Annotated in this window: 51 protein-coding genes and 3 pseudogenes (2 of these 54 running past the window's edge); 30 read left to right on the top strand and 24 right to left on the bottom strand. The window is 69.3% G+C overall.

Translation table 11 applies throughout. The annotated features are described in order from the left end of the window. Positions 1–264 carry the end of a recombinase family protein gene (locus ACIBHX_RS45390; protein WP_397074336.1) on the top strand. 450 nt of this gene lie to the left of the window's left edge, so 264 of the gene's 714 nt are visible here — the last part of the coding sequence; its start codon lies beyond the left edge, outside the window; it ends in the stop codon at positions 262–264. A gap of 185 nt (positions 265–449) precedes the next feature. Here the strand turns inward: ACIBHX_RS45390 and ACIBHX_RS45385 are convergent, their stop codons facing one another. The 3 genes from ACIBHX_RS45385 to ACIBHX_RS45375 all read right to left on the bottom strand — a co-directional run bounded on the left by ACIBHX_RS45385 (position 450) and on the right by ACIBHX_RS45375 (position 2,589). Beyond that, on the bottom strand, positions 450–875 hold the full coding sequence (locus tag ACIBHX_RS45385; RefSeq protein WP_397074334.1) for a MerR family transcriptional regulator: 426 nt from the start codon (positions 873–875) through the stop codon (positions 450–452). 489 nt (positions 876–1,364) lie between these two features. After that, positions 1,365–1,835 (bottom strand): hypothetical protein, encoded by a 471-nt coding sequence (locus tag ACIBHX_RS45380; protein ID WP_397074332.1) that lies wholly within the window; start codon positions 1,833–1,835, stop codon positions 1,365–1,367. 52 nt (positions 1,836–1,887) lie between these two features. Next, positions 1,888–2,589 carry an ABC transporter substrate-binding protein gene (locus tag ACIBHX_RS45375; protein WP_397074355.1) on the bottom strand — a complete coding sequence of 234 codons (702 nt, stop codon included), beginning with the start codon at positions 2,587–2,589 and terminating at the stop codon, positions 1,888–1,890. A 700-nt stretch (positions 2,590–3,289) separates the two neighbouring features. Between ACIBHX_RS45375 and ACIBHX_RS45370 the strand changes: the two genes are divergently transcribed. After that, a complete protein-coding gene (locus ACIBHX_RS45370) occupies positions 3,290–4,249 on the top strand; it encodes a hypothetical protein (RefSeq protein ID WP_397074330.1) in 960 nt (319 codons plus the stop codon). Here the strand turns inward: ACIBHX_RS45370 and ACIBHX_RS45365 are convergent. Further along, positions 4,159–5,448, bottom strand: coding sequence for an ROK family protein (locus ACIBHX_RS45365; protein ID WP_397074328.1), 1,290 nt, complete (start codon positions 5,446–5,448; stop codon positions 4,159–4,161). The two genes, ACIBHX_RS45370 and ACIBHX_RS45365, sit on opposite strands and share 91 nt — an antisense overlap. A 158-nt stretch (positions 5,449–5,606) precedes the next feature. Between ACIBHX_RS45365 and ACIBHX_RS45360 the strand changes: the two genes are divergently transcribed. The 9 genes from ACIBHX_RS45360 to ACIBHX_RS45320 all read left to right on the top strand — a co-directional run bounded on the left by ACIBHX_RS45360 (position 5,607) and on the right by ACIBHX_RS45320 (position 18,401). Beyond that, positions 5,607–6,914 (top strand): ABC transporter substrate-binding protein, encoded by a 1,308-nt coding sequence (locus ACIBHX_RS45360; RefSeq protein WP_397074326.1) that lies wholly within the window; start codon positions 5,607–5,609, stop codon positions 6,912–6,914. A 94-nt stretch (positions 6,915–7,008) separates the two neighbouring features. Then, positions 7,009–7,911, top strand: a complete 903-nt coding sequence (locus tag ACIBHX_RS45355; protein WP_397074325.1) for a carbohydrate ABC transporter permease — start codon at positions 7,009–7,011, stop codon at positions 7,909–7,911. Beyond that, positions 7,908–8,741, top strand: a complete 834-nt coding sequence (locus ACIBHX_RS45350) for a carbohydrate ABC transporter permease (protein ID WP_397074323.1) — start codon at positions 7,908–7,910, stop codon at positions 8,739–8,741. Before ACIBHX_RS45355 ends, ACIBHX_RS45350 begins: the two co-directional genes overlap by 4 nt. Positions 8,742–8,749: 8 nt before the next feature. After that, positions 8,750–10,054 (top strand): Gfo/Idh/MocA family protein, encoded by a 1,305-nt coding sequence (locus tag ACIBHX_RS45345; protein WP_397074322.1) that lies wholly within the window; start codon positions 8,750–8,752, stop codon positions 10,052–10,054. An 89-nt stretch (positions 10,055–10,143) separates the two neighbouring features. Continuing rightward, positions 10,144–12,123, top strand: coding sequence for a hypothetical protein (locus ACIBHX_RS45340; RefSeq protein WP_397074320.1), 1,980 nt, complete (start codon positions 10,144–10,146; stop codon positions 12,121–12,123). Further along, positions 12,120–12,893 carry a hypothetical protein gene (locus ACIBHX_RS45335; RefSeq protein WP_397074319.1) on the top strand — a complete coding sequence of 258 codons (774 nt, stop codon included), beginning with the start codon at positions 12,120–12,122 and terminating at the stop codon, positions 12,891–12,893. Before ACIBHX_RS45340 ends, ACIBHX_RS45335 begins: the two co-directional genes overlap by 4 nt. A 75-nt stretch (positions 12,894–12,968) precedes the next feature. Further along, positions 12,969–16,487, top strand: a complete 3,519-nt coding sequence (locus ACIBHX_RS45330; RefSeq protein WP_397074317.1) for a discoidin domain-containing protein — start codon at positions 12,969–12,971, stop codon at positions 16,485–16,487. A gap of 91 nt (positions 16,488–16,578) precedes the next feature. Then, entirely contained in the window at positions 16,579–17,514 is a 936-nt protein-coding gene (locus ACIBHX_RS45325; RefSeq protein WP_397074316.1) for an aldo/keto reductase, read from the top strand. After that, positions 17,511–18,401 (top strand): amidohydrolase family protein, encoded by an 891-nt coding sequence (locus ACIBHX_RS45320; RefSeq protein WP_397074314.1) that lies wholly within the window; start codon positions 17,511–17,513, stop codon positions 18,399–18,401. Before ACIBHX_RS45325 ends, ACIBHX_RS45320 begins: the two co-directional genes overlap by 4 nt. Before the next feature lie 470 nt (positions 18,402–18,871). Here the strand turns inward: ACIBHX_RS45320 and ACIBHX_RS45315 are convergent. The 3 genes and pseudogenes from ACIBHX_RS45315 to ACIBHX_RS45305 all read right to left on the bottom strand — a co-directional run. Further along, a pseudogene (locus ACIBHX_RS45315) lies at positions 18,872–19,060 on the bottom strand (IS110 family transposase); the annotation flags it as partial. A 295-nt stretch (positions 19,061–19,355) separates the two neighbouring features. Next, positions 19,356–19,595: pseudogene (locus tag ACIBHX_RS45310) on the bottom strand (SAM-dependent methyltransferase); the annotation flags it as partial. Between the two features lie 83 nt (positions 19,596–19,678). Further along, positions 19,679–21,217, bottom strand: coding sequence for an alpha/beta hydrolase (locus ACIBHX_RS45305; RefSeq protein WP_397074312.1), 1,539 nt, complete (start codon positions 21,215–21,217; stop codon positions 19,679–19,681). 145 nt (positions 21,218–21,362) lie between these two features. Between ACIBHX_RS45305 and ACIBHX_RS45300 the strand changes: the two genes are divergently transcribed. Further along, on the top strand, positions 21,363–21,554 hold the full coding sequence (locus tag ACIBHX_RS45300) for a hypothetical protein (protein ID WP_397074310.1): 192 nt from the start codon (positions 21,363–21,365) through the stop codon (positions 21,552–21,554). Here the strand turns inward: ACIBHX_RS45300 and ACIBHX_RS45295 are convergent. After that, entirely contained in the window at positions 21,542–22,027 is a 486-nt protein-coding gene (locus ACIBHX_RS45295; protein WP_397074309.1) for a MarR family winged helix-turn-helix transcriptional regulator, read from the bottom strand. The genes ACIBHX_RS45300 and ACIBHX_RS45295 overlap by 13 nt on opposite strands. Positions 22,028–22,135: 108 nt before the next feature. Here ACIBHX_RS45295 and ACIBHX_RS45290 point away from each other — a divergent pair, with 108 nt between their 5' ends. Together ACIBHX_RS45290 and ACIBHX_RS45285 are read left to right on the top strand one after the other, a co-directional pair. Continuing rightward, positions 22,136–22,795: an NADPH-dependent FMN reductase gene (locus ACIBHX_RS45290; RefSeq protein ID WP_397074308.1), complete on the top strand. Its 660-nt coding sequence runs from the start codon at positions 22,136–22,138 to the stop codon at positions 22,793–22,795. 173 nt (positions 22,796–22,968) lie between these two features. Beyond that, positions 22,969–23,292, top strand: a complete 324-nt coding sequence (locus ACIBHX_RS45285; protein WP_397074306.1) for a putative quinol monooxygenase — start codon at positions 22,969–22,971, stop codon at positions 23,290–23,292. Between the two features lie 428 nt (positions 23,293–23,720). Here ACIBHX_RS45285 and ACIBHX_RS45280 read toward each other — a convergent pair whose 3' ends face one another. After that, positions 23,721–24,584 (bottom strand): NAD(P)-dependent oxidoreductase, encoded by an 864-nt coding sequence (locus tag ACIBHX_RS45280; RefSeq protein ID WP_397074304.1) that lies wholly within the window; start codon positions 24,582–24,584, stop codon positions 23,721–23,723. Between the two features lie 117 nt (positions 24,585–24,701). On the opposite strand from ACIBHX_RS45280, the gene ACIBHX_RS45275 reads away from it, so the two are divergent. The 3 genes from ACIBHX_RS45275 to ACIBHX_RS45265 all read left to right on the top strand — a co-directional run bounded on the left by ACIBHX_RS45275 (position 24,702) and on the right by ACIBHX_RS45265 (position 26,194). Continuing rightward, positions 24,702–25,256, top strand: coding sequence for a CGNR zinc finger domain-containing protein (locus ACIBHX_RS45275; protein WP_397074302.1), 555 nt, complete (start codon positions 24,702–24,704; stop codon positions 25,254–25,256). 155 nt (positions 25,257–25,411) lie between these two features. Beyond that, positions 25,412–25,798: a helix-turn-helix domain-containing protein gene (locus ACIBHX_RS45270; protein WP_397074301.1), complete on the top strand. Its 387-nt coding sequence runs from the start codon at positions 25,412–25,414 to the stop codon at positions 25,796–25,798. A gap of 114 nt (positions 25,799–25,912) precedes the next feature. After that, a complete protein-coding gene (locus ACIBHX_RS45265) occupies positions 25,913–26,194 on the top strand; it encodes a hypothetical protein (RefSeq protein WP_397074299.1) in 282 nt (93 codons plus the stop codon). Between the two features lie 205 nt (positions 26,195–26,399). Here ACIBHX_RS45265 and ACIBHX_RS45260 read toward each other — a convergent pair whose 3' ends face one another. Further along, positions 26,400–27,689 carry an FAD-dependent monooxygenase gene (locus tag ACIBHX_RS45260; protein ID WP_397074297.1) on the bottom strand — a complete coding sequence of 430 codons (1,290 nt, stop codon included), beginning with the start codon at positions 27,687–27,689 and terminating at the stop codon, positions 26,400–26,402. Positions 27,690–28,959: 1,270 nt separating this feature from the next. On the opposite strand from ACIBHX_RS45260, the gene ACIBHX_RS45255 reads away from it, so the two are divergent. The 5 genes from ACIBHX_RS45255 (at position 28,960) to ACIBHX_RS45235 (ending at position 32,668) form a co-directional block, all read left to right on the top strand. Further along, positions 28,960–29,145 carry a hypothetical protein gene (locus ACIBHX_RS45255; RefSeq protein ID WP_397074296.1) on the top strand — a complete coding sequence of 62 codons (186 nt, stop codon included), beginning with the start codon at positions 28,960–28,962 and terminating at the stop codon, positions 29,143–29,145. A 4-nt stretch (positions 29,146–29,149) separates the two neighbouring features. Beyond that, positions 29,150–30,223, top strand: a complete 1,074-nt coding sequence (locus tag ACIBHX_RS45250; protein WP_397074295.1) for a hypothetical protein — start codon at positions 29,150–29,152, stop codon at positions 30,221–30,223. Between the two features lie 430 nt (positions 30,224–30,653). Next, positions 30,654–31,649 carry a GlxA family transcriptional regulator gene (locus tag ACIBHX_RS45245; RefSeq protein WP_397074293.1) on the top strand — a complete coding sequence of 332 codons (996 nt, stop codon included), beginning with the start codon at positions 30,654–30,656 and terminating at the stop codon, positions 31,647–31,649. Between the two features lie 39 nt (positions 31,650–31,688). Continuing rightward, positions 31,689–32,474, top strand: coding sequence for an MBL fold metallo-hydrolase (locus ACIBHX_RS45240; protein ID WP_397074292.1), 786 nt, complete (start codon positions 31,689–31,691; stop codon positions 32,472–32,474). 8 nt (positions 32,475–32,482) lie between these two features. Beyond that, a complete protein-coding gene (locus tag ACIBHX_RS45235; protein WP_397074290.1) occupies positions 32,483–32,668 on the top strand; it encodes a hypothetical protein in 186 nt (61 codons plus the stop codon). A 234-nt stretch (positions 32,669–32,902) separates the two neighbouring features. Here ACIBHX_RS45235 and ACIBHX_RS45230 read toward each other — a convergent pair whose 3' ends face one another. Continuing rightward, entirely contained in the window at positions 32,903–33,538 is a 636-nt protein-coding gene (locus ACIBHX_RS45230; RefSeq protein WP_397074288.1) for a transcriptional regulator, read from the bottom strand. Next, the gene (locus ACIBHX_RS45225; RefSeq protein WP_397074286.1) at positions 33,535–33,930 is read right to left on the bottom strand and encodes a DNA-binding protein; all 396 of its coding nucleotides are present in this window, start codon (positions 33,928–33,930) and stop codon (positions 33,535–33,537) included. Before ACIBHX_RS45225 ends, ACIBHX_RS45230 begins: the two co-directional genes overlap by 4 nt. A 57-nt stretch (positions 33,931–33,987) precedes the next feature. On the opposite strand from ACIBHX_RS45225, the gene ACIBHX_RS45220 reads away from it, so the two are divergent. The 3 genes from ACIBHX_RS45220 (at position 33,988) to ACIBHX_RS45210 (ending at position 37,132) form a co-directional block, all read left to right on the top strand. Then, positions 33,988–35,235 (top strand): PEP/pyruvate-binding domain-containing protein, encoded by a 1,248-nt coding sequence (locus tag ACIBHX_RS45220; RefSeq protein WP_397074284.1) that lies wholly within the window; start codon positions 33,988–33,990, stop codon positions 35,233–35,235. Between the two features lie 121 nt (positions 35,236–35,356). Then, the gene (locus ACIBHX_RS45215) at positions 35,357–35,971 is read left to right on the top strand and encodes a histidine phosphatase family protein (RefSeq protein ID WP_397074282.1); all 615 of its coding nucleotides are present in this window, start codon (positions 35,357–35,359) and stop codon (positions 35,969–35,971) included. A 333-nt stretch (positions 35,972–36,304) separates the two neighbouring features. Further along, the gene (locus ACIBHX_RS45210; RefSeq protein ID WP_397074280.1) at positions 36,305–37,132 is read left to right on the top strand and encodes a transposase; all 828 of its coding nucleotides are present in this window, start codon (positions 36,305–36,307) and stop codon (positions 37,130–37,132) included. A gap of 245 nt (positions 37,133–37,377) precedes the next feature. Here the strand turns inward: ACIBHX_RS45210 and fabG are convergent, their stop codons facing one another. Both fabG and ACIBHX_RS45200 read right to left on the bottom strand, forming a co-directional pair. Beyond that, positions 37,378–38,082 carry a 3-oxoacyl-ACP reductase FabG gene (gene fabG, locus ACIBHX_RS45205; protein ID WP_397074278.1) on the bottom strand — a complete coding sequence of 235 codons (705 nt, stop codon included), beginning with the start codon at positions 38,080–38,082 and terminating at the stop codon, positions 37,378–37,380. A 35-nt stretch (positions 38,083–38,117) separates the two neighbouring features. Continuing rightward, a pseudogene (locus ACIBHX_RS45200) lies at positions 38,118–39,434 on the bottom strand (2-isopropylmalate synthase); the annotation flags it as partial. 233 nt (positions 39,435–39,667) lie between these two features. On the opposite strand from ACIBHX_RS45200, the gene ACIBHX_RS45195 reads away from it, so the two are divergent. The 3 genes from ACIBHX_RS45195 (at position 39,668) to ACIBHX_RS45185 (ending at position 42,349) form a co-directional block, all read left to right on the top strand. Beyond that, the gene (locus ACIBHX_RS45195; protein WP_397074277.1) at positions 39,668–40,555 is read left to right on the top strand and encodes a UbiA family prenyltransferase; all 888 of its coding nucleotides are present in this window, start codon (positions 39,668–39,670) and stop codon (positions 40,553–40,555) included. 190 nt (positions 40,556–40,745) lie between these two features. Continuing rightward, positions 40,746–41,684, top strand: coding sequence for an ATP-binding protein (locus ACIBHX_RS45190; RefSeq protein ID WP_397074275.1), 939 nt, complete (start codon positions 40,746–40,748; stop codon positions 41,682–41,684). Next, a complete protein-coding gene (locus tag ACIBHX_RS45185; protein WP_397074273.1) occupies positions 41,681–42,349 on the top strand; it encodes a response regulator in 669 nt (222 codons plus the stop codon). The genes ACIBHX_RS45190 and ACIBHX_RS45185 overlap by 4 nt, the downstream gene beginning before the upstream one ends. 11 nt (positions 42,350–42,360) lie before the next feature. Here the strand turns inward: ACIBHX_RS45185 and ACIBHX_RS45180 are convergent, their stop codons facing one another. The 10 genes from ACIBHX_RS45180 to ACIBHX_RS45135 all read right to left on the bottom strand — a co-directional run bounded on the left by ACIBHX_RS45180 (position 42,361) and on the right by ACIBHX_RS45135 (position 52,887). After that, positions 42,361–43,224 (bottom strand): aldo/keto reductase, encoded by an 864-nt coding sequence (locus ACIBHX_RS45180; RefSeq protein WP_397074272.1) that lies wholly within the window; start codon positions 43,222–43,224, stop codon positions 42,361–42,363. 20 nt (positions 43,225–43,244) lie between these two features. Then, positions 43,245–44,171, bottom strand: coding sequence for a cytochrome d ubiquinol oxidase subunit II (locus ACIBHX_RS45175; RefSeq protein ID WP_397074270.1), 927 nt, complete (start codon positions 44,169–44,171; stop codon positions 43,245–43,247). 8 nt (positions 44,172–44,179) lie between these two features. Further along, positions 44,180–45,463, bottom strand: coding sequence for a cytochrome ubiquinol oxidase subunit I (locus ACIBHX_RS45170; RefSeq protein ID WP_397074269.1), 1,284 nt, complete (start codon positions 45,461–45,463; stop codon positions 44,180–44,182). Beyond that, on the bottom strand, positions 45,453–46,826 hold the full coding sequence (locus ACIBHX_RS45165; RefSeq protein ID WP_397074268.1) for a class I adenylate-forming enzyme family protein: 1,374 nt from the start codon (positions 46,824–46,826) through the stop codon (positions 45,453–45,455). Before ACIBHX_RS45165 ends, ACIBHX_RS45170 begins: the two co-directional genes overlap by 11 nt. After that, positions 46,819–47,886: a sugar phosphate nucleotidyltransferase gene (locus tag ACIBHX_RS45160; protein ID WP_397074267.1), complete on the bottom strand. Its 1,068-nt coding sequence runs from the start codon at positions 47,884–47,886 to the stop codon at positions 46,819–46,821. Before ACIBHX_RS45160 ends, ACIBHX_RS45165 begins: the two co-directional genes overlap by 8 nt. Positions 47,887–47,914: 28 nt before the next feature. Continuing rightward, entirely contained in the window at positions 47,915–48,670 is a 756-nt protein-coding gene (locus tag ACIBHX_RS45155; protein ID WP_397074265.1) for a BTAD domain-containing putative transcriptional regulator, read from the bottom strand. 229 nt (positions 48,671–48,899) lie between these two features. Further along, entirely contained in the window at positions 48,900–49,544 is a 645-nt protein-coding gene (gntA, locus tag ACIBHX_RS45150) for a guanitoxin biosynthesis heme-dependent pre-guanitoxin N-hydroxylase GntA (protein ID WP_397074263.1), read from the bottom strand. A gap of 101 nt (positions 49,545–49,645) precedes the next feature. After that, complete coding sequence (locus ACIBHX_RS45145) at positions 49,646–50,374, bottom strand: hypothetical protein (RefSeq protein ID WP_397074261.1); 729 nt, start codon at positions 50,372–50,374, stop codon at positions 49,646–49,648. After that, a complete protein-coding gene (gene fabI / locus ACIBHX_RS45140) occupies positions 50,358–51,119 on the bottom strand; it encodes an enoyl-ACP reductase FabI (protein ID WP_397074259.1) in 762 nt (253 codons plus the stop codon). The genes ACIBHX_RS45145 and fabI overlap by 17 nt, the downstream gene beginning before the upstream one ends. Before the next feature lies 1 nt (position 51,120). Next, the gene (locus ACIBHX_RS45135) at positions 51,121–52,887 is read right to left on the bottom strand and encodes an NAD(P)/FAD-dependent oxidoreductase (RefSeq protein ID WP_397074257.1); all 1,767 of its coding nucleotides are present in this window, start codon (positions 52,885–52,887) and stop codon (positions 51,121–51,123) included. 162 nt (positions 52,888–53,049) lie between these two features. Between ACIBHX_RS45135 and ACIBHX_RS45130 the strand changes: the two genes are divergently transcribed. After that, the gene (locus ACIBHX_RS45130; RefSeq protein ID WP_397074255.1) at positions 53,050–54,252 is read left to right on the top strand and encodes an MFS transporter; all 1,203 of its coding nucleotides are present in this window, start codon (positions 53,050–53,052) and stop codon (positions 54,250–54,252) included. 72 nt (positions 54,253–54,324) lie between these two features. Next, positions 54,325–56,886 carry the 5' portion of a type I polyketide synthase gene (locus tag ACIBHX_RS45125; RefSeq protein WP_397074254.1) on the top strand. It continues 1,755 nt past the right edge of the window, so the window shows 2,562 of its 4,317 coding nt (coding positions 1–2,562); it begins with the start codon at positions 54,325–54,327; its stop codon lies off the right edge, out of view.

Raw genomic sequence — 56,886 nt, 5'->3', positions numbered from 1 at the left:
TTCATCCGCGAACTCATCGTCATCGGCACCAAGGAAGGCCTCGCCGCCGCCCGCGCCCGCGGCCGGGTCGGCGGACGCCCCAGCGTCGCCACCGAGGAGATCATCCGGGCCGCCCGCGACCTGCTGCCCGACCCCGGCCGCTCGATCACCTCGATCGCCAAGCTGCTCGGCGTCTCGCCGGGCACGCTCTACAACCACATCCCCGACCTGCGCGAACTGCGCGCCGGCGCAGTGCCCCGCCAGCTCGAAGCCCCCACACAGTAGGCAGATCAGACCAAGATCAATCTCAGCGGCACTTTCTGTACCTCAACTACTCACACCCGGAAGGGCGGTCAGCTGCAACGGCCGGCGCGGCGCCGGCCTCGCTGTCGTGGAATTGTCGTGGCTGCCCGGCATTTCGGGCGCGGCTTGTCCTGATGCCCCCGGGTGTGGCCGGGGGCCGGGAGCGGTCAGTGACGCTGGCGGAGTTCTTCGCGCTGGCGGAGTTCTTCGTTGATGCGCAGCGCCTCGGCGAGCTGGTCTTCCAAGATGATGATGCGGCAGGCCGCTTCCAGCTGGGTGCCGGCGTCGACGAGTTCGCGGGCGCGGGCGGCCAGGCGCAGCTGGTAGCGGGAGAAGCGGCGGTGACCGCCCTCGCTGCGTAGCGGCTCGATCAGCTTGGCGGCGCCGAGGCTGCGCAGGAACGCCGGGGTGACGCCGAGGATCTCGGCGGCCCGGCCCATGCTGTAGGCGGGATAGTCCTCGTCATCGAGCCGCTGCCCGGGACTGCCAGCCGCTTCGACCGCCTGGGCCGGGTGATCGGCCGGGTGAGCGCCGGTGGGGTGGGGCCGCTCCCTCTTGGAGGCGGTGACCGTTGCCTGAGGTGTTTGATCCATTCAACCTTCCCAAATGCGAACAGGGGCCCCGGCGCCATGATGCGCCGGGGCCCAGAGGTTTAACACCATCGACCGGCCCTGCCTGCGTGCTGCAGGGGCGGTTCACTTGATCCGCACCAGCCGCCCGATGCGGGGTGCGGGGATCGCGTAAGCGTGACCGTAGACCACCGTCCTTTTCGTGGAGCTGCGGTACCCGTGCGGCGATGTGCGGCCGGCGACGGGCGATCCTGATGGCGTTCAACACTCCCTTCCAGTTATCCGTGCCTCGGCACCCCGACCGCGGGTGCCGACTTCCTTCACATGGCAGCGCGTCCACCGCCCCGGCCCTCTTGCTCAAACCACACTGGCCGCGGCAGCCCGACCTTCTGCCCTCTTCCTCGTTCTGTACTGCTGTGTTCTGTACTGCTGTCCACGTCCGTCCGGGCAGCCCCGTCGTGGTGCTCGTGCTGCGCTGCCCTCGTGGATCCGTCCCTTGCGATGTCAGGAACTCTAGCCGCCCATGGCGCGAATGTCTACTGTGACGGCTACAGATTTTCTTTCGCTCTTGAGGTAAGGACCCTGCCCCTGTGCGTGCCAGGTGGCCACGAACGCCGGGCGCTCGCTGTTGCTGCGCTCCACCGTGCAGTCGAAGGTGAGGACGTAGGCGGGGCCCTTCGGCCGGACCTCGGATACCTTGAGGCGAAGCCTGATCTTGTCTTCCGCACGGACCGTGGTGATGAAACGGACGCCGTCGAGGCCGTAGTTCCACCCCGTGCAGGAGGCCGGATCGGTCCGGAGGATCGCGTTGCTCAGGTGGTCGAGCAGCGAGACGAGGTGGAATCCCTCCACCATTCCCGGCGGATACAGTCCCGATTCGAACGCCTTCTCGTTCTCCGTCCAGTACGACGCGACGGAGAACAGCTCCGTCCGTTCGATGTCCACCGAGAACCAGTCGCCGACGACTTCGACGCCCGCGAGCATCGGGATCTCGTCGAACCGGACACAGGTCAGATCAATCACTGTCGTGCTCTTTCTATGGAACGGTGACCGTGTTCAGTCGCACGTACTGCGACGTTCGTGGGGAGAAGCCGCCGACGCCGTCACGCAGCACCCAGATGTATCCGCCGTAGGTGATCGGCACCGCGCGGAGTTCGCTCGACAGGCGGCCCTCGAAATCGACCAGGACGTGCTGGATCTGCTTGGGTGTCTGCGCGGCGGAGAACTTCGCGATGGCCTGGCTGACCTCGGCGGTGGGCCAGCCGCTGCCGAAGTGCTCGGTCCAGATCATCATGTCCAGCTGATGGGAGATGGTCCCGGAGCCGATCGTCGTCACCGACAGGTCGTAGCCCTGGTGCGGCTGCGGAGCCGTGACGGCCTTGAGCCATTCCCCGAACTCCATCGGTTCGAGGGAGACGTTGACGCCGATCTTCTTCCACTGCGCCTGGAGCGCCGCCGCGATCGCGACCGAGTCGGCGTAGCTGCTGCCGTAGATGAGCTTCAGAGGTTTGCCGTCATACCCGGAGGCGCGCACCAGCTGGGTGGCCCGGGCCGGGTCGTAGTCGTACGCGATGGTCTGCGGCGGCCCATCGGGGAACACCACGCTCCCGAGCATGCTCCGGGCGGGCTCGGCTCGGCCGCGGAAGAGGTTGGTCGCGAATGGGGCGCTCCTTTCTGTGGTGAGGGGCGGGCGGGGCCGGTGCCCGCGCTGCGGTTGGTCACCAAGCGCCTGCCCGATTCCGCCGGAGTCGCGCCATGGCCTTGGAGCAGGGGTGGAGTGAGTGCTGCTCGCTTTGTCCCCCAGGCCGACCGCGGCGCGAAGCTCGCAGATGCGATCGGCGAGCTGCGCGCGGAGACGCCCCGGCTAGCGCAACTCGTCCAGGGCCGCGCGCAGCTCGCCGCACGCCGTACGACGCGCGCCGCACCCACAACATCTGCCAGGTGCCTCGATGACACGCCGCTGATCGGCCGTGCACTTGTGCGGGTATCGATGGCGAAAGATCCGGCTGGAAGTCGAAAGGCAGATGGTGCTGCGCCTGTCTGCCATAATCTGGGCACAAGGCTGGCGACTGGCGTGGCGCCGGCCTTGACCTGAGCCTCTGGAGTCTGACGCGATCTACCGCTACGCGGGCGGGGCTGCGATCACGACCTGCTGGCGTTGAGCATCGACACCGCGGAGCAGCAAGCATGTCCGGTCTATGGCGCGGGCTCATGGCCCAGGGAATGCTTCCCGAGGATGGGTCCAAGGCTGGCCGATCCCGCGATACTCCTCCATAGGGATGGACGCGACGTCGGCGCGCATGCGGCTGGTGTAGAGGTGGCCGTACAGGTGGTCGATCTCGTGGGCAACCAGGCGGGCCAGCCGTACTCGAACCTGCTGATCTTCTGCTGGCCGTCTAGGTCGGTGTGCTCGACCTCCCGCTGGATCTGGGGAGTGCGTGCGGGCGGCGTTGGAGGCGCTGGCAGTGGCCGCGCCCGGCTGGGTGCAACAGGTGCTGGAGGTGCCCGGCTGGGCCGAACGCTATCGGCTGCGGGTCGATTCCTGGCGGATGCCCACCTCCAAGACCAAGCAAGAGGAACTGGCGCGGGTCTATGGGGCGGACGGTTATGCGCTGGTCGAGGCCGTGTATGCGCCGTTCTCCCCGACCTGGCTGCGCCACCTGCCGACCGTCGATGTGCTGCGCGTCATGCTGATCCAAAACTATGTGCGCACCACCGACCGACGGGGACGGCAGGTGATCAAACGGCGGCAGGACCTCGCATCGGGTGGCGAGGGCCTGCCGCCAGGCAGATACCGGCTGGCCTCCCCCTACGACCCCGACGCCCGCTGGGCGGCCAAAGGCAGCGAACTGCTGTGGAACGGCTACAAGGTGCACATCAGCGAAACCTGCCACCCCGCAGCCGACACCCAAGACAACCTCGCCGACGGCGCAGCCACCGACCGCGGCACGAGGCCGCCGAACCTGATCACGAACGTGGCCACCACCGACGCCACCGAGCCCGACACGGCGATGACCGCGACCATCCACCAGCACCTGGCCCGGCGCGACCTGCTGCCCGCCGAGCACTATCTGGATGCCGGCTACTCCTCAGCCGAGCTCATCGTCCAAGCCCGCGAGCAGTACCAGATCACCTGGTCACGCCACTGCGGACCGACAACTCTGTCCAGGCCCGCACCCGCAACGGCTACGACCGCACCGCCTTCACCATCGTCTGGGACCGCAGGCAGGTCACCCCCGCCGGCCGAGTTTCGGGCACTCACACGTGCCCGATATCGAGGACGACTCGTTCTACTCGGCCAAGCCGCTCATGTCATGGACTCTCGAACCCGGTCGATGATCGCCTCCAGATCCGCTCCGGCGGGGAGGGTGCCCAAGCGGGCGTCGCGATCTGATTGACCGTTCCCGGTGAGGAACAGCTGGGCCTCGACCTGGTCCAGCGCTATCCGGATGGCCCCCTGGGCGACGGAGTCGTCGCCCAGCCCGGACACCTCGATGCGCGGGGGGAAGACGCATGCCTTGGCCAGGTGGTTCCGGATCGGTTCTGCCACGATGTCGCCTGCCAGAGCCAGGCTGCCGCCGACGACCACGACCTCGGGGTCGATCGAGACGATGAGGCCTTCGACGGCCTTGACGAAACGGCGGGCGAAGTCCTTCGCCGCCGACTCGGCGGCGGGCTCGTGGCGGGCGGCGGCCTCGAACAACGGCCGCACATCCCGAGGGGGGCCGTCCGGCCCGCTGCCGTGTTCCGGGTCGGCGGGCGGTAGGTGATCGAGGAGGCGGCGGTACGCCTTGAGCGCCTGCTTCCCACCTGCCCGCGTGAGTTCTCCCGCGCCGCCGTGGTGGCCCTTCGGGATGCGGCCGTCGATCAGGAAGCCGGTGCCCATGCGCAGCCCGGCGTGAAGATACACGACATTGTCGGCGGCCATAGCCGCCCCGATCCAGCGTTCGGCGGCCGCGCCGGCCCGCATGTCGTTCTCCACGACGATCGGCGCGCCGACGATGTCGCCGAGCTCCGCCGAGAGGTCCACGCCGGTCCAGCCGGGGAGATTGGACAGCACGACGCGGCCGGCGGCGTCGACGATGCCGGTGGTCGCCACCGCAGCGCCTAGGACGGGTCGCCGTCCGCGCCCGGCGTCGTCGAGGACCTGTGCCACGGCGCGGCGGACCGCTTCCAGCCGCTCGGGTCCGTCAGCCCGCCGGGACACCGGCGCGTGGTGGGAGGCCACGATCGTACCGACCAGATCGGCCGTCAGGACGTGGACCCAGTCGGGGGCGACATCGACGCCGACGACGTGGCCGGCGTCGGCCCGGAAGCCGAACCGCCGGGCAGGCCGACCGGCCGCGCGGCCCGTCCCGCCCGTCGGCTCCAGATCGTTCAGCAGACCCTGCTCCAGCAGCGACTCCACGACATCCTCGACGGTGGGCCGGGAGACGTTCACCGCCTTTGTGATCTCGGTGAGCGTCATCGAACCAGGCTGCGTCGGTGTGCCGGACCCGGTCGCGGTCCCGGACAGTAGGGCGCTGTGCAGGACGCGCAGCACCGCCGCCGAGTTGAGCTTGCGGAGCACCGAGGGATCCCCGTTCAGACCAGCCATCTCCACCTCTTGACGGTCCCGATGTGAGCTGCAACACTACCAGCCATCGAGATATAAAACAAAGTTTGTTTATAAACATGCCCCCTGCGTCGCGCCACGGGGAAGGCCCAGCCTCCGCCGGATTTCGGCGGCCCGCCCCTCTTCGAAGGAGCATCAGCATGTACGTACCGCGTGGAACCAGGCTTCGCACGGCCGCGGCGGTCGCGGTGGCCGCGGCGCTGGCGCTCAGCGCCTGTACCGTCGGAGGCGGGAACGTCACCAAGGCGTCAGGCAGCGGCAGCGCCGTCACACTCACGTTCCTCACGTTCGAGAACCCCAACCTGACCAGTGAGTACTGGGACGCCGCGATCGCCCGCGCGAGTGCGAAGGTGCCCGGGGTGACGATCAAGAAGCTGGTCGGCACCAACAGCACCGCGTATCTCCAGCAGCTCTACGCGTCCGGCCAAGCGCCCGACATCATGACGAGCATCTCGCCGGACGGCTTCGCGCAGAAGGGCGAGCTGGCGCCGTGGAGCGCGGACGAGATGAAGAACTTCATCGACCCGCACGCCGGCGCCATCAAGGGCCAGACGTACGCACTGTCGTTCAACGTGCAGCCGATCCCCTTGGTCTACTACAACAAGGACGAGTTCGCCAAGGCCGGCATCACCGCCGCGCCCAAGACCTACGCGGAGTTCCTCGACGACTGCGCGAAGCTGAAGGCGGCGGGGATCACCCCACTGGAGATCGGCGGCGGAGGCAAGGACACCTGGGCGGCGGCGTTCGGGTTCGGGGCCATCGTGTCGTCCGACATGCTGACCAAGACCCCTGACTGGTTCAGCAAGCGCGCAGCCGGCACGGTGAAATTCACCGACCCGGACTTCGTGGCAGCCGCCCAGAAGGCTGCGGACCTGTCCAAGAAGGGCTACATCGACACCGCCGGGCTCAGCCGCTCCTACTCCGACGTCGAGCAGGCGTTCCGTGACAAGAAGGCCGCCATGTACCCGATGGGCTCGTGGTTCTCGGCTTCCCTCGACAAGAACAAGCCGTCGTTCGACGTCGGCGTCTTCGGCTGGCCCAGCGACGCCGGGCAGAACGTCGTCCCGGTCGTCACCGGCGGCGGTCTGATGGTCAACTCGAAGGCCAAGGACGTCGGCCTCGCCAAGAAGTGGGCCCTGGCGTTCGCCGAGGACAAGACCAATCTCGACAACAGCGTCCTGGCCGACGGGCTCATCATCGGCATCAAGGGCTACACGCCGCCGGCCAACGTCGGGGCGATGTACACGCAGACGCTCGACATCTACCAGAAGGCGCAGCAGAGCGGCCAGACGGTGCCGGCCTGGATGAACACGGCCGGCGACGGCTCCCTGCCGCCGGGCTTCTCCGACCAGCTGAACGCGGCGATCGTCGACCTGACCACCGGGCGCAAGTCGCCGCAGGCCTTCGCGGCGTATCTCGACCAGCGGTACGCCGCGGCGACGCGCTAGATCCCATCGGGACCTGAACTTGGAGCCGCACATGCAAGGCGTCAAGAACCACGATCGGCCGGCGGCGGCCGGACGGCGGGGACCGTTCGGATCGGTGGAGCGGGCAAGACCGCCGATCGGCGCCTCGGGGGGTGGGACGTACCGCTTCCTGGTGTTCGCGCTGCCAGGCGCGGCTGTCTACGTGGGCCTGGTGCTCGTCCCGATGGTGATGGCCATCGGGACGAGCACCACCGATCGCAACGAGTTCCGCCCCGCGACCCACTTCGTCGGCCTGCGGAACTACGGTGACCTATTCTCCGACCCCGCGTATCTCCTGACCTTGCGGAACACGCTGGTCCTCACCGCGATCGTCACGATCGTCCCGAACGTCCTCGGGCTGGCCATCGCGCAGCTGCTGGACCGGCGCGGCTGGGCCTTCAACGCGATGCGCGCGGTGTTCTTCGTCCCGGTGGTGCTGTCCTCGGTCGTGGTCAGCGTCATCTGGGAGACGATCATTACTGATGACGGACTACTCAACCGGGTCCTGCGCGGCCTGGGCGTCGCGCACCCGCCGGGGTGGCTGTCCGATCCGGGGATCGCACTGTACAGCGTCGCCTGGATCATGTGCTGGCAGATGCTCGGCCTGTGCGTCGTCATCTACCTGGCGGGCCTGCAAGGCGTCCCACAGGAGCTGATGGAGGCCGCGGCCATCGACGGCGCCGGCCCGGTGGCCCGCTTCCGCGCGGTCACCTGGCCGATGATCGCCCCGGCCATCACCATCTGCACCGTCCTGCTCATGATCGGCGGATTCAAGGCCTACGACCAGGTCAAGGTCATGACGAACGGCGGCCCGGGCATCGGCACCACCACCACCCTGGCCTTCGACGTCGTCGTGACCGGCATCGATGGGGCGCACATCGGATATGGCGCTGCCAAGGCCACGCTGATGCTCGTGCTGATCGCGGCCGTCTCCTTCGCCGCCCTCCGCTTGCTGCGCCGCCGGGAGGTCGAACTGTGACCACGCAGACCTGGACCGGCCCGGTTAGGACCCTCACGGCCCTGACAGTGACGGCGGTGTTCATCCTGCCCGTCTACCTGGTGCTGGCCAACACCCTCAAGCCGGGCACGGAGATCTTCGCCCACCCCGGAACGCTTCCCCTGCACCCGACGCTGGACAACATCCGGAACGTCACCGGCCGGACCGACCACCTGTTCTGGGCGGGCCTGTTGAACAGCGTCCAGGTCACGGCCCTGTCCGTGGTCTTCTCCACGATGCTCTCGGCGATGCTGGCGCACTACCTGGTGCGTACCAAGACCCGCGGCGCCCGTTTCATCGCCGTCCTGATCCTGGCCGGCCTGATGATCCCCAGCGCCGTCACGCTCCAACCGATTACCGAGGTGCTCGGGCAACTGCACCTGATGGGCACGGTTCTGGGCCTGGTGCTGGTCAACGTCGCGGCGAACCTGCCGTTCGGCGCCCTGCTGTTCATGGGCTTCATCAAGAACATCCCGCTGGATCTCGAGGAGGCCGCGGCCCTCGACGGAGCCGGGCCGCTACGGACGTTCTGGTCCATCGTCTTCCCCCTGCTGCGACCCGCCGCGGCCAGCGTCCTGATCTTCGCGGCGGTCAGCGTGTGGAACGACTTCATCACACCGCTGATCGTGCTGGGCCCGGCCAACGGCAGCACCGTGACCGTCGGCATGTACCGCCAGATCAGCGAGCACGTCTCGGACTTCGGAGCGGTGTTCGCGTTCATGGTGCTGTCCACCATCCCGATCTTGATCCTGTTCCTGTTCTTCCAGCGCTACTTCGTCAAAGGCCTGCTCGGCGGGGCCACGAAGGGATGATCCACAGCATGTCCGGCTCGCAGTTCACCAATGTCGTCGACTCGCCTGGCAGGCACCTGACCATGGCGGTGGCCGGTGGAGGGGCGCGCGGCTTCGCCTACGCCGACACCGCGGTCCGCCTGCCAGAACCGGTGCGCGTCGTGGCGGTGGCCGAGCCCCGCACGATCGCGCGCGACCGGTTCGCCGCCCGGTTCGACATACCCGCCGACAACGTCTTCAAGGACTGGCGCGACCTGGCCGCGGCGCCCCGGCTCGCCGACATGGTGGTCGTCAGCCTGCTCGACCACCAGCACGTGGAGGCCGTCCTGGCCCTCGCCGAGCGCGGCTACCACATCCTCCTGGAGAAGCCGATGGCGACCACAGAGGAGGACTGCGTCAGGATCCTGGAGGCCGTCGAGGCGGCCGGCGTCCACGCGGCGGTGTGCCACGTGCTCCGCTACACGCCCTACACCGTCGCGCTGCAGAAGCTGCTCGCGGACGGCGCGATCGGGGAGATCGTCTCGATCGAGCACCTGGAGCCGATCGGGCACTCGCACTTCGCCCACTCGTTCGTGCGAGGCAACTGGCGCCGCGCCGACGAGAGCAGCCCGCTGCTTCTGCAGAAGTCCTGTCATGACATCGACTGGCTGATGTCCCTGATCAACCACCCGGTGAAGCGGGTCTCCTCGTTCGGCAGCCTGAAGCACTTCAACGCCGCGAACCGGCCCGAGAGGGCCGCCGACCGGTGTGTCGACTGCTCGATCGAGCCGGACTGCGCCTTCTCCGCCGCGCGGGTCTACCGCCGGGGCGTCGCCGCCCCGGACTCCTTCGACGGCTACAACGCGCTGGTGATGGCCGGCCAGCTCACCGCCGAAGCGGTCGAGGACGCGCTGGCGCACGGACCGTACGGACGGTGTGTCTACGCCAGCGACAACGACGTCGTGGACCACCAGGTGGTCCAGATGGAATTCGACGGCGGTGCGACGGTGAGCTTCACCTTGACGGCGTTCGCCCAGGGCACCAATCGCAAGACCCGCGTATTCGGCACCCGGGGTCAGATCACCGGCGACGGGCGATACCTCGAGCTGTTCGACTTCCTGTCGGAGCGGACCACGGTGATCGACTCCGACGCCGGCACGGGCCACACGGCCGCCGACGGACACGGCGGAGGCGACCGCGCGCTGCTGGAGGCATTCGTCCGCGGACTGCGCGAAGGCACCGCCGGGGACATCCCGTCCGGCCTGAAGCAGAGCCTGGCCAGCCACCGGGTCGTCTTCGCCGCGGAACGCGCGCGGGCCGAGGGGACCGTCATCGAACTGCCAGCGGATACGTGATTCAGGCGTTCGGCGAGAGCTCCTGAAATGAACTGCCGGGGGCCGCGTGGCGATGAGGGCCCGGCGTGGTGAAAGGACATTGATCGGACATGGGTGACGACCTGGCGGTCGAGCAGCCGCGATCCGGGGCGGAGGTTCGCGTCGCAGCGACCGTCCCGCTGGGATCACCGCCGACCTGGGCGGTGTTGCAGCGTCGGTTGTTCGACGTGCTCGACGAGGCATGGCGGGTCTTCGAGCGCCGCTACTGCGAGCCGGACGGACGGCTGGCCTACCGCGACCATCCGATGGGCCGGGACGGTGCGGACGATTTCTACGAACCCTTCTTCAACTGGCCCGCCCTGTACCTGCTCGGCGGCTCCTCCGATGTACTGGACGCGGCCAAACGCCATTGGCACGGCATCACCGCGCAGCTCACCGAGCTCGGCCTGCTCAAGGACGAGTTCGACCGCGGCTATGACTGGTTCCATCAGGGCGAGTCGCTGCTGTTCCTCTACGGGATCTGCGCGGCCGACCCGCGGGATCCGGACTTCCGGGAGCGGGCCGAGCGTTTCGCCCGTCTGTACCTGGCCGGGGCGCCAGAAGGGAACTACGACGCCGAACTGAACATCATCAGGGCCCCGCACAACGGCGCGGACGGACCCCGTCCCGGCCTCGGCGAGGAGATGGACGCCTTCCCGCCCGACGCAGACATCTTCCACCCCTACGGGTTGCCGCTGCACGACGTACCGGGCATCACCGGGTGGGACGACCTCGCCGACGACGTCAAGGCGCGGACCATGGGGCAGGCGATGCGAGAGCGCCTGGGCCGCGGCGACACCGCGATCAACCTGTGCGCGACGTCCCTGCTGACAAACGCCTGGCTGTACGGCAACGATGCCGCCTACGCCGAGTGGATCACCACCTACGTGCGCGGATGGCTCTCCCGCGCCCGCGACCTCGGCGGCGTCTTCCCGGACAACGTGGGGCTGTCGGGAAAGGTCGGCGAGTACCACGACGGCCGCTGGTACGGCGGGCATTACGGGTGGACCTGGCCGCACGGCTACCACACCGTCGGCGCCGCCGCGCTGATCGGCGGCATGAACGCCGCCTTCGTGAGCGGCGACGCCGGGCTCCTGGAACTCGCCCGGCTTCCGCTGCGTCAGGTGATGGAGCAACGCCGCCCCGGCGTGGTGCCGGAGACCGAGATGAGCCAGCGCCGGCCCTGGACCGAGCGGCTCGCCGACGAGGCGAAGCTCCCGGTGATGCTGTACCCGCATCGCCACGGCCCGTCGGGGTGGTTCGACTTCCAGCCGATGCAGACCGCGTTCCCGACGTGGCTGTGGTGGTACTCGATGGAGAAGGGCGACGCCGAGGTGCTGCGGGACATCGGTGCGCGCAGCGGGTACGACTGGGCCCGGGTACGCGCGTTCCGCGACAAGGAGGAGGCCGGACACGAGACGCCGTGGCTGGCCTACCTCAACGGCGACAACCCGCGCTATCCGGAGGAAGCACTGGCCATGGCGGCGGCCCAGGCGGCGCACAGGCTGTCGCTCGTCGCCGCCGACGACGAGCGGGACGTTGAGGACATCCACTGGTGGCAGCGGAAGAACCCGGTGGTCACCGAAGTCCTGACGCAGTTGACCACCGGCGCCCCGCAGGTGCTCTACAACGGCGGGCTGCAGCACGCGCGACTGCGGTACGGGGACGCCGAAGCGGGCCGGCCGGGTCTGCCACCCGACGTCGCGGCCCTGATCGACCACCTCGACGACCGCTCGACGCACGTGACCCTGGTGAACCTCAGCCCGACCCGGCCCCGGCTGCTGTGGCTCAGCGCGGGCGCCTTCGGCGAGCACCGCATCGACCGGGTGACCTACGACCGCCGTGAAGACAGCCACCCCGGCGATCCGCTCGGCTACGCGCTACCCGCCCCGGCCGCAGAGCGGTTCAGCCTGAGCGTCGACGGCCCGAGGCTCGTCGTGTCCCTGCCGCCGGCCCACACCATCCGCCTCGAACTGGACATGACACTGCGCGCCTACCCGCCGCGGCATCAGACGTTCGACGCGATCAGACCTTCGGAGAACAACTCATGAGCACCCGTCCGGCCGACCCCGTGTGGCCCATCCCAGTGCGCGGCACGCGCCCCGCCACGCCCGACCCGGCCCTGGTCGCCGAACTAGCCCGGGTCAGTTCCGCCACGGCCTGCGCGAAGCTGCACGCGGACGGCGTCCGCCGCACCTTCGTGCAGGGGCCCGTCCCGCTCGTCGACGGACACCGCGTCACCGGGGTCGCGCGGACGCTCCAGTTCATGCCCCAACGCGAAGACGTGGCGACCGGACTGGGGCAGGAGGACGTGGAAAAACACACCGCCCTGTGGGAGGTGCTCGAGGTCGTCGAACCCGGCGACGTCCTGGTCGTGCAGGCCTTCGGCAGCCCCTTCTCCGGGTGCTTCGGGGACATGCTGGTCCGCTACTTCCAACGTAAGGGCGGCGCCGGGATCGTCGTCGACGGCTACATCCGCGACGCGCCACGCGTCCGGCAGCTCGGCGTCCCGATCTGGTGCCGGGGCACGACCCCGCACTACGCCTCCCAGTCCGAGCTCTTTCCGTGGGCCTATGACGTCCCCGTCGCGGTCGGCGGCGTGTTGTGCCTCCCCGGTGACCTGGTCGTCGCCGACGACGACGGCGCCGTGGTCGTCCCGGCGGGCAAGGCCGCCGCAGTCGTCGCCGAGGCCCGCGACCACGAGGAGTGGGAGGTGTTCAGCCGCCGGCGGATTGACGAGGGCGCACGGCTGAGCGACTACTACCCGCTGACCCGGGCCACCCGCGCCGAGTACGAGCAGTGGCGGCGCGACGGGCGCTGATGCGAACGGGATCCGGCTGCCGACGCCGCCCCGGTCCAGCACATCGTCGGCACCAGTGATGAGGAGTCCTCGGCAATGACGACGTTCCGCTTACGCCGTGGCACGGCTGGCTTACTCGGGCTGTTCGTGCTCGTCGGCATGGTCCCGGGTCACCCCGTGGCCCAGGCAACGACCCAGACGACTTTCTGGGTCGCCCCGCCCAACGATCCGACGACACCGGGCAGCGACACCAATGTCGGTGACCAGCAGCACCCGTTCGCCACGCTCAACCACGCACGGCAGATGGTGAACAGCCTCCGGGCCGATGGCACGCAGACCGGCGACATCGTGGTCAACATCGGCCCCGGCACCTACTACACCCCCGCGCCGGTGGAATTCACCAACGCCGACTCCGGAACCGGCGGCTTCCAGGTGATCTACCGGAACGCGCCCGGCAGCGCCGTCGGCTCGGCGAGGTTCGTCGGCGGCAACCCGGTCACCTCCGCCTGGAACCTCGTCACCGCCACCACCGGCAGTGACGCGGCCCTGCCCGCGAGCGCCGCCGGACGCGTGTACAAGACCAACGTCGGGACCGGCACCCCCTTCAACACCCTCTACGTCGACGGCACCCGCGCGACGACGGCAAGGACGCCGAACCGGGCCGTCGACCCGCGCTTCCCCTCGGCGCTCGGCGGCTACTTCAACGCGACCGGCGGCGGCATGACCAGCCTGGTCTACAGCGCCACCGACCTGCCCAACACCTCGGCCTCCATCAAGGGGCTGACCGGCGCGCAGCAGGCCAACCAGCTCGACGCCCAGCTCGTCGCCTGGGATTACGGCAAGGCATGGATGACCGACACCATCCCCCTCGGGTCGGTCAGCACCTCCACCCGCACATTCGCCTTCAAGGCGGTCGCCGGGCATCCCGAGCTCAACCGGCCCAAGTACCCGATGGCGAGCGGATCGCGCTACTTCGTGCAGGGCAACCTGGGCTTCCTTGACGCGCCCGGGGAGTACTACTACAACAAGACGACAGGCGACCTCTACTACTACCCCGTGAACGGAGCCGACCCCAACCAGCAGTCGATCGTCGTCCCCACGACCGAGAGCATCCTCCGGGTCGCCGGGGCCTCGCGGACGAACCAGGCATCGAACATCACCTTCGACGGTCTGGCGTTCGAGGGCACGGACTTCCCCGACTACTACTCCTACGGCTGGAACTGGGGCGACGCCGGCGCGGGCATGGGCACCTACCCACCGGAGGCGGCCGGCGCCACCCTGCCGTCCTACAGCGAGTCCACCGAGCGGGTGGAGTTCCAGACCGGCAACATCGTGATGACGAACGCCAGCCGCATCACGGTGACGAACGCGCACATCAAGAACGCCGGGATGTTCGGCGTCGAGCTCTACCTCGGCGTCGACCACGTCACGGTCTCGAACTCCCTCATCGAGGCCACCGGGCACGGCGGCGTCAACGTCGAAGGCGGATACCCCGGAACAGGCGGAGACGCCTCCGGCAACGGGTACACCACCGACAACACGGTGACCAACAGCCTGATCCACGACGTCGGACAGCTCGTCGGCCAGACCGCCGGCATCACGATCAACAATGCCACCGCCACCACGGTGTCCAACAACGAGATCTACAACTCCCCACGCCGCGGGCTGTTCATCATGGGCGGCTGGCCCCGCAACACCGGGACCGCGACACCCAACGACAAGGGCTACAACCGGATGACGGACCTGTATGCCCACCACAACGTCTTCACCCGCAACTACCTGCACGACCTCCAGCAGGATGGCGGCGACGACGGCGGGTTCTTCTGCGCGATGCTCTACCGGGGCACCGACGGTGCCACCGCGAACCGGGTCAACACCATCGACCAAATGCTGATCGACGACGTCGGCTCGAACCCGTCCATGGCCGACTACGCGCCCAACGACCTCAACCTCGACATGGGCTGCTCCGGTTTCACGATCAGCAATCTGAAGGCCGTCAACCCGCAGAACTTCAACGCCGAGCTGATGACGATCGAGCAGTACTCGGACGTCATCAGCCTCACGAACACGAACATCGACTACGGCTCGGCCGTCAACCAGCTGGCCACGTTCGACGACACCAGGATGGACTACGCGAACATCGGGCTGACGGCGTCGTTCCCGAGCGGGTACAGGCCGCAGGTGACCCCTCCGGTTCCGCCGTCGAACGTCTACTTCCAGGACGCGTTCGAGTCCGGGCTCGATCTGACGAAGTGGACCTACCGCGGCGCCGCGCCGCAGATCTCCACGGAGTTCATCGCCGAGGGCGTCCTCGGCGGCAAGCGGTCCCTGCAGCTCGACAGCGACAACTCTCCGGCCGGGGTCAAGCCTGTCCTCGTCCGCGACTTCGGCCAGCCGCTGCAGCGGATCGTCACCGTCGACTTCTTCGACCGGCAGAGCTCGGTTCTGGCGACGTACAACTCGGGGGTTCCCCGGCCGACCACGGTCAGGTCGTTCGCCCGCGCGGACGACGGGCAGCGCGTCGTCGGCCTCGGCGTGGACACCGCGGTGAGCGCGACGGCGTACGTCCTGCAGAACGGTTCGACGCAGACGGCCACCACCGTGCCGCGCACCTACGGCTGGCACCGGTTCACCTGGGACTACACCGGCGGGACCAGCGCCACGGTCTCGATCGACGGCACCGTCGTCGGCACGGTCGGCGGGCTCGCCGGCGTGAGTCGTCTGGAACTGGGCAACGCCGACGGCAAGGGCATCACCTTCTACGACCGGGTCTCCGTCCACGGCGGCACCGGCTCCGGCACGGCCCCCGCCCTGCCCGGTCCGTCGATCGACCTGGCGCAGAACGCGACGGCCACCGCTTCCACCGTGGAGACGTCGTCGTTCCCGGCCTCGAACGCCACCGACGGTAACCCGGCCACCCGCTGGTCCAGCCAGTACGCCGACCCGACCTGGCTCCAGGTCGACCTCGGGTCGGTGAAGACGTTCAACCGGGCGGTGCTGGCGTGGGAGGCCGCGTACGGCAAGGACTACCAGATCCAGACCTCGAACGACGGCACCACCTGGACCACCGTCGCCACGCGCACCGGGGGATCGGGCGGCACCGACACGCTGAGCGGGTTCACCGCCAGCGGACGCTACGTCCGGATGTACGGGACCGCCCGCGGCACGTCGTGGGGTTATTCCCTGTACTCGTTCCAGGTGTACGACGACGGCGCGGCCAAGACCGGTGTGGTCCTGCGGGCGCACGCGAACGGCGCGTACGTCACGGCGGCAAGCGGCGGGGCGTCCGCGCTGATCGCCAACAGCTCGTCCGTCGGCCAGTGGAGCGTGTTCGACGTGATCGACAAGGGCAACGGCGACATCGCACTGCGCGCGCACGCGAACGGAAAGTACGTGTGCGCTGACAACGGCGGCGCGTCCCCGCTGATCGCCAACCGCACCGCCGTCGGCCCGTGGGAGACGTACAAGCTGATCCACAACGCGGACGGCAGCGTCAGCCTGAAGTCGCTGTCCAACGACCGCTACGTGACCGCTGCCGAGGCCGGCGCGTCGTCCCTGATCGCCAACCGCACCGCCATCGGCCCGTGGGAGGAGTTCGACCTGGTCGCCGTCTGAGCGACCGATCGGGAGGCCGCCCGGCCGGCATGAGCCGGCGGCCTCCCCGCCCACCGCGCACGTTCCAGCCCGCCCCTGACGAGGAGACACGGTGACGAGCCTCGGCCCGCCACAACGGCCCAACACCCTTGACCTGCCGGCCTTCGGCCTCGGCTGCGCGCCGATCGGCGACCTGTACGAGCGGCTCACCGATGCGCACGCGCTGGCCACGGTGCACCGCGCCCTCGACCTCGGCATCAGGCTGTTCGATGTGGCCCCCCGTTACGGCGCCGGACTGGCCGAGCATCGCCTGGGCCGGGCGCTGCGCGACGCCGACAGGACAGAGATAGTCATCTCCACGAAGGTCGGCTGGCTGCTCGACGACGACGGCGCGGCGCGTCCCGACTTCTCCGCGAAGGGGGTCGCGGCCTCACTCGCGGCGAGCCTGGACCGGCTCGGCGTGGATGCCGTGGACCTCGTCCACATCCACGATCCCGACGACCACCTCGGCCCCGCGCTCGACGAGGCGCTTCCGGAACTGCTGGCGCTGCGCGCCGCGGGGGTGATCCGGGCCATCGGCGTCGGCATGAACGACAGCGGGCTGCTCAGCCGGTTCGTCCCGGACACCGGCATCGACTACGTCCTGATCGCGGGGCGGTACACCCTGCTGGAACAGCCCGCGCTGCGGGACCTGCTGCCACTCTGCCTGGACCACGGCGTCGGCGTCATCGTCGGCGGGATCTACAACTCGGGGCTGCTCGCCGACCCGCGACCCGGCGCGAAGTACAACTACGCCTCCGCGCCCGAGGTGGTGCTGGAGAGGGCCGTCGCGTTGCGGGAGCACTGCGCGGCGCACGGCGTGCCGCTCAAGGCCGCCGCCGTCCAGCTGCCGCCGGCGCACCCGGCCGTCCACAGCGTCGTCATCGGAGCCGCCTCGCCCGAGGAAGCGGCGGAGAACGCCGCCATGGCGCGGACGCCGATCCCACCGGAGCTGTGGCAGGACCTGCGCGAATCGGGGCTGCTCGATCCGCGGGCTCCCACGCCATGACCGTCATCGACGCACACCACCACCTCTGGGACGCCCGCCTCCATCCACAGCCCTGGCTGGACGCGGCGGACGCACGCGACCTTCCGCGGCACGCGACCGCCGACGAGTTCTCCCGAGCCGTGGCGGCCACCGCCGTCAGCGCGAGCATCTGCGTCCAGGCCGGCCCGTCTCCCGACGAGACGCGATGGCTGCTGGACGCGGCGAGGCGGAGCAGCGTCATCGCTGGGGTCGTGATGCAGCGCTCGCTGGCCGATACCGGGCGCGGACCTGCGCTGATCGTCGCCGCGGACGCCGAGGGCGGCGGCCCGCCGCCGCTGGTCGGCGTCCGAGATCCGGCGCTGCTGGGGCGGGCGACCACAGGTGACCGCGCGGTGCGTGCGAACCTGGACCTCCTCGCGGAACGCGGGCTCCCGCTCGACGTTCTGGCCACCCCCGCCGAACTCCGCGGCCTCGGATCTCTGGCACGGAGCCATCCGTCAACGACCTTCGTGCTCGATCACATCGGCTACCCGCCGCTTACCGCGGGCAGGCGCACGATGGGCTCCTGGGCGAGGGGCCTGGGCGCACTGGCGCGGTGCCCCAACGTGGTCGCAAAACTCTCCGGGCTGCCGCCCACCTCTGACCGGCCCGGCGACCCGGTCTCCTTCGCCATCGTCCACGCGATCGAGGTGTTCGGGCCGCGGCGGCTCATGCTCGGGTCGGACTGGCCGGTCACGACACGCAGCACAGACTACAGGCCGTGCCTCGAACGCCTGACCGCCTCGCTGGCCGGCCTCTCACCCGCAGACCAGGACGCGATCCGGTCCACCACCGCCCGCACCGTCTACCTCCGGGACGCGCGGGCGACCGATGAATCTGGAAGATGTGAAGAAGGGCCGATGCTGTGACCGTTCCCATCCGTGGTTACGAGGCCGAGCCGTGCTACAACCTAACTGGCGCGATCGGCGCCGGGTACACTGCGCATGCTGGAAGTTCCGTCCAGGCAGCTCAAGCGGCGTACGAGCCCATGGAGGACCCGTGGAGTCCTGGCGTTGTAGGCAGTATGCGATGGAGCGCCTACGCGGGTTGCCCTGTGCGTGGCATGGTCGTCCCTGATCGGTGAGGGGTGCAGACGGCGCCGTCAGGGCGCCCAGCCGGGCGGAACCGCGGGTAAAGGATTGCTCGCGTGTACGCGGCACAGGTCGGCACACCGCGTCGCGCCCCGACATGACGCTGAGGGCAATCCTGAGCACGGTGGTAGGAATCGCCACCATGCGACACTGGCCGACATCGATCAAGCAAACTCATAATCCGCAGGTTTGAGCCGCCCCGCACTGCACTGTCCGCGTCACTGACGTCACCTCCACCGTCATGCCTTGCGCTGGGTGACAAGGTCATCGCGGTAGTCGGCCAGCAGTTTCACCTCCCGTGACGGGCCGTTTAGCTGGGCGACGGGCAGGTCCGGCTCCCGCAGTGCGACCCGGGCAACGGCCAGGGCGTCGATCGGGTCGGATTTGCCGCGCTCGCGACCCGCGCGACGCTGACCGGCCATCAGCTGGGTGGTGACCCCGGTAGGACCAGGGTGTCCGGGTCGACCGGATGGAGTCACGTTTCCCGTACGAACCCGTACACCCCCATCCCGCGGGCGGCCATGCCGGCGCCGGAACGCGACCAGGCAGGACAGGTGTACCGACACCCGCGGCTGGGGATCCGGCGTGCCGCACGCAGTCGGCGCGGGTCCGCTCCGCGGCCGGGATGAACTCCAGCAGCAGCGGCCGCGGAGGGTCCGGGTCGCCAGCGAGGTCGGCGGTTGTGGAGGTCGCGGCGATGGCCTTGAGCGCGGTGGTGTGGGCTGGTCGACGTCAGGCTTGGTGTTGGCCCGCAGTGGCTGGCAGGGAGGGTACTTCTAGGAAAGTCCGTCGGTCGATGAACTGGCGGACGCCCCGCTCGGCCAGCAGCCGCACGGCCCTGATCAGGAAGACGCGGTTCGCCCGGGCCACCAGCCTGGTGTCGGGCGTTACGGCCAGCAGCCGGTCGGCCACCGCCCGGTCTATAGCGAGGTGATCCTTGCCACCCAGCACGTAGTCGTACACGCGGGCGGAACTCGGAACGGCCGATCATGAGTGTGCCTCATAGCTCACCGAAAGCCGCCGGACCACGGAAGTGGTCCGGCGGCCTCAGGGGGTCAGCCCCAGTTCAGCTTGTCCGTCGGCCAGGCACGCGGCTCCGTCGTGCTCTTGCGCAGGCCGTCCTTGAACGTGCCCACCGCGCAACGGGTGCCCGGCGGCGGCGTCTTCAACGAGATCAGGTACTCGTCGATGATGTCCGTCTGGCACTTGTCCTTGCCGTAGATGCGGTGCCCCCAGCCCTCGTAAGTGAGCAGCACCGCCTTCGAGCCGAGCTGGCGGGTCACGTGCGCCGACCACACGTACGGCGTGGCCGGGTCGTGCAGCGAGCTCCCCAGCAGGATCGGGGCGCTACCGGTGTACTTCAGCCGGTGCGGCGGGTTCACCGGCTTGGAGTTCATGCAGATCGGCAGGTCGTCATAAGGGTACGGGTGGTACCGCACGTCCTTGGCGAGCGCGTTGGAGACCTTCATGTACGCGGCGTACTCCGCGTAGCTGCGCACCCCGAGGTTGTAGTCCTGGCACAGGATCCGGGTCGGCAGCTCGGCCGTGTCCCCCTGCACGGGCCCCCGGCCCGGCAGCGGCGGGATCCATGACGGCTCCTTGCCGCCGCTGAGCCAGTTGATGACCTCGCTGAGCGTGCGCCAGTCCGGCCCCTCGGTCCCGAGCGCGGCGTTGTAGATGACCTGGATCTCCGTCATCTTCTTGCCCGAGCCGGGCGGGTAGTCCAGCTCGCCGTTGCGGGCCTTGGTCAGCAGGTCCTTCCACATCTTGCGGATGTCCTTGCCGTGCAGGACGCAGCTCTCGTCCTGCTCGCACCAGCCGATCATCTGGTCGAAGGCGTCCTCGACGGCGATCGCCTCGGTCGCCAGGAAGCCCGCCGCGCCCAGGCTGTGGTCCATGTTGCTGTCCAGCGCCAGGGCGCGGATGTTGTTCGGGAACAGCTCGGCGTACATCTGGCCCATCAGCGTGCCGTACGAGATGCCGTAGAAAGTGAGCTTCTGCTCGCCGAGGGCGGCGCGCAGCGCGTCCATGTCGCGGGCGACGGAACGCGAGTCCACGAAGTCGTACAGCGGGCCGGTGCGGGCCCGACAGTCCGGGTGCAGCTTCTTGGTGAAGGCATCCCACGCGGCGAAGTCGGCCTGGCTGCGCATGACGGTCTGCGGCATCTGGTTGTACACCGAGGCCGAGCAGATCACCGGATGGCTGCGGCCCACCCCGCGCGGGTCGAAACCGACGATGTCGAAACGCTTCTGGAGCTCCTCGGTGTAGGAGCCGGGCGCGCCGTACACGGCCTCGACGCCCGATCCGCCCGGACCGCCCGGGTTGATCACCAGGGAACCGACGCGGGCCGACGGATCCGTCGCCTTGCGACGGGCCAGGGCCAGGTCGATCTTGTCGCCGTCGGGCTTGGACCAGTCGATCGGCACCGTCAGCTTGCCGCACTCGGCGCTGGGCTCCTCCTCACAAGGGGCCCACGCGATGGTGCTCTTGTCCGCCGGTGTGGTCGCGGCCTCGGCCGTCGAGAACATCGAAACGGGTAAAACGGTCGCCAGCGCCAGCAAGGCGGCGGCGAGTGTGGATGTGCGTTTACGCACAGTGCTCCAATCAGTGCTCGTTTGAGGGCATTGAGAGTTGTTAATCTTGGTGCATCTGAGGCAGACGTGCGTTCGGATTAACCCCATCAACTGCCCTCAAATCGCGACACTGCTCGTAAGCCGCCCGGGCCGACTGCGTCCCCCGGTGCGGGCCGCCGCCACCGTCACCGACCCGGCCGACGCCCTGCCCCCCGCTGTCCTGGCCACCGGCATTCGGGTGGCGGCCGACGTACGGCTGGACGCCGCGGTGCGCCTACCCGAACCGGTTGGGGTCGAGATGGAGACCGCGGCGACCGTGCTGGCTCGGCGCAATCCAGCAGCTTCTCAATCGCACTGAGGCGGCGACGCGAGGTGCGGACCGCTCTCATCGGACTCGGGGCGATCGGCGCCGACCGCGCGCAACAGCAGCTCGTGAAGGGTTGCGCGCTCCTTGGGGCTGAGCGCGTGGAGAATCGTGCCCTCAACTCTCGTGAGTCGCGCCTGAGCCGCCTTTAGTGCCGTCTCGCCACCTTCGGAGAGTTCGACGATGTGCCGTCGGCGGTCGGCGGGGTCGCGACGGCGGATTGTCAGCCCACGCTCCTCGAGTTCGTTGAGGAGTCCGACGACGTTGCTTGGATCAAGGCCGAGCATCTCCCCGAGTGCCTGCTGGCTCATGGCCCCGCGTTGGCTCAGCAGGTTGAGCGCGATGACCTGCCGGTGGCGAAGATCGCCGGGCTCGGTCGACGCGTCGACGGCACGCCGTCCCATGCGCGCAAGGTGGGCAATCAGCGGCATGGACAGGCCCTCGAAGGTCGTCCGCGTGCTTTCCATTCTGCAAGCGTATCTCTGTCCGCAATGATCGGCGTTTATCCAATGATTGGTGTTCTGCAATGATTGGCGCTACATTCACGATCTGTTGATCGCAACCCGGAGGTGCGGATGTCCAAGCTGAAGATCATCGTGGGAACCACTCGCCCGACCAGGACGGCGGATCGGGTGGCGCCCTGGGTAGCCTCCGTCGCCGCCGCCCACGAAAGCTTCGATGTCGAGGTGCTGGACCTGCGGGACTGGCCGCTGCCGTTCTTCTCCGAGCACTTCGGCACCCTCGGCGACATCAACGACCCTACGTACTCCGAGCCGATCGTGAAGGCATGGAACCGGAAGATCAAGGACGCGGATGCCTATATCGTCGTGACGGGCGAGTACAACCACAGCCTCCCGGGCGTCCTGAAGAACGCCATCGACTCGGCCTGGCAGTCCAACGCGTTCCGCAACAAGCCGGTCGCCGTCGTCGGCTACAGCGCCGGCATCGGCGGCGGGATACGGGCGATCGAGCACCTCGCCCAGATCGTGGTGGAGACAGAGGCCGTGCCGCTTCGCAACACGGTCGTGATCCCGTTCGTCAACGACGCGTTCGATGATGCCGGCCGGCCGACGAGCCCCCTGACGAACGTGGGACTCGATGTCGTACTCGACGATCTGGCGTGGTGGTCGGTGGCGCTGGAGCAAGCCCGCGCAGCCGGGGAGTTGCTGCCGGGCCGGATCCGGCTGCGCGCTGCGATGCTCAACGCGGAAGCCGCCAAGGAGTCAGCGGCGTGACGTCGCCACGAACGGACGTCACACCATCACCTACCGGCAGCCAGTGCCAGTCCAGCCAGTGAAAGTGGGAACCCGTGTCTGACATCCTCTCCTCCGTCCCCGAACCGGACGAGGCCGCAGACCGTAGGCAGGCCGCGTCCCCGAAGGAGTACCCGGGGCCCATAGTCTTCACCGTGCGGCTGCAGGCCCGGCCGGACAAGATCGAGGCAGCCGAGCGGGCGCTGGAAAAGATCGCCGGCCCGACCCGTGCCAACCCGGACTGCCTGGAGATCCGCATCTTCCAGGATCGAAACAACCCGCACCTGTTCACCCTCCTGGAGCACTGGGTCAGCGTCCAGGCCGTCATGACCCACGGTCAGCGCGACTACATGGCGGAATACATGGCCACGAAAGACTTGATCTTCGAGGACATGTCCGGCGAGCACGTCCAGGAGATCCACCCGCTGAACGCAGCGCCCTGGGCCGAGCGCCAACCTGGCCATGTACGACGGCGCTGAACTCGGCAAGGCCATCACCGCGCACCCCTGCGACGTCGAGACCGCGCTGAGCGGATATGGGGCGGGCCATGTCCCCCCAAACGCCGGCGTCGGGGGTGCCGTCCTGCTCGGCGATCTCGACGGTGTGCGCGCCACGATGGCGTGGGAAACTTTGTCCATTGTCCGCGCTTTCGCCTCGGTCTTGGCTGAGAACGGTGGCGGCGCCGTGGTGAATATCGCTTCCTCGGCGTCCTGGTTCGTCTTCCCCAGCAGCTCCGGAAGTCCTTCGGGGGTTGACTTCGCATCCAGTGGTGTGCGTGTCGCCTCGTCGGCTGTCAGGGGTGGCGATGAGCCCACCCGCGAGCAGCGTCAACGGCACCAAGAGAACGCGAAGAGCTGTCTCGTGGCGCGATCGCCCGGCCGCGGCCACGGTGATTGGCCCACGGCGGTCACCGCGGCTGCTGTTCCGCGATGACCGCCCAGTCGTCCGCCCCGCAACCGTCGGCGATGGCCTGATCGAAGACAGTCCGCAGGAGTTCACCGATCGGGAGCGGAATGTCGTGGTCGTTCGCTGCATCGAGCGCGAGGTGGAGGTCCTTGCGGCCCAGGACTGTAGTGAATCCGGGCGGCTGGTAGCGCCGTTCGGCAATCATCGACCCGTAGCCGGTGTAGACGGCTCCCGGGAAGAGTGTTGAGGTCAGCAGTTCGACGAACTGCCCCGAGTCGACACCGGCGCCTTCCGCGAGGCTGACAGCCTCGCCCAGCGACTGGATCGCGCAGGCGATCAGGTAGTTCCCGAGGATCTTCACGATGTTGGCCTGCTCCGGACGATCGCCGAGTCGCCAGGTCCGCGAGCCGATCACGTCGAAGAGCGGCTGCACGCGGTCGATCAGCCCCTGCTCGCCCGCCGCGAGGATGTTGAGTGCTCCGGCTTCGGCGACCGGAACACGGCCGAAGACTGGTGCCGCGACGTACCCGACACCATGCTCGGCGTGCTCTGCGCCGGCCCGGCGAGCCAGGTCGGCGCTCACCGTCGCGAGGTTGACGTGAACAGTGCCGCCCGGGGCCTGAGCGAGAACACCGGAGTCGATGAACGTCTCGGCGACGGCCCGGTCATCGGCCAGGACCGAGAAGACCACCGGCGAGTGCATGGCCTCGGCGACCGAGGCGGCTCGCCGGGCACCCGCCGCGACAAGCTCGTCCGCGGGCCTGTCGGAGCGGTTCCACACCACGACGTCGTACCCGGCCCTCAAGAGGTTGCGTGCGATGGGCCGCCCCATTGCTCCCAGACCGATGACCGCGATGTTGCTCATGCGGAGAACCCTCTCTATGAACCGCCTAAGGCAGTTCTACGATGTCATGGGGGATACCATCATGTCGAACTGGCTAAGACGGTTCGAAAGGTGTTGTCGCTCACTGCGGAGGTTGGAATGACCGAGGACGTACGTCGTGTGTTCCGAATGGACAACGAGGTCCTGGCGTTCCGGTTCACTGCCACCGTCAGCGATCGAGCCGGCATGGCGCCGCGAGAGCGGCTGACTGACCCTGCACGACTGAAGATGTGGCTGCAGGCGACAGGGCTTGACGCCACGGACGTGTCGCTGACCGATCTGAAGGACGCCGTCGAGCTGCGCGAGGTGATCTACCGCATCGGGTCGGCGATCGCCGCAGGTGAACAGCCCGATTCGAAGGATGTCCGCACTCTCAACACGGTCGCGGCCGCTGGGCACGCAAAGGCCGCGCTCGAAGGCGGTCTCGCAGGATGGCACCTGACCGAGACGACCCCTGTCGGTGACGCCCTCGGGGTTCTGGCCACAGATGCCATCCACATCCTCGGGGGCCCCGACCGCAGCCGCATCAAGAACTGCGAAGGCCCCGGATGCGCGGGACTCTTCCTTGACACCAGCCGCGGAGCCAACCGCCGTTGGTGTTCCATGAACACCTGCGGCAACAAGGTCAAGAAGGCACGACTCGCCGAGACCTGACCCAACAGCCGTGATCAGGCCCGGCAAGCCCGACCACTCGCGCGCAGTAACGGACAGGACAACCGTCCGACTACCGGCTACCTCTCGATCGGCCCTCGTCTCATGCCCGTTGTCCTGGCCCGCCCGATAGCGCCGACCGCAAGCGGCTGAAGAAGATGGCCTACGGGCACAAGACCGAGTATCGGTTGCGCTTGCGCGCGCAGGTCGTCCTGCACGCGGCGCGCGGGCGCTCCAACGCGCGCGTCGCCCGTGAGACGGACCTGCACCTGGACACAGTGCGCACCTGGCGGGGCCGGTTCGCCGAGCAGGGCCTGCCGGCTCTGTCCGACCGCAAGCGCCTCGGTCGCCCGCGCGCATTCACCGCGCTGCAAACCTCCCAGGTCACCGCGCTGGCATGCCGACTGCCCGCCGAAACCGGGGTGCCGCTGTCCCGCTGGTCGGCCCCGGAACTGGCCCGCGAAACCATGCAGCGGGGCATCGCCACGTTCGTGTCAGCCTCCACCGTGCGTCCCTGGCCGGCCCAGGATGCGATCAAGCCCTAGCAGCACCGCTCCTGGATCTTCATCACGGACCCCGACTTCCGCACCAAGGCCGAACGCATCCTGGACCTATATGCCCGCACCTTCGACGGCGAGCCGCTCGGCGCGGACCAATACGTGATCAGCGCGGACGAGAAGACCTCCATCCAGGCCCGCTGCCGCTGCCACCCCGCCCTCGCGCCCGGGCAGGCCAGGGCAATGCGCGTCAACCACACCTACGGCCGTGGCGGCGCTCTGGCCTACCTGGCTGCCTACGACGTCCACCGCGCGAAGGTGTTCGGCCGCACCGAGCCGCGCACCGGCATCGACCCGTTCATGAACCACGAGCAATCCAGCTGGGAATCAATGGGCTTGGACGTCACAGGGTCGATGTCCCAATGGTCTTGTCAGTTCCGGTGAGCGCCGACCAGGCAAGTGACAGAACCACTGAGACCCCGCGCGGTGGAATCTCATCCACCTTGTCAGTTTTCCGAGTCAACACCGCCTCATCGGAACGTGGCGTGGCCGCCGAACGGGCGCTCCAACGCGCACTACGCGGCATGAGCGGAGGTCGTCCGGCGGTGTCCCACCGAAGCGTGGTCCCTCTCGACACGTTATGTGACACCTACGGCTTGGCCGACGAAGTGATCGGCGATCCGGCCGGTGCCCCGAAGTCCGGCACCCCCGCGTAGTCGGGCAGCTCGATGCCGTTGATCGCGCGCCCGACCAGCTCGGTGAACCATTCGCCGGCGAAATCGGGGCGCGGCTCGGCGTCTGGGCCGGGGAGGTCGCGGCTGCGGGCGTTCAACCGGCCGATCTCCTGGTTGGCCTCGACGAACGAGCGCATCCGCGCCTCGTAGCGGGCGAACCCGGCGTCGGGGTCCCATCCGGCGGCGGCCAGCTCTCCGGCCAGCAGGTAGGCGCCGACCAGCGCCAGCCCGGTGCCCTGCCCCGACATCGGCGAGGAGCTGAACGCCGCGTCCCCGAGCAGCCCCACCCGTCCACTCGACCAGCGGTCCATCACCACCTGGGCGACCTCGTCGAGGTAGAAGTCCGGGGTGTCGTCCAGGTGCGCGAGGAGGTCCGGGGTCAACCAGCCCAGGCCCGCCATCCGCTCACGCAGCAGGACCTTCTGGGCCGCGACGTCACGGTAGTCGACGTCGAAGTCAGCCGAGGCGAAGGAGAACATGGCCATCGCCCGGGTGGCGTCCTGGATGGGCCGCAGAAGGGCAGAGCGCCCGGACTCCTGGTCTTGGTGCTCAAGCAGCCAGCAGTCCAGCCCGAACTCGTTGGGCACACTGTAGAAGGCCAGCACGTGCCCGAGATGGCGGAGGAACCGCTCATGCGGCCCGAAGACCATCGCTCTCAGCTCCGAGTGCAACCCGTCGGCCCCGACCACCAGGTCGAAACGCCGCCGGTCGCCGTCCGCGAAGACCACGTCGACCCCGTCCACGTCCTGGGCGAGCCCCGCGATTCGGTCGCCGAAGACGTACTCGACGCCGTCGCAGGTGTCGTCGTAGAGCACCTGGGACAGGTCCCCGCGCAGGATCTCGATGTCCGCGATGAACCCGTCGCCACCGTCGTCGTCGGCACGGAAGGTCTCCAGCACTTGCCCGTCCGCGTCCACGGTGTGCGCGCCGGCGGTGTCGGTGCACGCCGCGCGCACCGCCGCGTCCAGCCCCATCCGCCCGATGACCTCCTTGGCGACCCCTCGTGCGTCCACCGCCTGCCCGCCGGGACGCAGCTCAGGAGCCCGCTCCACCACGGTCACCTCGGCCCCACGCCGGCGCAGCCAGTGGGCCAGCGCGGGTCCCGCGATGCTCGCCCCCGCCACCAACACCCTGGGACCGCTCACCCGCGTCCCCTGCTCGCCAGTCCGGATGGTGTGCTTCTGCTTGGAGTCGTCGACGCTCATCACTGCCTCCATGTGCTTCCTCCCGCGCTGGACGTTCCCAGCACAGGCCCACCGCTGTCGGTGTGTCCAGCCGTATCGACCACGGATCCGCACAAAACTCATCGGCACGACCGAAATCGCGTCCACGCTCCCGCAAACACCCTGAACTCTGCATGTGCATGCGACGGGCATGGTCATGATCGCCTCGGCCTCGGCAGACATTGATGAGAAACGCCTACTCCGATGACGCTCACATCAGCCCAGACTGGCGCAAACCAGGCGAACCAGGCCGTCAGCTAGGCCGCCGCCTGAGAATTCGCCAGATCTGCGCGCAACACAGTGAGACGCTGAAAGGACCAGTGAGAACGGACATCCACCTTCGTCTCATCTGACCTGACACATCTCGGCGAATGCGTCAGGTCTACTGAGACTGCGTCAGCTCAATTGAGACAGGACATTGGCACACCGTCCGCCTCTCGGGTGCTGACCTGGGAAGACGCCGGAACAGAGACGGGACAGTCCCCACGTTCTGTCTGGTCAGGCTCTCGACGCGGCCCATGTCCGCCGTATTCCGGTGGCACCCCTCGAGGGCCAGGCCCTCGGCGGCCGCCACGACGCCCCCCGTGCCGACCAGCGGCATCACCGAGCCCGAGGACGTGTTCCAGCGCGAGGTCCTGCACCGGCACGCCGACGCTGGCGACCGCGGCCACGGTCCGGCCGTCGACGCCGCCGCGGACCGGGCCTGGCTCGTCCGGGTCATGGCCGACCGCGCGGGACCAACCGCAAGTGTCAATAGACGTGGTCACCGCCCCGTCCCCCCAGCGCGACACTCTGACCAGCGGGTACGGCGAACACCGCGGCGGCCGCGAAGGCCTCACCGGCGCTCGAACTCGGCGCGATAGAGAAGGGGCCCACTGTTGGCGCAGCAGGCCCCCAAGGTCGAGGTGTTCCGTGGTCGAGACGGATAGTCCCCTTCGAAAAGTTCACCAACTCTCAGGCGAACTTTCCTCCATTGAAGCGGGACAAAATGGACATCGGTAGCGTGTGTGGCATATTCGCACGTTCGCGAATAGTGGTGTCCAACTTTGAACGCTACCGAACAGTGGCGAACGCCTCTGAACATCCGCGCCCACCAGCGTTTCCCCGGTTCCATGCATGGAGCCGAACAGGCGTGCGGCGTAGGCCATCATTGGTTAAACGCCCCTGATTTCGGACGGTTGGCGCCGACGGGATCACAAGGTTTTTCGGGGCCCTTCCGTGGTCGAACCTTCAAAAGTAGGTGATTCCCTCGATGTTCTCCGTTCGTTTCCGCTTCCCAGGTGCCGGCGTCGTCATCCTGATCATCGTCATCATGTTCACGGTGACACTGCTACGTCTGGGCTATGAGCCGGAGGCAGTGCTCGCGCTGATCGCGGGCACTGTGGCGGTAGCGGTCAAGGCCACGCAGCAGCTCCTTCCCCGGTCGAAGACGACCTAAGCGAATGGTGGTTCGCAAGGGCGGTGAAGAGCCCCAGCGCCAGGCAGGGAAAGCAGCGGCCGACAACTCGTTGTTCCGGCTGCGAGAAGCGTTGCAGACCTTGGCGTTGGCGGAAGAGGACCGCACGCGCGCGCTCGGAACCCTGGCCGCCGCCGAGAAGCATCACAAGCGTGCCGCGCGGCTCCTGGCGACGGTCGAAGAAGACCGCGAGCAGGCGGCACTGGCTCTGACCACGGCCAAGAAGGACCGAATACGTGCCGTACGGGTCCTGGCGGAAGAAACCGACCAGGTGTATGCGAGAGTCGGATCTCTGGACGCCAGGGAAAACAGTGCGGTTGCGCGTGCGGAGGGAGAGCTGGTAGCTGCCGACGCTCGTAGCGCGAGTGCCGAAGACGACCTGGTGCATGCCGACGTCCGGTACAGGGATGCGATAGAGGAACTGGGTCAGGCTGACGCCCAACGGGTGCGTGCCGAAGAAGAGTTGACGCACGCCGATGTCCGGCGCATGCAGGCGGAAAAGAGACTGAGGCTTACTGAGCAGCAGTACAACCTTACTGAGCAGCAGTACAAGCGCGTGATGGCTGAGGCAGGGACCGCTCGTGCTGCTGCCACAACCGCGGCGATAGAGTCCCACATCGCTGGAAGCCTCAGCAGTCAACGGCTGAATCAGGCGGAGGCGAGCGGACCGCCGGAATTGCCGTTCGGGCCGCCAGCAGACCTTCCAGGCTATGTTCTGAAGCCAGATCCGCTGTCTGCGCGAACTCCCGCCGAGTTCGTGGAGCTGCTGAAGCAGTACCGAATCTGGGCGGGCGAGCCCAGTTATCGGGAAATCGTCCGACGCGCTCGCAATGCGTTCGGCGCCAGCACATTGTGTGAAGCCCTGAAGTCCTCCCACCTGCCGCCCGAGAAGCTGGTCCGGGCCTTCGTCTGGGCTTGCTCCGGTTCTGAAGAGGACCTGCAGGCGTGGACCACCGCCTGGCGGCGGCTACGCATGAAGCATCAGCGGCCTCAGAACGAGACGCTGGCCGCCGTCACAGCATTGCCCATCAGTCACGAGGCCCCCGGCCTCGCTGGCTAAAGACGCAAGACGCGCTTCCGGCGGGCCTGCAAGAAGTCCGTCGTCGGGGATCAATCGGGCAGCCGTTAGCGGTAAGCGGGGGCGGGCTGCTTCGATCACAGTGTCCGGTGCTGTGGGGAGGGCGTCGGGCCTCAACAGCCTCGAGGATCAAGGGAACCGTGGTTATCGGTGAGATTGATCATGGTTGGTGGGGCCTCCGCCGCGAGGTACGACCCCTGCGCTCCCGCGCCGGGGCGGACGCCCAGCAGCTCCAGGCGACCGTCTTGGCGGCGATCACCGTGGTGGCCCGCGGCGGTGAACTGCCCGAACCGCCGCGCCTTCGCCCGTGAGCCGCGCTGTTCGGACGGGTCGCCCCGGCCGGTGACCGATGGCCGAATATGACAGAACCTGGTCATTGCGGACACGGCCCGGGCGGCGGAAGGATCGGGGTATGCCCGAACCGCGCACCGTCGTCATCGCCGCATTTCCCGGGGTCGAGTTGCTGGAGGTGACCGGCCCGGCGGAGGTCTTCTCCGTCGCCTCCCGCCTGGTCGCCGGCGACGCGCCCGCCTACCGGGTCGAGATCGCCGCCGCGCAGGCCGGCCCGCTGCCCACCGCCGCCGGGATCAGCCTGGTCGCCGCGCGGTCGCTGGCCGAGGTGGGCCCGGGTGTCGACACCCTCCTCGTGGCCGGCGCCATGGACCATGTCGGCGAACGCTACCGGGCCGTCGTCGACCCCGAGGTCGTCCGCTGGCTGGTCACAGCGGCGCCTGCTGCCCGGCGCGTCGGCGGCGTGTGCGCGGGCGTCCACCTGCTCGCCGAGGCCGGACTCCTCGCAGGCCTGCCTGCCACCACCCACTGGCTCACCGCCGACCAACTGGCCGCACACCACCCGGATATCAACGTCGACCCGGAGCCGATCTTCATCCGCGCCGGGCGGATCTGGACCTGCGCGGGCGTGACCGCCGCCCTGGACCTCGCCCTGGCCATGGTGGCCGAGGACCACGGACCGGCGATCGCCCTCGACGCCGCCCGCGCCATGGTCATGTACGTCAAACGCCCCGGCGGGCAGACGCAGTTCAGCGTGCCGCTCTCCCTCCAGGCGAGCACCGACGACCGCATCGACGAACTCCGCCGCTGGATCGACGCCAACCTCGCCGAGCGGATCCCGGTCGAGACCATGGCCGCCCGCCTGAACCTGAGCGTGCGCCACTTCGCCCGGGTCTTCCGCGACTGCACCGGCCGCACCCCGGCCGACTACCTGGAGGCGGTCCGGGTCGAGGCGGCCCGCCGCCTGCTGGAGGAGTCCGCCCGCGGCCTGCCCGACATCGCGGCCGCCAGCGGACTCGGTTCGGTGGAGACCCTGCACCGGGCCTTCCGCCGCCGCCTGGGCGCCACCCCGGCCGAGTACCGGCGCCGGTTTCGGCCGCATGCCACCGCCCGCTGAACCGCATCACTCGCACACTCGCCCCTGAGGAGCACCCCGTTGTCCCGCACCAAGGTCATCCCCATGCCCGTCCTGGGCCGGCACGCCGTCAACGCCTACCTGCTGCTCGGCCGCCACCCCATCATCGTCGACGCCGGAACCCCCGGCAGCGGCCGGCGCATCACCGAACAGGTCGCCGCCCACGGCGTGGATCCCGAGGACGTCCGCCTCATCGTCGTCACCCACGGCCACATCGACCACTTCGGCTCCGCCGCCGAACTGCGCCGCGTCACCGGCGCCCCGATCGCCGCGCACGCCGCCGACCTCGGCCCCTACCGCACCGGCCGGGTCCGCGAACCGTACCTGCCCACCGGCCCGATGGGACGGCTCATGGCCCGCAACCCGAAGCTCCACGAACAGGCCGAACCCTTCGAACCCGACCTCCTCGTCCACGGCGAGACGGGCCTCGCGGACTTCGGTGTCGACGGCCGCATCGTCCCCACCCCCGGCCACACCGCCGGCTCCGTCTCCGTCCTTACCGACGACGGCGACCTGGTGGCCGGCGACCTCATCGCCAACTCCTTCATGGGCCTGATCAAGGGCCGCCCCGCCAACCCGCCCTTCCACGACGACCCGCTCGCCAACCTCGCCAGCCTCCGCGCGATGCTCGCCCTCAAGCCCACCCGGCTCCACGTCGGCCATGGCACAGCCCTCGACCCGACCCGCGCCGACCGCTGGGCAACGATGGAACAGCGCAATCTCGAACGCCGAGCAGCCCAGGGCCGCCTGCGGATCAGACCACAGGAGCCGGAGGAGGATCTGACCCGAGCCGCCGAGCAGGCTTAGCCCGGGGCATGGAGGAGGTCGGTCAGCCTTCAAGAAACCATCGTGTCTGCACGCCCAATCCGCGGGGCCGGCTGCAGCACGCGGCCGCCACCGTGCCCGTGCGGGAAGAGGGGGACCGGCAGCTGACGTACGTGACCGTCGAAGGTGGCGAGCTCGACCACAGCCAGGCCAGCGCGGGGGAGGTGCACGCCTGATGGGGGTGCCACAGGAATACGGCGGAAACGGGCCGCGTCCGCCGGAGACCGCACGTCAAGCAGTGGGGGCGGAGGCCGAGGTTTCGGCTGTGGATGGCGGTGCCCGGCATAGGCGGGGTTGAGGAGCCGGCGGACAACCGTTGGCGCTTTCCTCAACCCCGGTACGGCCCCGGGCGCCTCTGGTCACCGGAAGCGCGACGCGCAGGCGTCACCGGGCGTACGCCTGCGACCAGGTCAAGGTTGCGCGTGCCGATCGAGACCGAGCGTGGCGATGAGGTCTTCATGGAGCTGGAACCAGACGCGATGGCAGGAGTCGACGTCGGTGCGGTCCACCCAGGCGCTTTCCCCGGCTCGGGCGCGCGCCAGGGCTGCGATGAATCGGGTGTCGTAACCACCCAACCGTGCCAGGACGCTCCCGAGCCGGTCGGCCAGTGGCGTGAGCGCGCGGGAGATGTCGACGAGCTCACGGAGGACCCTGGCGTCCCAGGCGGGATCACAGTGGTCGTTGGCGGCGAGCCGGTCGCCGGCGGTGGGCCGGAGTTGCCAGTCGGTACAGGCCCGTAGCAGGAGGGTGTTCAGCGGGAGGAACTCGCGGTAGACATCCAGGACCTCGTCGGCGCCACCGACGCGTGCGAGCTCGGCCGCGAGCTGGCGCTCGTTCTCGGCTCGGCCCGGTTCGGTCAGCGACCAGCCCCCGGTGCCTGCGAAGGCGGTGTGCCCGACCCAGCCGCGCGCCTCGGCGTCGCGCAGCAGCTCTTCGGTCTGGGCCGCGTCGAGCCCGTACCGCTGCGCAATCACCGGGGTGTCCGCGAACCCGAGGATGCGCACCGCGTGCAGGACCAGCAGGCCGAACGGAGAGTCGCGCGTCACGAGTCGGCGTCCTGTCGCGCTGTCAGGCGGTTGTAGTGCTGCTGGCACGCCTGGGGGGAGTTGAATCCCATCGTGTTCGCCATCTGCGCCCAGGTCAGCCCGACGCTGCGGGCGGTGAACAGCAGGGCGGATTCGAGTCCTTCGACTTCGGCGCGGGCGGCGGGCAGGAGAGCCAGCGCGCTCAGGACGTCCTCCGGGTCCAGGTCGGCGTTGCGCCAGACGGCGAACTGGACGAGGTCGACCGCCGACAGCGGGGCCGGCGAGGGGCGCCACGGACGGGCGTCGAGCGCGTCCGCGCCCAAGCGCAGAAGTCGTTCGCTCGCGTCGCGTTCGCGGTCGGCCTGGGCGTGGTCTGCGCGCCCGGTGTGAGTGATGTCCTGCTTGCGTGACATGCTTCCATAATCACAATCAATAAATTGTTGTCAATCTTTCATTGAAAGGCGGAGTGGATGATCGTACCCCTCATATCGGCTGCCGCCGACACGTGCGGAGGCAAGGCCGGTGCGCTCGGCGCGCTGCTTCGCGCGGGACTACCGGTTCCCGACGGCTTCGTCGTGTCGTTCGCCGCTTACCGCGCCGCCGTCCGAGACCTGGACCTCGAGCGGTTCGTCGGCGAGCCGGACCATCTCGACGCCGTGCGGCGGGCGATCGAGGCCCGCCCGGTCCACGCCACCCTGATCGACGCGCTCGGACGCGCGCTTGACGAACTCGGTGATCCGCCCGTCGCGGTGAGATCATCCGCCGCGTATGAGGACACCGGCCAGGCGTCGGCGGCCGGTCAGCACGACAGCTTTCTCGCCGTGCGGGGAGTCGGCGCGGTCACTGACGCCATACGCGCCTGCTGGGCTTCGCTGTTCACTTCGCGCGCCGTCGACTACCGGGGCGACTCCGGCCGCGGCGGCCGGCCCTTCGCCGATCCCGTCATGGCCGTCCTCGTGCAACGCCATCTGGACGCCGAGGTGTCCGGGGTCATGTTCACCCCCGCGGACCCGCACGACGCGATCCGCATCGAGGCGTCCTGGGGGCTCGGCCCCAGCATCGTCGGCGGCACGGTCACCCCTGACGCCTACCGCGTCGCCGAGGACGGGTTGGTTACCCACACGATCGCGCACAAACTGACCCGCCTTGACCGGCGCTGCAGGCAACTTGTCGTGTCCGACGTGCCCACCGGTGCCCGCGACCGGCCGACGATCGACGGCGCGACCGCCAAACTGCTCGCCGAGCTGGGCAAGGAGATCGCCGCCGTACGCGGTGGACCGCAGGACATCGAGTGGACGATCGCCGATGGCCGTACCTGGATCCTGCAGGCACGGCCGGTCACCGCCGCACCCCCGGCGTGGCCCTCGCCTGCCGCTCACACCTCGGCCGCCGCGCCCACGCTGACCGGAGCACCGGGCAGCCGCGGGGTGGCGACCGGCCCCGCGCGGATCGTCCGCGGTCCCGGCGACTTCGCGCGCGTGCACCCGGGCGACATCCTCGTCTGCCCCTTCACCGACCCCGCCTGGACGCCGCTACTGCGCATCGCGGCCGGCGTCATCACCGAAACCGGAGGCGTGCTCTCCCACGCCGCGATCGTCGCTCGCGAGCACGGCATCCCCGCGGTCCTCGGCATCCCGAACGCGACGAGCAGACTCCACGACGACAGCACCATCACCATCGACGGCGCCACCGGCACCGTCACGGCGGCCAACGCGTGACCGATCCTCTGCCTCTCCGGCCGGGGAGCCTTCACCCGACAGCCACACCCACACCCACGTCACCCACGGATTGAACGGAGACGGGAAGCGGGCCCACGCGGGCACCGCGCCCCAACTGCTCATGACCACGCGACACCTCTACCTGGCACGCCACGGCGCGGCCGACGCATTCGGGAACCTCACCGACATCGGTCGCCGGCAGGCGGGCCTGCTGGGCGAACGGCTCGCCGGCCTACCGGTCGACGCCGTGTGGCACTCTCCGTTACCGCGCGCCGCAGCCAGCGCGCACGAACTCGCCCGGCACCTGCAGAACGCGCCCGTCGCCGAGGCCGCCGAACTTATCGACCATGTGCCCTACGTTCCCCGAGCTGCCGAAACACCCCCATCCTGGGTCGGATTCTTCGACGGCTACGACGACGCCGAGGCGGCCTCGGGCCACAAGCTCGCCGAGGCCCTGGTCGGCCGGTTCGCGAAGTCCCCCGACACAACCGCGGCAGGAACCCGGCGCGACACTCACGAGGTTGTGGTGACACACGCCTACCCGATCGCGTGGCTGGTGCGGCACGCCCTAGACGCGCCGCCATCCCGGTGGCTCGGCCTGAACAGCGCCAACACCGCGCTGACGGTCATCGACTACCGCACCGACCTGCCGCCGACGCTCGTGATGTTCAACGACATGAGCCACCTCCCGGCCGACCTGCGCTGGACCGGGTTCCCCGACGGCATGAGGGCATGAGGCGGCTCCTCAAGGCTCGTACGCGTCTGCCGGCTGGGCTCCGACGCCCCTCGGCCATGTCTGAGAGTCGATGGGAGCGGTCACCGAAGGCGGTGTCCATGGTCTGGGCAGCCTTGATGATCACGAGCCTGAGCAGGTGCCGCAGACGCCCTTGGTAACGCTGCCGTGCCCGTGCCTCGGTCTGGGTGAACACGGTCCTGACAGCGGTGAACACGGTCCTGGCAGCCCGGTGACCGAAACGGCAAGAGCCGTGTGAGGGGTCCGGCCCACATAAGCCCAAAACCCACATTGTGGCCGCGTTCCCGCAGGTCAGGGATTCCGTCGGAAGGCACGATGGTCTGGGTTCCCACCCGGCTGACCGCTGCCCACCGCAGACTCCACGCCGCTACCGGCGCCAAGTCCGATCCCGTCGACGCCGCCGCGGCCGCCCACGCGGCCATCGCCACCCCTGAACTGGCCCGACACCGCATCGACGAACACGTCCGCGAGCTGCGGGTCCTGGTTGACTACCGCACCGACCTCATCAAACGCCGCACCACGCTGATCAACCAGCTCAAAGCCCAGCTTCATCTCTGGCTCGACCACACCCCGGGCGACCTCGCCCGGCCCAAAGGCACGGACGCGCTGGCCTGCCTGCTGGCCGCCGCCTCCCACTTGGGCGCCCACGTCCGCAGGGTCCTGCTGGACATGACCGCCGAGCTCTTGGAGCTCAACCGGCGTGTCCACGACCTCGACGCCACGATCAAGGAGATCGTCAGCCCGCTAGCCCCGGCCCTGCTGGAGATCACCGGCATCAGCCACAACTCCGCCGCGGTCCTCATCGCCGAGATCGGCGACATCACCCGCTTCCCCACCTCGGCCAAACTCGCCCGCTACACCGGCTGCGCTCCCATCCCCGTCTACTCCTCAGACCAAGAACGCCACCGCCTCCACCGAGGCGGCAACCGCCGCCTCAACAGCGTCCTCTACACCGCAGCCATCGTCCAGAAACGCTTCCACCCAGCCGCCCAGGAACTCCTGGCCCGCCATGAACCAACCAAAGGCAAACGCGGCGCCCGCCGCATCCTCCAACGCCACCTCATCGACGTCATCCACCGCGCTATGACCACCGATCGAGCATCCTGGCAACACCAGATCACCCACCATCAGTCAGCGGCTTGACATAGAAGCATCAACGGCCTGCTGCGCCAGTACTTCCCTAAGGGCACCGACCTATCACGATGGAATGCCGATGACCGCGACGGATGGCCACTTGCCTGGTCGACGTCGAACGGCGCCACCGAGCTGATGCGCGGCCTGGTCGTCCGGACCCGGCCCCGCATCGCTCGATGATCACACGAAGACGATCAAGCTCTGACCCCGCGACAACCAGGATGGACAACCCTCGTTGGGGAACCCGGACGGAGTCAGTGGCCCATGGAGGCGCCGCCGTCGACGGGAACAACCGCTCCGGTGAGGTAGGAGGCGGCCGGGGAGGCCACGAAGCGGATCACCTCCGCGATCTCCTCCGGCGTCGCCATCCGCTGCAGCGGCGTCTCGGCGCACATCTCGCGGATGCGTTGCTCGGGAAGGATAGCTGTCATATCCGTCTCGGTGAGCCCGGGCGCGACGACGTTGACGGTGATACCGCGGGGCCCCAGCTCCCACGCCAGCGACCGCGCCAGCCCGATCAGCGCTGCTTTGGAGGCCGCGTAGTTACTCTGCCCGCGCTCACCGCGCAACCCCACAGAGGAGGAGACGAACACGATCCGCCCGCGCCGCGCCTTGAGCATCCCGGGCACCACGCGCTTGGCGACCCGGAAGGTCCCCTTGAGGTTGGTGTCGAGCACGGCCTCCAGGTCCTCCTCGGTCATGCGGAGGAAGAGCTTGTCGCGGGTGATCCCGGCGTTGGCCACGAGGACCTCCACCGCACCGTGCAGCGTCTCGACCTCGGTGACGGCCCGGTCGACATCATCAGCCGAGGTCACGTCGCACCGGCAGCCCGCCACGTCCTCGGGCGGCTCGGCGCTGCGGTGGGTGACGGCGACCTTGTCGCCATCGCGGGCGAACGCTCGGGCAACCGCCAGGCCGATGCCGCGATTGCCACCGGTGACCAGGACAGAGCGGCTCATGACGTACCACCGTTCATGGAGTCCCAGGCCGCGCCGATGCGGTCGGGGCTGATCTCGCCACCCTCGTCCTCGGCCAGCGACTGGATGACATCGGCGAACTCGCGCCGTCTCCCCTGCTCGACTTCCACCCCGTGGTGCAGAGCCATCACGTAGGCGACACCACCCTTGCCCGACTGACTGTTGATACGCACCATCGACTCGTGCGAGCGGCCGATGTCGCGCGGATCCAGCGGCAAGTACGGCACCTGCCACGACAGTTCCTCGACGGGTACGCCGGTCTCCGCGGCCCGGCGGGCCATGGCGTCCAGACCCTTCTTGATGGCGTCCTGATGCGAGCCGGAGAAGGCCGTGTAGACGAGTTCGCCCGCGTAGGGGTACCGCGCCGGCACGGGCATGGCGGTGCAATGCTCGGCCACCGCCTTGATCCGGTCGATGTCGGAGAAGTCGATCCCGGGGTCGATACCCTGGAGCAGCAGGTTCATACCGAGCGTGACCAGGCAGACGTTGCCGGCGCGCTCGCCGTGGCCGAACAGGCACCCCTCGACGCGCTCGGCACCGGCCAGCAACGCCAGTTCGGCGGCGGCGACGCCAGTGCCGCGATCGTTGTGCGGGTGGATGGACAGGCATACGTGCTCGCGCCGCGTCAGCGTACGGCCGAGCCATTCGATCTGGTCGGCGAACACATGGGGCTGGGAACGTTCGACAGTCGCGGGAAAGTTGAGAATCATCTCCCGTTCGGCGTCGGGCTGCCAGACGTCCACCACGGCTTCGCAGACCTCGACCGCGAATTCCGGCTCCGTTTCATTAAACGCCTCGGGCGAGTACTGAAACCGAAGATCACAGCGCGCCAGCGCGCGTTCGGCGTGCTTCATCATCAAGCGCGTGCCCTGGACGGCAAGGTCTTTACACTCCGCGCGGGACATCGTCAAGACCAGCTTGCGAAAGGTCGGCGCGAGGGAGTTGTAGAGGTGAAAGGTGGCCCTCGGGGCGCCTCGCAGGGCCTCGACGCTCTGCGTGATCATCTCGTCGCGAGCGGGAACCAGGATACTGATCCAGACGTCGTCGGGGATGCGCTCCTCTTCGATGAGCATGCGGACAAACGCATGGTCATCTCTGCTGGCGACGGGGAAGCCGACCTCGATCTCTTTGTAGCCCATCTCCACCAGGAGTTCGAACATGGCGAGCTTCCTGCCGGGGTCCATGGGGTTGGCAAGCGATTGGTTGCCGTCACGGAGATCGGTTGACAACCATCGGGGCGCGGCTGTCAAGTGCCGATCTGGCCAGCAACGGTCAGGAAGGGTTAGCGGGACGAATTCTGCGTAGCGTCTGGCGGCCATTCTGGAGTGCCGCATGCCAGGATTCTCCATTCTCTGATGGCTAGCACGGCCGGATTGACGCTAACCCTGAAATCCCCGATCATCAAGTAGGGATGGATATATCGGAAGTTGTAGCCGGGAGTACCACCTTTCATGCTCCACTTAACTTCCGCCGATTTTTATTGCAGCCTCGCGTTATGCCCGCTGCACACGCCTCTTCCATGCCCTCACTGTTCGCCCGTATTGGACACGGAGTCAATCTGCTGCGCATGTGCGTGGTCGAGACCCGCCCCTCGGTCCTGGCACTGTTCACTCTGCGCTTCGCCGTCGGCGCGGTGCTGGGCGAGCGCGTACTCGGCGCCAACGACGCCACATGCCTGCAGGTGCTGTGCACCTTGCTGGTCTGGATTCTGGTGATCTTCGCCGTCTATCTGTTCAACGGCGTCGAGGACCTCCAGGAGGACAGGGCCAACGGATCGGCACGGCCGATCGCCCGGGGTTCACTGACCCCCGGCACCGCGCTCGGCGTCGCGGGCGCGGCCACGCTCGCCGCGCTCGTCGGTGCGCTGAGCCTGCCCTCCACCGTCAGCTGGATGGTGCCGGCGATCCTGCTGCTCGGCTACATGTACTCGGGCCCTCCGTTCCACCTCAAGCGCACCACCGCCGGCACCGCGGCGATCGGGATCACCGCGAGCCTGATGACATACGCGGCCGGCTACCTCACCCAGACCGACGGGTGGGTGCACCAGATCGGGGTGCTCGTCGTGTTCACGGCCGCGGTCTCCCTGTGGACCGGCCTGGTCGGCGGCCTCACCAAGGACCTGTCCGACATCGAGGGCGACGCTGCCGCCGGCCGGAGGACTCTCAGTGTCACGCGCGGTGAGCGCACTGTCCGAATGCTCGCCGCCCTGGCCGCACTCGGCACGGCCTGCGGATTCACCGCCGCCGTGCTGGCTCTCCAGCTGCCCCTGGTGGCCGCCGCGGTGATCATGACCACGGGCGCGGTCACGCTGGCCGTCGTCGCTCTGGGGCCGATCTCCCGAGGCAGCCGGTCCCGCCGCCGCCGTCCGTATCGCACGTACATGATGACGCAGTACGTAGTTCATCTGATTTTAGTCGTATCTATCGCCATATCACCTGTTGCCTGGACCAATTAATTAGGTAAAAATGGGCCATCCGGTTTCCTAGTTCCGGAGGCAGGGGACGTTGGGGAGGCCACGGCACGACGAGGCAGGAAGTTTCGCAGCCCTCAGGAGAAGCTGCGGCAAGCGGATTCTCGACGAATACACACACAGGCTCAAACTGGAAAGTTCCTCGCTGGTGCGAGACCCAGCGACCCTTCAGCAATTGGTTGAAAACGCAAACGAGATTCTCGATGACGTCTTCGCGGCCCTGGAGGCGGGCCAGATCCGGGCCGACACCACCATAAGCTCGCTGGCCTGGGACATCGGCAGCGACCGTGCCGAAGCCGGAGTCCATCCCAAGGAGTCGCTGGACGCTGCCTCGGCCTTCTTCAAGGTGGCGCTGCCCGCACTGAGCACCGCTCTGGAGAACCGCCCCGATTATGCCCGCCTCTTTAACATCGCCGCGCTGACCCTGGAAGAGGCCATCTCCTCCAGGATCCGGGCGGCATCGGCCAGCTACACCAGCTTCCTGCTCAACAGGGTGCACACGGTGCAGACGGAGGAGCGGCGCAGGATCGCCAGGGACCTTCATGACCGCATCGGGCACGGAGTCAGCGTCGCCCACCAGCAGCTCGAGCTGTACCAGCGCAACCGGGTCACCAAGCCTTTGCGTGCCTCGGGCAACGTCAAGCTCGCCGAGCAAGCCATCCAGGAGACCATGCGCAACCTGCGCCAGGTGACCTCCGAGCTGCATCCGCACGATTCGCTCACGAGCCTGGAGAAGGCTCTCCTCGGCTACCTCGAGACCGTCGACACCCACGGCGTGGACGTGCGCCTTCAGATCAACGGCGACGAGGAGTGGGCCTTACCCGACGTCCGTGACGAGTCCTTCCTCATCGTCCGCGAGGCCGTGCGCAACGCGCTCGCACACGCACGCGCGTCGCTGATCCTCATCAGGATCGACATTGCGCCGCACGAGCTGCGCGGGATCGTGCAGGACAACGGGCGCGGCATCCCCAAGGAGCGGCCCGCCTCCTCCGGGCTGGGCCTGCAGTCGATGCGCGAGAGGGCCGAACTGCTCGGTGGCTCGGTGGTCGTGTCGAGCGAGGCGGGCAAGGGAACGTCGGTGGAACTCTGCATGCCCAGGAGCAACGCGCAATGAGCACACTCACCAGGGTAGGCATCGTCGACGACCACACCCTCTTCCGCGAGGGGCTGCGCGAGATCCTGGAGGCCTGCTCGGACCTGCGGGTGGTCGGCGAGGCCGGCGACTCGGGCGGAGCGGTGGCTCTGGTCAGAGAGGAGCGGCCGGACGTGATCATGCTCGACATCGAGATTCCCGGCGACGATGTGCTCGACACCGTCGGCAAGATCCGCACCAGCTCGCCAGACACCAAGATCATCGTGCTCAGCATGTATGACGGCCCGCAGCTGCTGCGGCGGCTGTTATCGGCCGGAATCCGGGGCTACCTCCTCAAGAGCGTGCACAGCGAGGAGGTCATCTCCGCGATCAGGAGCGTCGTCAACGATCCCGAGCGCCTGGTGCTGGCCGTCTCCCGTGACAGCATGGCCCAGATCCACGCGCCCACCCAGAACATCCTCACCGACAAGGAGCGGCAGGTCCTGGAGCTGGCCGCGCAGGCGCTGAGCAACCAGCAGATCGCCAGGCACCTAGGGCTCACCGAGGCCACGGTCAAGCGGCACCTGCGCAACGTGTTCGTCAAGCTCGGCGCCGTCTCCCGCATCGACGCCGTCAACCGGGCGGTCGCCGCGTCGCTGATCAGCATCAGGCAGGATCCCGGCGCGCTGCCGAAGAGCTTCGGCTAGCGCCTGCCACCTCACGTGGCGCTCCCCTGGTCGAAGACGAGGGCCAGGCGGTCGCACGTCTCCCGCGTCAGCAGCACGCCGACGGCAGCGATGTCCATCTCGAGCTGGACCGGGTCGAGCGCGCTCGGCAGCGGCACGACGTCGTCGTTGCGCGAGAGCAGCCAGGCCAGCGCCAGGCGGCTCATGCCGACGTTCAGGTCGGCCGCGATCGACTCCGCCTCCCGCACCATGCGCCGCACGGACTCCGCACGCCGCGCGTCCTGAAGGTCTGGGACGCGCAGCCGCCCGCCGAGCAGGCCGCGGGCGAAGGGGCAGCGGGCCACCACTCCCACGCCCAGCTCCCGCGCCACGTCGAGCAGTTCGTGCTCCGCCTCGCGGAAGACGACCGAGTACTCGGTGGCGAGCACCGTCATCGGGTGGACGGCGTGGGCGCGCCGCAGCTGGTGCGGGGTCCCACCGAGGAGCCCGAGATGGCGGATCTTCCCCTCCAGGACCAGCTCGGCCAGCTCGCTGACGCCGCGCTCGACCTGGGTCGTGAGGTCCGCGCGCAGGTAGTAGACGTCGAGGTAGTCGACCTCGTACCGGGCCAGCGCCTGATCGCAGCGGCGCCGCAGCTGCGCGGCGCCGTCCTGCCACGGCCCTGCCGAGGCCAGCAGCAGGTCCTGGCGCCGGACGTCCACCGCGCGTCCGACGAGGGGGGCCAGCTCGCTGTCGGGGTCCAGGTCGCTGACGTCGAGCAGCGTTATGCCCGACGAGATCGCGTAGTGCACCGTCTCGATCCACGCGTCGGGATCCACGCGCCCTTGCGAGGCCAGGATCGACAGGCCGACACACGATGAGACCGGCCCGTTCCTGCCCAGTCTTCTGTGGCGCACGAGACCACCTCCGTCAGAACTCACAGGTATGTGGGGGGACGGCCGCGGAAGGCCCACCAGCCCACCGCCTGCAGGGCGAGCAGCAGCGGGATCACCAGTGCCGCGACAGGGAGCAGCAGGCGCAGGGTGGCGGGGTCCGCGGCGATCTCGGCCAGGCTCATGCCCGCGCCGGATCCGGCCAGGATGATCGGGGCCAGCAGCGCGGCGGCACCGGAGGTGGCCGCGAACGCCCAGCGCGCCGCCCCGCGCCGGAGCGTGACGGCCGCGAGCAGGAGCAGGACGGCCTGGGCCGCGGCGGGCGCGGCCAGGATCCAGCCCGAGGCCGCCAGGTGCGCGGCGGCCCCCACGCCGGCTGCGGCGAGGACCGCCGCGGCGGCCGCGGTCAGCAGCGGGACGCCCGCGCGCAGCGCTCGCGCGCGCAGCGGGCCGTCGGCGCGCATCCCGAGGAACGCCGCCCCGTGCCCGGCGAACAGCGTCAGCGTCGCCGCCGCGCACAGCAGCACGAACGGCCGGGCCCACTCCCCCGCCGAGGCGCCGGACAGCAACCGGCCGGTGAGCAGCCCCCAGCCGGCCGCGGCGACCAGCCCGCCGGCCGCTGCCAGCGCGCCCCAAAGCGCGCGGGCGGGACGGGAGCGGTGCCTGCTGCGCAGTTGGACGGCCACGGTGCCCACGACGACCCCGCCGAGCAGCCCCGCCACGGGCAGGTGCAGCGGCGGCAGCAGCGCGGCCTCGGCGCGGGGGAAGGCTCCGGCCATCACCCCGGCGAAGGCCACCAGCCACACCTCGTTGCCCAGGAAGAACGGGCCGAAGGTGTTGAGCGCCAGGCGCCGCTCGCCCTCGCCGCGCGCGAGCGTCGCGTGCAGCAGTTGCACGCCGTAGTCGTAGCCGCCGAGCACCAGGTACCCGGCGAGCAGGGCCCCGAGCAGGGCCAGCCAGATCGTTTCCATGCCTTCCCTCACAGTTGCAGCGCGATGGGGGATTCCTCGTGAGGGGACGTCCCCGGCCCTCGGAGGTCGGTGTCGCGCGGGCCGCGATGGACGTAGCGCGCGATCAGGGACCAGTTCGCGATCGCCAGGGCCGCGAGCAGCGTGCTGAACCCGACCAGCGAACCGAGCACGACCCCGGGTGAGACGGGTGAGCGGGCCTGGGAGGTGAGCAGCTCGCCGTACACGGCCCAGGGCTGGCGGCCGACCTCGCGCACGAGCCAGCCCAGCGTGGACGACACGAACGGGATCGGCACGATGAGCATCACCAGGAACGCGATGGCACGCGAGCGCGCCAGCGCGTTGCCGATCAGGCAGACCGCGCCGAACAGCGCGAGCACCACGATGAAGAACGCCGAGGTCATCATGAAGTCGTAGGCGTCGGCGATCCAGCCGGGCGGCGCGTAGTCGCCGGGGCCGAGCCTGGCCGCCATCTCCGCCTGGACCTGCGCGACCGTGTACGGCCCGCGGTCCTCGGGCAGCAGGACCTCGCGCAGCACCGCCATCTTCATCGGCTGGGCGGCGTGCAGCGGCGGGATCTGCCTGAACCCGGTCTCGGCGACCGCGATGGAGAACGGCACGGCCACCGCCAGCCCGGCGCGGGCCGAGCTGAGGAAGAACGCCACCTCGCGGGTGCGGCGCAGGAACTGGTAGGCGCTCACCCCGGCGACGAACCCGCCCCCGGCGACCAGGGCGGCCGACACGATGTGCCACATGGCGTACAGCGCGCTCGGGTTGGTCAGCATGGCGGCGAAGTCGGTCAGGTAGGCCCTGCCGTTCCTGACCACGGAGCCCACCGGGTGGTGCATGAACCCGTTGGCCACCAGGATCCAGTACGTGGAGGCGTAGGCGGTCGCGGTGACCGCCCAGAACAGCAGCAGGTGCACGACCTTGGGCAGCCGCCCCCAGCCGAAGATCCACAGCCCGAGGAAGGTCGACTCGGCGAAGAACGCGACGAGCGTCTCCATCGCCAGCGGCGCGCCGAAGACGTTGCCCGCAAAGGCCGTCAGCCCGCTCCACGACAGCCCGAACTGGAACTCCATCACCAGCCCGGTGGCGATGCCGAGCACGTAGTTGACGACGTAGATCTGTCCCCAGTAGCGGGTCATCCGCTCGAAGCGCGGGTTGCGGCCGATGACGTAGCGGGTCTGCATGTAGGCGATGATCGGTGCGAGCCCGAGCGTGAGCAGCACGAACAGCCAGTGGAAGCCGACCGTGATCGCGAACTCCAGCCGGGCCATGACCTCAACGTCCACCTGGATGGCCCTTCAGTGTCTCGGCGGCCAACTCCCGCAGCACGCCGACGTCGACCTTGCCGTTGCGGTTGACGGGAAAGCGAGGCAACACCACCACCGCGTTGGGACGCTCGTAGGATGCCAGCAGGGTGCGTAGGCGAGCGCGCCAGTGGCGCTCGTCCCGTTCGCTGTCCTGAACGAAGAACACCAGCATCGACCCGGCCCGTTCGTCGTCGACAGCGACGACCTTGACCGGGGCGCCGCACTCCTCGGCGCGGCGTTCCAGGTACTCCGGGTAGAGCGTGTGGCCGAGCCGGTGCACGGCGTTCATCCGGCCGTAGACGTGCAGTACGCCGTCGTCGTCGAACCGGCCGAGGTCGCTGGTGCGGAACCAGTCGTCCTCGAAGGCAGCCAGGCTGCCGTCGGGCCGCAGGTATCCCTCCAGCCTGCCGGGAGTCTGCACCTCGATCTCGCCAGGATCGCCCTGGACGCGGACGTTCACTCCTGGCAGCGGCCTGCCGCAGCCCTTGATCAGATTAGGCAGCATGAGGGCGATGTTGCCCGTCTCCGTCATGCCGTAACCGTCGAGCAGGGGATGTCCGGTGGCGGCGAGGAAGCGATCGGCCAGCGGCCGGTTGAGCGGCGCGCCGCCGACGCACCACATCCGGACCCGCTCGAGCCCGCCCAGCAGGCCGGGGTCGCGGGTGAGCAGCGTGAGCAGCCCGTGGTAGGTGGGCGGGGTGCCGTCGACGACGGTGGCCCCGGACTCGGCGACGGCCGCGATCGCGCGTTCCAGCCGGCGGTACGGCGCCACCAGCAGCCCGCAGCCGGTCAGCCACCAGATGAGCAGCAGCGACATGCCGTACTGGTGGGAGAACGGCAGCAGCGGCGCCAGCACGTCGCGCGGCGTGTAGGCCATCGCGGCGGCGGTCACGCGCGAGTTCTCCAGTACGGCGCGGCCGGACTTGACCACGGCCTTCGGGGCTCCGGTGGTCCCGGAGGACCACATGACGACCCCGTCGCGGCGGCCTTCCCAGGCCCGCAGCGAGATCGTCGCGGGCGCGGTGGCGGCGGGCCCGTCGGGCTCGGCCAGGTCCAGCACGCTCCCCGGAGGTAGCGGGATCCTGGCGGGCGCGTCGGTGACGGCCCAGCGCACCGCGGAGACCTCGCACATGGTGGCGAGCTGGTCGGTGGCCAGCTGCGGATCGGCCAGCACGATCGAGACGTCGAGGTGGCACAGCGCAAGCAGCGCGGCGACGAAAGGGGAGGAGTTCTCCCCCCTCAGCAGCACCCGGTCACCGGACCTGACGCCCAGCTCGGTGAGCCGGGCGACCAGGCCGAGCGCCTGCTTCTCGACCGTGACGGGCCGCAGGACGTCAGCCACGGGTCTCCTCCCCGGTGGCGGCGGTCAGCAGGATCCGGCTGCGGTCGGCCACGACCAGCCGCGATCCGGCGGGTCCCGTGCCGACGTGGGCGTCGCGCCCGATGAGCGAGCCGCGTACCGGCCCGACCCCGTGCAGCGTGGCGCCCTCCAGCACGATGGAGTCCTCGACGGTGCTGTCCTGGACCTGGCAGTCGGGGCCGAGCGAGGTGTGCGGGCCGATCGTGCTGCCGCTCACGCTGGTGCCGACGCCGATGATGGCCGGGCCGACCACGCGGGAGCCGCGGACGGTGGAACCGGCGTCGACCAGGACGGGCCCGATGAGCTCGCTGTCGTCGTCGACCTCGCCGAGGACCAGCGGGTCGAGGCGGCGCAGCAGCTCGCGGTTGCAGTCCAGCACGTTGTCGACGCAGCCGACGGTGTTCCAGTAGCCGCGGGCGGAGTAGGCCAGCACCGTGGCGCCGTGGCTGATCATCCAGGTCACCGCGTCGGTGAGCGCGTAGCCGCCGTACCAGGTCGGCCCGGCCGACATCACGGCCTGGTGGATGGCGGGGCTGAAGACGTAGGCGCCGACCAGCGCCCGGTCGAAGGCGGAGTGGCCGTGCCCCTCGGTGATGCCGACCAGGTGTCCGTGCTCGTCCACCAGGGCGACCGGCCCGCTGCCGGCCTTGGCCAGCTCGCCCACCATGGCCACGGCCTCGGCCCTGTCGCTGCGCCGGTACTCGGCAACCAGGCTGGGGACGTCGTCGAGGACGACCTCGCCGCCGTGCAGGACCAGGAAGTCGTCCTCGTCCAGGAAGTCGCGGGCGAGCAGGATGCCCAGGCCGAGCAGGCTGGCGTCCTGCCGGATGTAGGTGACGTCGAGGCCGAACGCGGCACCGGTGCCGACGGCCTTCCTGATCGGGTCGTCGTGCCGGTCCACGACGATGCCGACCTCGGAGATTCCGGACTTCTTGACCGCCTCGAGCGCGTAGCTCACCACGGGGCGGTTGGCGACGTGAACGCCGTCGCCGCAGGGGCGCGACATCGTTCCCGTCCGCCCCGTCAGCACGAGAGCCTTCACTGGCTGCACCTTTCCACGAGTTCGTCTGTCAAGCGGCGCCGACGGGCACGCGGCGCCTGGCACCCTGCGCGTGCAGCATGCGGTACCTGAGCTGGCGCAGCTCGCGCGAGGGCTCCAGCCCGAGCTCCCGATCGAGTACGGCATGCAGCTCCTGGTAGGCGCCCAGCGCCTCCTCACGCCGCCCGACCTGGCACAGGGCCTCCATCAGGCGGCCGTGGAACCACTCGTTGAGCGGGTTGGTGGCCACCAGGAAGCGCAGCTCCCCGATCAGGTCGCGGCCCCGCCCGATCTCCAGCTCGGCCTCGATGCGCAGCTGCAGCACCCACAGCCGGGTCTCCTCGAGATCGGCGAGGTGGGCCTCGAGCACGGGGCCGGGGATCACGTCGGCCAGCGGGTGCCCCGACCACAGGTCGAGCGCCTGGCGCCAGAGGCGGCACGCCTCCTCCATCCGGCCGGCTGCCGCGCAGGCCCGCCCCTCCTGCACCAGCCGGCGGAAGATGAACACGTCCACGCTCTCCTCGGGAACGGACACGAGGTAGCCGGGCGGGCGGGTGACGATCAGCTCGTCGCCGGAGGGCAGGCCGGCTTCGTGGTCGAAGAACCGGCGCAGCTGGTAGATGTGGGTCTGGATCGTGGTGACGGCGCTCTTCGGCGGGTTGCCGCCCCAGAGCTCCATGGCGAGCGACTCGACGTCCACGACCCGGTTCGCATTGAGCAGCAGCAGGCCGAACAATTGCCGTTGACGGGGTGCGGTAAGACGCCATACCCGTTCCTCTGATGCCATTTCCAGAGGACCGAGGACCTTGAATTCGACCATGCGGCTGAACTCCAATCTCGGGCCAGTTCCCGGCTCGACCGAAATGACCGTAGCCAGCGCCGGCACCGCCGGACAACAGGTATTGACGGAGGATCGGCCCGGGGTATCGAAGGGAGCACCGAGGCTCCGACGTCCGATACGCGAACACAGGTGAGGCGGGACCCACCGGGGGTCCCGCCTCACTCTTGGCGCTGGTTCAGTCCGTCTTCGGGTCGAACGGGCAGCGCCACTCCGGCTCGGTGAACCGGCCGCCGTAATGGCGCGCCTCGTCCTTGTAAGCGATGAAACTGGGGTTCGGCGAACCGTGGAAAGAGCGTTCTCTGCCGCGTATCTTGCCGCGCAGTTTGAAGAACTTGATGCCGAGCGCGTTGAACTGGATGTGCGAGTTGAACACCATCGCGGGTTTACCGAACCTGCGGCTCGGCCGCGACGCGCCCGAGTGCAGCCCGACCACGAAAAACGGGTGCGCGCCGACGGAATAGGCGAAGTCGGCCGACTCCGGGTCCGAGCTGTAGGTGTCGTTCCACGGGAAGCGCTCGGCGTCGAGGTCGTGCATGGCCTGCAGGTGCCGCCACAGCAGTTCCTCGTACGCGTGCTCGGTCAGCTCGCCCGGCTCCTCGAACGTCGCCACGAAGGAGGTGAAGCTGCGTGCCGACGGCTCGAAGGTCTCCAGGAACGTCAGCACGTCGCGGTGGTGGGCACGCACGGACTCCGGCTCGCCCAGCTCCGGGTAGTGGTGGTGAACGATGGATTTCCTGTGCAGCGCGGCCCTGGCTCCGAGGCAGACGAAGTCGTCCTGTTCGATGAACGCGGCGAGGGCGGCGTAGACGTCATCATCCATGCCGGAAGCTCCAAGGTCAGAAAGGGGAAGGGCGCCGTTCCGGGCCCTCGGCCCCCCGCCACGTCGTTGGGGAGGGAGGCCGGGGGCGCGGAAGTCCGCGGCTACACCTCGGCGGGCGTCGCGACGGCCGCCCGGTCGGGCGTCCGCCAGAGCGGCAGCGCGGCCGCGATCAGCCACACGGCGGGCACGAGCATGCCGAACAGCGGGTAGAGCACGCCGTAGCCGAGGTCGGTCAGCCCGGTCGAGTACAGGTAGGCCGCGGTGACGACGGCTCCGGCGCCGCCGGTGATGCCGAGCCAGGCGATCCACCGCGAGTACAGCGGGCTGACGAGCATGGCCAGGCCGTACGCGATGGGGGCCAGGCCCGCTATCAGCAGCAGGCCGGTGATCTCGGTGGAGTAGCCGGCCCGGCTGCTGGCGGCGAAGATCGCGTCCTGCACGCCGGGCGTGTCCGTGAGCGACTGGGTCAGGAACGGGTGGACGTAGCCGTCACGGGAGTAGGTGACGATCAGCAGGGCCACGCCGGCCACGGAGAAGCCGTTGCCGATGACCGCCAGCGGCCTGGCGGCCGTGCCCTGGAACGTCTCGCCCACCGTGAGCAGGCCCGCCAGCCGCAGCGCGGTCCCGATGGTCACCGCGAAGTGCAGCAGCACCCACAGGCCCCGCGCGCCGGCGATGCCCTTCAGGTAGGCGGCCGGCGCCACGTCCCCGAACGGGTCCTGGATGAGCACGAGTACGGCCAGCGCGCTGAGCACCGCCAGCGCCACCCCCGCGATGCCCGCCCCGGCGCCGATCCGCACCGCCTTCCTCCTCTCAGTCTCCCATCGCATGGAATCCTCCATCCACGTGGACCACTTCTCCGGTGGTGGCGGGGAACCAGTCCGACAGCAGTGATACGCAGGCGCGAGCCACCGGCTCGCAGTCGTTGGCCTTCCAGCCGAGAGCCGAGCGCGCGTCCCAGCCGGCCTCGACGCCGTCGAAACCGGGGATGCTCCGCGCGGCGACCGTGCGCAGCGGGCCCGCGGCGACCAGGTTGACCCTGACGCCGCGCGGTCCCAGGTAGCGGGCCAGGTAGCGGGAGCAGGACTCCAGCCCCGCCTTGGCCACGCCCATCCAGTCGTAGTTGGCCCAGGACACGGTGGCGTCGAAGTCGAGGCCGACGATCGACCCGCCGTCCCGCATGAGCGGCAGGCAGGCCGTGGTGAGGGCCTTCATCGAGTACGTCGACACCTGGACCGCGGTGGCGACGTCGTCCCACGACGTCTCCAGGAACGAGCCGCCGAGCGCGGACTCCGGAGCGTAGGCGATGGCGTGCAGCACGCCGTCCAGCCGGTCCAGCCCCAACCGGTCGGGGAGGCTGGCCAGGTGGTCCTCGTCGGTCACGTCGAGCTCGACGACCGGCGTGCCCGCCACCGGCAGCCGGCGCGCGGTGCGCTGGACGAGGCTCACCCGGCCGAACGCGGTCAGCACCACGTTGGCGCCCTGCTCCTGGGCGATCCTGGCCACGTGGAAGGCGATGCTGGCGTCGGTCAGGACGCCCGTGACCAGGATGTTCTTACCGTCGAGGATTCCCACGTCAGCTCCCGGCGGGCGCGACGGTGACGACGCCGGTCCGCCACAGCAGCTTGATCAGGTGCAACTGGAGCTCGGTGAGCTCCTCCCGCAGCTGCCGGTACGGCACGCCGCCCCCGGACAGGGCGTCCCAGACGACCTTGCCACCGTCGACCTCGTCGAAGCTGCGCACCTCGACCCCGGAGGCCGCGCCCTCGACCGCGTAGCGGTGGCACGGCAGCGGGGTGGACAGCGGCGACACCACGGCGTCGCCGTTGGCGACCGGGTCCGCCCAGTAGGCGGTGAGCGCGGCGTGCTCCTCCTCCGTCAGCTGGAACGGCGGCGGGGGCGGGAAGCCCTTGAAGCCGGGGATGTCCAGCCCGAGACTCTTGCGGACGGTGGCGCCCTGGGTCAGGCTGACGAGGTCGTCGTCGCCGATCAGGCCGGGGTCGGCCATGCCGTACGCCTTCATGTAGGGGCCCTCGGCGTCGAGGTCGGCCTGGGTGCCGCCCTCGCCGGTCATGTGGCGCAGCACGTCGGGCTCCATCGTGGTGCTGAGCAGGATCTGGAAGGTCTGCTCGCGGAAGTTGCCCGCCACGTCCTGGCCGCGGGTGCGCCAGTAGATGCTGTCCGGGTTGTTCTTGCCGATGGCGTGGTACCACTGGTCGATCGACAGCGAGAACGACTCGGCGATGCCGTGCCACTCCATGTCATAGTCGTGCCAGAGGTCGCGCTTGTGCTGCTCCTCGATGCTGTCGTCGAACGTGGCGGCCAGCACAGTCGCCGCGGACAGCCCGTGGTGCATGGCGAAGGCCACGCCCGAGGAGAACAGCGGGTCGACGAAGTAGGCGGCGTCGCCGACCAGGATCCAGCGCTCGTCGTAGTTGGCGAACTGGTCGTTGATCATGGAGTAGTTGGTCGCGGTCTGCATCTTGTCCGAGATCGGGGTGCCGTTCTTGGCCAGCTCGCCGATCAGCGGGATGTCCTTGATCGCATTGGTGAACTGCTCGATGTCGGTGAAGTCCTTGCCCTCCTCCTTGAGGATGGCCGGAATGGTGACGATGCCGACCGAGTGCGTCATGACGCGCTCGCCGTCGATGATCTTGGGGACCGGGATGTACCAGCACCACCCGTCGGAGAAGGCCGAGCAGGCGATGGGCGACAGCCGGTCGGGGTGGAAGATGTTCCACTCCTCGGGGATGTCGTAGGCGTGCTGGGCACCGGTGTAGTGCTGCCAGATGGCGATGTTCTTGTACCCCGACAGGAAGCTGCGCTTCTTCTTGGAGGCGATGCTGTTGCGCCGGCCCGAGGCGTCGACGAAGTAGCCGCAGCGGACCTTGAGCCCGTCGTTGAAGGTGACCTCGCAGCCGTCCTCCAGCCGCTCGAAGGCCGAGATCGTCATCTCCTCGAACGTGTGCGCGCCGCTCTCTCCCGCGTGCTTGAACAGCAGCTCGTCGAACTCGGAGCGGTTGACGTGGGAGGCCCAGCGGTGAACGCCGTCCCTGACGTAGGACTCGTGGTCGAAGAAGCCCAGGCTCGGCTCCTCGCTCCAGCGGAAGATGCCGCCGAACTTCTGGACCTTGAAGTCGCTGGACATGACCTTGTCCAGGGCCCCGATCTCCTCCAGAGCCGGCGTGGTCGGGTGGGCGAGCGATTCACCGATGTGCTCGCGGGGGTGCTTCGCCTTGTCGAAGATCGCGACGCTCAGATTCGTGGTCCGCGCCAGTTTCGCCGCGAGGGTGGAACCGGCAGGCCCACCGCCCATGATGACGACGTCGTAATAGTCTCGCACCGCTTCTTTCATTCGCTTTCCTCTTCTCCGTGCGTGGGGGGCGGAGGGGCGAGGTCCGCCGGTGCAACAATGGCATCGGCGGCGTTCTGAGGGACCGAGGAGATTACCGAAGTCATTTGCTTCGGTCTTATTAGCGGCGGTCACGACGTGCACTGTTGTGGCGTGGCTGACAATGATTTCAAGGCGCTGTTGGGCCCGCCCGAGGCCCGCTGGTTCGTCCTGGCGGGGTTCGTCGGCCGGCTCCAGATGGCGATGCTCGGCATCGCCACCATCCTGCTGGTCACCTCGGCGACCGGCTCCTACGCGCTGGCGGGCGCGGTCGGAGGCACGATCCTGGTCTCGCAGGCCGTCGCCGCGCCGCGGGTGGGCCGCCTGGGCGACCGCCTGGGCCAGGGCCGCGTGCTGCGGCCGGTGCTGCTGCTGCACGCGCTCGGGCTGGCCGGGATCATGGGCGGCGTGGTGAGCGGCCTGCTGTGGCTGCTGTTCCCCGCCGCCGTGCTCGCCGGCGTGGCCTTCCCGCCGCTCGGGCCGATGGTCCGAGCCCGCTGGACGGCCCGGGTGGGCGGGACCCCGCTGCTCAAGGCGGCCTTCGCGATCGAGAGCGCCGTCGACGAGGTTGTCTACATCATCGGCCCGGTGATCGCGACCACGGTCGCGGCGGCCGTGAGCCCGTGGATCGGCTACGTCGCCTGCATGGCGCTCACGCTGGCGGGCGGGCTGTCCTATGCCGCGATGCGCCGCACCGAGCCGCCGCCGATGCCCGTCACCAGGTCGGGGCCGTCGCTGCTGCGCATCCCCGAACTGCGCGTGACGCTGCTCTTCGCACTCGTGCTCGGCGTCGTGCTCGGCTCAAGCGAGATCGCCATGGTCGGGTTCGCCGAGGACCAGGGCGCCATCGTGCTGGCCGGGCCGCTGGTCGGCGCGATGTCCGTGGGCAGCCTGCTGACCGGCGTCTGGTACGGCTCGCGCCGCTGGACCTCCTCGCTGTCGCGCAGGTTCGCGACCTTCGCCGCGTGTCTGGCTACCGGGCTGCTCCCGCTGACGCTGGCCACCGGCGTGCCCGCGATGGCCGCGGCCTCCTTCGTCGCCGGCGCCGCCCTCGCCCCCACGCTCATCGTCGTCTACGAGCTCGTCGAGTCCGTCGTGCCCGGCGAGCGCAGCAACGAGGGCTTCGCCTGGGTGCAGAGCGCGCTGGTCATCGGCCTGGCCGCCGGCGTCCAGCTGGCCGGACAGGTGACCGACGCCCTCGGCGGGCACCTCGCCTTCCGCGTCACGGCGGGCGCCGGCGCCGTCGCCCTGGTCACCGCGCTGCTCTCCGTCCGCCTGACCAGGCGCGTACGGCCCGCAGCCGAAGTTCTTCGGTGATTCCCTCGGTAGAAATCCAGCGCGCCGGTGCGATCCTCAATTTCAGCTTCGAATGCGCGAGGTAGGGACACGATGCGTGATATCGCAATAGTCGGCATGGGATGCCGTTTCCCCGGCGCCGGAAATCTGAATGAATATCTCCGGATGCTGCTGGACGGCGAACGCCATTTCCACGCGGTTCCTGCACAACGGTGGGAGCACGGGCGTTTCTTCGACGCCGCCGAGGGGCGGGCACCGCGCAAGGCCTACACGGACCAGGTGGCCTACCTTCCGGAGGTCGACCGGTTCGACGCCGCCCACTTCCGGATGCCGCCGCGCCGGGTGCGCACGATGGACCCGCAGCAGCGGCTGATCCTGGAGGTGGCCCGCGAGGCCGTCCAGGACGCGGGCTGGGAGCGGCGCCCCTTCGACCGGTGCAACACCGGCGTGTATCTCGCCATGAGCACCGCGGACTTCATGTACCTGACGCCCGACCCCATGGACATGGAGCCGTGGTCGATCCCGGGCGAGCAGCTCAACATGGCCGCCACGAACGTGAGCCAGTTCTACGACCTGAGCGGACCCAGCTTCACCGTCGACTCCTCCTGCTCCTCGGGGCTGGTGGCGCTGCACGAGGCCGTGGTCGCGCTGCGGGCCGGGGTCTGCGCCGAGGCGATCGTCGGCGGCGCCTACATCAACCTGATCCCGCACAGCCTGATCGGCTTCTCCAAGGTCGGCGCTGTCTCCCGCGCCGGGGTGTGCAGGCCGTTCGACCGCCGCGCCGACGGTTTCGTGCTCGGTGAGGGCGTCGGCGTGGTGGTGCTGCGCCCGCTGGAGGCCGCGCTGGCCGCCGGCGACCGCGTCTACGCCGTGATCAAGGGGATCGGCTGCTCCAACGACGGCGCGACCGACGGGCCGATGACCCCGCGTACCGAGGGGCAGCGGCTGTCGCTGCGCCGCGCCTACGACGACGCCGGCGTCGAGCCCGGCTCGATCGGTTTCGTGGAGGCGCACGGCACGGCGACCACCGTCGGCGACCGGGTGGAGCTGGAGTCGCTGCGGTACGTGCGCCGCGAGTCCGGCGCCGAGCCCGGGCCGGCCTACCTGGGCTCGGTCAAGGCGCTGATCGGCCACTCGCTGACCGCCTCCGGCATGGCCTCCCTGATCAAGACGACGCTGGCGCTGCACCACGGCGTCATCCCGCGCCAGCCGGAGACCGAGGTGAACCCGGAGTCCGACCCGGCGATGGCCGGGCTGGTGATCCCTCAGGAGAACGTCCCGTGGCCGCGTGCCGGGGAGACCCGGCGGGCCGGGATCAACTCCTTCGCCTTCGGCGGCACGAACGTGCACGTGGTGATGGAGGAGGCGCCCGCCGCGCAGGAGTGCGCCGAGGACGGCCTGCCGTACCTGTTCCTGTTCTCGGGGGCGACGGTGGAGCTGCTGGCCGAGCACGTCGAGCGGTTCGCCGTCGAGCCGGGCACGCCGCTGGCGGCGGTCGCCAGGACGCTGGCCGAGCGGGAGCCGCTCAAGGCGCGGCTCGCGGTGGTCGCGGCCGGGCACGAGGAGCTGGTCACCCGGTTGCGGGCCGCGGCGGACGCGCTGAAGGCAGGCCGCACCGGCCCGATCGGCGAGGGACTGTACGCCGCCGCGCAGCCGCTGGACTCGCCGCAGGTCGCCTTCCTGTTCCCCGGCCAGGGCAGCCAGCGGCCGCGACTGCTGGCCGACCTGTTCGCGCGCTACCCCGCCTTCCGCGAGGCCGCGACCGCGCTGGACGCCGTCAGCGGCGTCGGCGTCCTGGACGCCGTCTACGGCGAGGACGCCGACACCGAGGCGGGACGCGAGCGCATGAAGGGCACCGACGTGTGCCAGCCCCTGCTCGGGGTGCTCGGGCTGGCCGCCGGCCGGCTCCTCGGCGCCTGCGGCGTCGTCCCCGCGGTGACGCTCGGCCACAGCGTGGGCGAGTTCACCGCCGCGGCCCTGGCAGGGGCCATGGACGATGCGGAAGCGGTCCGGCTGATGGCGGGACGCGGCGCCGTCATGCGCCGGGCCGAGGAGGGCGGCAGCGGCGGCATGCTCGTCGTCCAGGCCTCCCCCGAGACCGTGGCCGGTCTGGCCCACGGGATCGAGGGCGTCTGGCCCGCCTGCTACAACACCCCGAAGCAGACCGTGGTCGCCGGGGAGCAGGCGGGGCTGTCCACTCTCGCCGAGCGGTGCGCGGGAGCCAAGGTCGGCGCCGTGCCGCTGGCGGTGTCCAACGCCTTCCACACGCCGCTGCTGGAGGGCATCCGCGCGGAGATCCGCGCCGACCTGGAGCGGCGCGAGATCGGGCGGCCCGCCGCCGGATACGTCTCCTGCATGAGCGGCGGTCCCGTCGAGGACCCGGCGCGGCTGCGCGAGCTCTGGGAGGGGCACGCCTCCTCGCCGGTGCGCTTCGCCGAGGCCGCGCTGGCCGCCTACGAGCTGGGCGCGCGGGTGTTCGTGCAGGTCTGCGGCGGGCGGTCGCTGCTGGCCATGGTCAAGCGCACGCTCGGCGACCGGCAGGACGCGGTCTACGTGGCGATGTCGGGCGAGCAGGCCGACGACGCCCGGTCGTTCCTGGCCGGGCTCGGGCAGCTGGCCGTGCTCGGGCTGCCGGTCACGCTGCCCGGCACCGGG

The organism is Nonomuraea sp. NPDC050536, assembly GCF_044457685.1.
In the GTDB taxonomy this organism is placed as follows: domain Bacteria; phylum Actinomycetota; class Actinomycetes; order Streptosporangiales; family Streptosporangiaceae; genus Nonomuraea.
Note: the sequence above shows the minus strand (reverse complement) of the source record. Positions and strands in the feature narration are given on the sequence as shown.

What these genes read in the sequence shown, in the direction of transcription:
- fabG (WP_397074278.1), bottom strand. Translation starts at nt 38,082, where the DNA reads ATGAGCCGCTCTGTCCTGGTCACCGGTGGCAATCGCGGCATCGGCCTG.
- ACIBHX_RS45380 (WP_397074332.1), bottom strand. Translation starts at nt 1,835, where the DNA reads ATGCTCGCGGGCGTCGAAGTCGTCGGCGACTGGTTCTCGGTGGACATC.
- ACIBHX_RS45145 (WP_397074261.1), bottom strand. Translation starts at nt 50,374, where the DNA reads ATGCGATGGGAGACTGAGAGGAGGAAGGCGGTGCGGATCGGCGCCGGG.
- ACIBHX_RS45270 (WP_397074301.1), top strand. Translation starts at nt 25,412, where the DNA reads ATGGCCTACGGGCACAAGACCGAGTATCGGTTGCGCTTGCGCGCGCAG.
- ACIBHX_RS45335 (WP_397074319.1), top strand. Translation starts at nt 12,120, where the DNA reads ATGAGCACCCGTCCGGCCGACCCCGTGTGGCCCATCCCAGTGCGCGGC.
- ACIBHX_RS45155 (WP_397074265.1), bottom strand. Translation starts at nt 48,670, where the DNA reads ATGGCATCAGAGGAACGGGTATGGCGTCTTACCGCACCCCGTCAACGG.
- ACIBHX_RS45215 (WP_397074282.1), top strand. Translation starts at nt 35,357, where the DNA reads ATGACCACGCGACACCTCTACCTGGCACGCCACGGCGCGGCCGACGCA.
- ACIBHX_RS45185 (WP_397074273.1), top strand. Translation starts at nt 41,681, where the DNA reads ATGAGCACACTCACCAGGGTAGGCATCGTCGACGACCACACCCTCTTC.
- ACIBHX_RS45245 (WP_397074293.1), top strand. Translation starts at nt 30,654, where the DNA reads ATGCCCGAACCGCGCACCGTCGTCATCGCCGCATTTCCCGGGGTCGAG.
- ACIBHX_RS45385 (WP_397074334.1), bottom strand. Translation starts at nt 875, where the DNA reads ATGGATCAAACACCTCAGGCAACGGTCACCGCCTCCAAGAGGGAGCGG.
- ACIBHX_RS45255 (WP_397074296.1), top strand. Translation starts at nt 28,960, where the DNA reads ATGTTCTCCGTTCGTTTCCGCTTCCCAGGTGCCGGCGTCGTCATCCTG.
- ACIBHX_RS45345 (WP_397074322.1), top strand. Translation starts at nt 8,750, where the DNA reads ATGTCCGGCTCGCAGTTCACCAATGTCGTCGACTCGCCTGGCAGGCAC.
- ACIBHX_RS45290 (WP_397074308.1), top strand. Translation starts at nt 22,136, where the DNA reads ATGTCCAAGCTGAAGATCATCGTGGGAACCACTCGCCCGACCAGGACG.
- ACIBHX_RS45295 (WP_397074309.1), bottom strand. Translation starts at nt 22,027, where the DNA reads ATGGAAAGCACGCGGACGACCTTCGAGGGCCTGTCCATGCCGCTGATT.
- ACIBHX_RS45220 (WP_397074284.1), top strand. Translation starts at nt 33,988, where the DNA reads ATGATCGTACCCCTCATATCGGCTGCCGCCGACACGTGCGGAGGCAAG.
- ACIBHX_RS45250 (WP_397074295.1), top strand. Translation starts at nt 29,150, where the DNA reads ATGGTGGTTCGCAAGGGCGGTGAAGAGCCCCAGCGCCAGGCAGGGAAA.
- ACIBHX_RS45340 (WP_397074320.1), top strand. Translation starts at nt 10,144, where the DNA reads ATGGGTGACGACCTGGCGGTCGAGCAGCCGCGATCCGGGGCGGAGGTT.
- ACIBHX_RS45320 (WP_397074314.1), top strand. Translation starts at nt 17,511, where the DNA reads ATGACCGTCATCGACGCACACCACCACCTCTGGGACGCCCGCCTCCAT.
- ACIBHX_RS45175 (WP_397074270.1), bottom strand. Translation starts at nt 44,171, where the DNA reads ATGGAAACGATCTGGCTGGCCCTGCTCGGGGCCCTGCTCGCCGGGTAC.
- ACIBHX_RS45210 (WP_397074280.1), top strand. Translation starts at nt 36,305, where the DNA reads ATGGTCTGGGTTCCCACCCGGCTGACCGCTGCCCACCGCAGACTCCAC.
- ACIBHX_RS45275 (WP_397074302.1), top strand. Translation starts at nt 24,702, where the DNA reads ATGACCGAGGACGTACGTCGTGTGTTCCGAATGGACAACGAGGTCCTG.
- ACIBHX_RS45365 (WP_397074328.1), bottom strand. Translation starts at nt 5,448, where the DNA reads ATGGCTGGTCTGAACGGGGATCCCTCGGTGCTCCGCAAGCTCAACTCG.
- ACIBHX_RS45280 (WP_397074304.1), bottom strand. Translation starts at nt 24,584, where the DNA reads ATGAGCAACATCGCGGTCATCGGTCTGGGAGCAATGGGGCGGCCCATC.
- ACIBHX_RS45260 (WP_397074297.1), bottom strand. Translation starts at nt 27,689, where the DNA reads ATGAGCGTCGACGACTCCAAGCAGAAGCACACCATCCGGACTGGCGAG.
- ACIBHX_RS45195 (WP_397074277.1), top strand. Translation starts at nt 39,668, where the DNA reads ATGTGCGTGGTCGAGACCCGCCCCTCGGTCCTGGCACTGTTCACTCTG.
- ACIBHX_RS45235 (WP_397074290.1), top strand. Translation starts at nt 32,483, where the DNA reads ATGGAGGAGGTCGGTCAGCCTTCAAGAAACCATCGTGTCTGCACGCCC.
- ACIBHX_RS45330 (WP_397074317.1), top strand. Translation starts at nt 12,969, where the DNA reads ATGACGACGTTCCGCTTACGCCGTGGCACGGCTGGCTTACTCGGGCTG.
- gntA (WP_397074263.1), bottom strand. Translation starts at nt 49,544, where the DNA reads ATGGATGATGACGTCTACGCCGCCCTCGCCGCGTTCATCGAACAGGAC.
- ACIBHX_RS45360 (WP_397074326.1), top strand. Translation starts at nt 5,607, where the DNA reads ATGTACGTACCGCGTGGAACCAGGCTTCGCACGGCCGCGGCGGTCGCG.
- ACIBHX_RS45225 (WP_397074286.1), bottom strand. Translation starts at nt 33,930, where the DNA reads ATGTCACGCAAGCAGGACATCACTCACACCGGGCGCGCAGACCACGCC.